Consider the following 55,938-nt stretch of genomic DNA (forward strand, 5'->3'; position numbering starts at 1 on the left):
GTCGTACGGCAGGTGCGCCCAGTGCGCGGTCATGAAGTCGATGGTCTCCACGGCGCGCAGCGCGATCACCCACTCGTAGGCGCGCGCGTCGCCGACCACGCCGACGGACCTGACCGGCAGGAACACCGCGAACGCCTGGCTGGTCCTGTCGTACAGGTCGGCCTTGCGCAGCTCGTCGATGAAGATCGCGTCGGCCTTCGCCAGCAGCTCGGCGTACTCGCGCTTGACCTCGCCGAGGATACGCACGCCCAGGCCCGGCCCCGGGAACGGGTGGCGGTAGACCATCTCGCGCGGCAGTCCGAGGGCGACACCGAGGCGCCGCACCTCGTCCTTGAACAGCTCGCGCAGCGGCTCGACCAGCTTGAGCTTCATGTCCTCGGGCAGGCCACCGACGTTGTGGTGGCTCTTGATCACGTGCGCCTTGCCGGTCTTGCTGCCAGCCGACTCGATCACGTCCGGGTAGATCGTGCCCTGCGCCAGCCACTTGGCGTTGGCGAGCTTGTGCGACTCCTCGTCGAAGATCTCGACGAACAGGTTGCCGATGATCTTGCGCTTGGCTTCCGGGTCGCTGACGCCCTCGAGTGCCTTGAAGTAGCGGTCGGCCGCATCGACCCGCACGACCTTGACGCCCATGTGCTCGGCGAACATCGCCATCACCTGGTCGCCCTCGTTCCACCGCAGCAGGCCGGTGTCGACGAACACGCAGGTCAGCTGGGTGCCGATCGCCTTGTGCAGCAGCGCCGCGACGACCGACGAGTCGACGCCGCCGGAGAGGCCGAGGATCACGTCGTCGCTGCCGACCTGGGCGCGCACGCGCGCGATCTGGTCGTCGATGATGTTGTCGGCGGTCCACAGCGTCTGGCAGCCGCAGATGTCGACGACGAAGCGCCGCAGCAGCGCCTGGCCCTGCTTGGTGTGGGTGACCTCGGGGTGGAACTGCACGCCGTACCAGCGCTTGTCCTCGTTCGCCATCGCCGCGACCGGGATGCGGTCGGTGACGGCGGTGATCGTCCAGCCCGGCGGCGCAGTCGCCACGTGGTCGCCGTGGCTCATCCACACGTCGATGCGCGGCTCGCCGCCGTAGTCGCTGAGCCCGCCGAGCAGGGCGTCGTGCGCCACCAGCTGGACCTCCGCGTGCCCGAACTCGCGCGCATCGGCCGCTTCGGTCGATCCGCCCAGCTGCGCGGCGAGCGTCTGCATGCCGTAGCAGATGCCGAGGATCGGCAGGCCGCTGTCGAACACCTGCTGGGGCGCCGTGGGCGCGCCGGCCTCGGTGGTCGACTCGGGGCCGCCCGACAGGATGATGCCCTTCGCCCCGTACTTCGCGATTTCGGCCGGGTCGTGGTCCCAGGCCCAGATCTCGCAGTAGACGCCGATCTCGCGGATGCGCCGTGCGATCAGCTGCGTGTACTGCGCGCCGAAGTCGAGGATCAGGATCTTGTCGGTGTGGATGTCGGTCATCGGGGCAGTCGCGTCCGGATCGAGAGCAGGTGGGTGAGGCAGTGCGGCCAAAACGAAGAAGGGAAACGCTGCCGTCTCCCTTCTTCGATCGCGTCAGCTGGCGCGGTAGTTCGGCGGTTCCTTGGTGATCTGCACGTCGTGGACGTGGCTCTCGCGCGTGCCGGCGCTGGTCACGCGGACGAACTGCGGCTTCTTGCGCATGTCCTCGATCGTCGCGCAGCCGACGTAGCCCATCGTCGCGCGCAGGCCGCCGGCAAGCTGGTGGACGACGTTGCGCAGCGGGCCGCGGTACGGCACGCGGCCTTCGATGCCTTCCGGCACCAGCTTGTCGGCGTCGCTCGCGTCCTGGAAGTAGCGGTCCTTCGAGCCCTGCTCCATCGCGCCGAGCGAGCCCATGCCGCGGTAGCTCTTGTAGCTGCGGCCCTGGAACAGCTCGGTCTCGCCGGGGCTTTCCTCGGTGCCGGCGAACAGCCCGCCGATCATCACCGTCGACGCGCCGGCGGCGATCGCCTTGCCGATGTCGCCGGAGAAGCGGATGCCGCCGTCGGCGATCAGCGGGATGCGGTCCTGCAGCGCCTCGGCGACCATGTCGACCGCGGTGATCTGCGGCACGCCGACGCCGGCGACGATGCGCGTCGTGCAGATCGAACCGGGGCCGACGCCGACCTTCACCGCATCGGCGCCGTGGTCCATCAGCGCAAGTGCCGCGTCGCCGGTGACGATGTTGCCGCCGATCACCTGCAGCTGCGGGAAGCGCTGCTTGACCCACTTGACCCGGTCGAGCACGCCCTGCGAATGGCCGTGCGCGGTGTCGACCACGATCACGTCGACGCCGGCCGCGGCCAGCGCCTCGACGCGCGCCTCGGTGTCGCCGCCGACGCCGACCGCGGCGCCGACCAGCAGCCGCTCGCTGCTGTCGTACGCGGCATTGGGGTTGTCGGACTTCTTCTGGATGTCCTTGACGGTGATCAGTCCGCGCAGCTCGAAGCCGTCGTTGACCACCAGCACCTTCTCGATGCGGTGCTTGTGCAGCAGCTGGATGACTTCCTCGTCCGATGCGCCTTCGCGGACCGTGATCAACCGGTCCTGCTTGGTCATGATGTGGCGGACCGGATCGTCGAGCTTGCTCTCGAATCGCATGTCGCGGCTGGTGACGATACCGACCAGTTGGCCGTTGTCGACCACCGGCACGCCGGAGATGTTGCGCGCGCGGGTCAGCTTGAGGACCTCGGCGATGGTCGTCTCGGGGCCGACGGTGAACGGCTCCTTGATCACCCCGGCCTCGAACTTCTTGACCGAGGCGACCTGCGCGGCCTGCGCCTGCAGGCTCATGTTCTTGTGCAGGATGCTGATGCCGCCGAGCTGGGCCATGGCGATCGCCAGGCGCGCCTCGCTGACGGTGTCCATCGCCGCGGAGACGATCGGCAGGCGGATGCGCAGGTCGCGGGTCAGTCGGGAGTCGAGGGAGACGTCCTTGGGCAGGACGGTCGAATGCGCCGGGACGAGCGAGACGTCGTCGTAGGTGAGCGCTTCAGCCTGGATACGCAGCATGGGCGAGGGCCGGGAGGATGAAGCGCGTCATTGTAACCCGTCGGCCGCCCCGGCCGCTCCGACCGGCGGGACGCCGCGTCCTGCCCGCGCGGATGTCCAGCCGATGTCGCCCGGGCCGATTCAATCCGCCGCGTCGGCCGCTTCCAGGGTGTTCTGCATCAGCGTCGCGACGGTCATCGGCCCGACCCCGCCCGGCACCGGGGTGATCCAGCTCGCCCGCTCGGCCGCAGCCGCGAAGCCGACGTCGCCGACCAGCCGGCCGTCGTCGAGCCGGTTGATGCCCACGTCGATCACGACCGCACCCGGTTTGACCCACTCTCCCGGGATCAGCTGCGGGCGCCCGACCGCGACGACGAGGATGTCGGCGCCGCGGACGGCGGCCTCGAGCACCGCCGGCGGCGTGAACTTGTGGCAGCTGGTCACGGTGCACCCGGCGATCAGCAGCTCGAGCGCCATCGGCCGGCCGACATGGTTGGACACCCCGACGATCGTCGCGCTCTGCCCGCGCACGGGGCGGTCGGTGTAGCCCAGCAGCGTGGTGATGCCGCGCGGCGTGCACGGACGCAGGCCGAACTGGCGCAGCGCGAGGTGGCCGACGTTCTCGGGATGGAAGCCGTCGACGTCCTTGCGCGGGTCGATGCGGTGGATCAGCTGCGTCGCGTCGCGCCGGTCCGGGAGCGGCAGCTGGACCAGGATGCCGTGGACCTCCGGGTCGGCGTTGAGCTGGTCGATCAGGTCGAGCAGCTGGGCGTCGCTGGTGTCGGCCGGCAGGTCGTAGTCGATCGCCCGGATCCCGACCTTCTCGGCGGCGCGTCGCTTGTTCTTGACGTACACGCTCGATGCCGGGTCATTGCCGACCAGCACCACCGCCAGCCCCGGACGCGGCTTCCCCGCCGCGACGCGCGCGTCGACCTGGGCCTTGAGGTTGTCGAGCAGGTCCTCGGCAATGCGCTTGCCGTCGAGGATGCGGGCGGGAATCGGTGCGGTCATGCCGGGGCGGTTGCGCGAAGTCGGCGCGCATTATCGCATCCGCGTCTGCCCGGCCGGCGGCTGCCGACGGACGCGAACGGCGCGGGACGCTTCCACATCGCCGCCCGGCAGGCCTACCCTGCTCGCCCGCCCCCACGGAGCCCGCCGCAATGGCCGACACCGATTTCGAAACCCTGCAGATCGAGGCGGCCGTGTTCCGCCGCCTGCGCGACCACCTGATGCACGAGCGCCCGGACGTGCAGAACATCGACCTGATGATCCTCGCCGGCTTCTGCCGCAACTGCCTCGGCGACTGGTACCGCGAGGCCGCCGAGCACCGTGGCATAACCATGACCAAGGACGAGGCGCGCGAGGCGGTCTACGGCGAGCCCTTCGCCCAGTGGAAAGGCAAGCACCAGCGCGAGGCGACGGCCGAGCAGCTCGCGGCGTTCGAGGCCGCCCAGCGCAGCCACGACCAACCCCGCTAGGAGCCCCCGGCCGGCGAGCCCTGCGCCGGGGTGACCGCCGGCGCGTTGGGATTCGGGCAGCGCGGCACCTTGGGCACGGCGCCGACGACGCAGTTCACGCAGCACGCCTGCGCCGGCGGTGCCATGGTGGCCGGCTGGAACGGCGGCGGCGGCGGTAGCGCCGCGAGTACCGTCTGCGGCTTCAGCTTCAACAGCGCCGCCCAGTCCTGCCGGTTGAAATTGCAGGCACTCGCCGTGTCCGGCGCGCACTCGGGGTCGACCTGGCCGCGACGCGGCAGCGTCCACAGCAGGCCGCTGCGGTTCATCGGCAGCAGCCGCATCGTGACGCTGTGCTGGACGTTGCCGCCGATCAGGTAAGCCATGCCGTCGCCGCCCGGGTTCGCGGCGACGACCACCTCGCAATGCATCGGCAGGCCGTCGCTCCCGGCGCTGAGCACCTGACGCAGGCCTTCGACCCCGTACACCCGGTTGGGCGAGCGCACGTAGCACAGCATGTCGCCGGTCGCCGGGGGGGTCGTGGCCGGGTCGCGGAACTCGTACGCGCTCTCGCCCGGCGTGGTCAACGCATCGCGGACGTAGTCCACGTGGCTGGGCGAAACGTTGAAGCCGGGCACGCCGGCGCGCCGCAGAACGTAGCTGATGAAGGCGGCCGACCACGGCTGGTCGATCACGAAGCTGCGGCACTGCACGGTCGAGTAGCGGTTGGCGCCCGCGTAGGTGCAGTCGTTCGCGCCGTCGAAGCTCGACATCCGCGGCAGCACGCCGCTGTCGCGCCAGTACGAGGCCACGCGCAGCCACGCCGGCGTGCCGCCGTCGTCCAGCCCCGTGTTCTCCGCCTCGGCCACGGACACGCTGGCCAGGCGGCCCTGCGCGTCGATGAACGGGCGGTACCACAGCATGTGCTCGCTGCAGGCAACGGCCGCGATGCGCGTGGCGACATCGGGAGCGGACTGGCGGTTGCGCACCAGCGGGCACACGTCGGCGGCGGCCGCGGCGTCGGCGGCGAGCAGGCCGGCCAGCACCAGGACCGTACGGAACATCAGGCATTTCAGCATCGGCAGCTCCCTGCACCGGCCCCGATGGCGGCGCGTCTACGAGGCGGCGCAGAACGCCGCGTAGTCGATATATCCCGGAAACGGTGTGAACGGCGCGCACAGGGCGCACTCCGGGTCCGCGCCCAGCCGGGTCTCGCGGAACCGCATCGCCAGCGCGTCGAAGTGCAACACGCGCCCGGCCAGCGGCTCGCCGATACCGAGAATCAGCTTGATGGCCTCCGTCGCCTGCAGCAGGCCAATGACCCCGGGCAGCACGCCGAGCACGCCAGCCTCGGCGCAGTTCGGGGCCGCCTCCGGCGGCGGCGGCTCGGGGAACAGGCAGCGGTAGCACGGCGCCTGCCCGCGCCGGCGGCCGGCATCGAACACGCTGACCTGTCCCTCGAAACGGTGCACGGCGCCATACACCAGCGGCTTGGCCAGCTTGATGCAGGCGTCGTTGAGCAGGTACCGCACCGGGAAGTTGTCGGCGCCGTCGACGACCACGTCGGCCCCGGCAATCAGGCCTTCGACATTGCCGGCACGGATGCGCTCGCCGAACGCCTCGATGCGCACCGACGGATTCAGCGCGGTCAGCGCCTCGCGCGCGGAGTCGACCTTGGCCATGCCGATGCGCGCGTCGGTGTGCAGGATCTGCCGCTGCAGGTTGCTGCGGTCGACGACGTCGTCGTCGGCGATCACCAGCGTGCCGACGCCCGCTGCGGCGAGGTAGTACGCCGCCGGCGAGCCCAGTCCGCCCGCCCCGACCATCGCCACGCGCGCGGCCTGCAGCCGGCGCTGTCCGGCCTCGCCGACTTCGGGCAGGCGCAGGTGGCGGGCGTAGCGCTCGTAGAAGTCGAGGTCGTGCGCGTCGCGTTCGACCGGCAGGCCCGCGGCGATCCATGCCTCGGTACCGCCTTCTACCGACGCGAGCGCGGTGTAGCCCGCCGCCGCCAGCGCCTGTGCGCACAGCAGCGAGCGCCTCCCGCCCTGGCAGATCAGCACCACCGGTGCGGCGCGGTCCGGCAGCGCGGAGGCCGGGGCGGCTTCGAGCTCACCGCGCGACACGCCCAGCGCCCCGGCGGCGCGGCCGACGGCGCGCTCGTGCGACTCGCGCACGTCGACCAGCGTGGCGCCCGCGCGCTGGCGTTCATGCGCCTGCGCGGGGGTGAGGGATTCGATCTGGATCGCGGGTCCGGCCATCGCGCGATTATCGCGCGGCACTGCCCTGCCCGCGCGGCGCGCCGACTAGGCGATCACCAGCACGTCGACCGCATCGCCGACTGCGAGACGCTGCGGACCGTCCGGCACGACGATGAGCGCGTTCGCGTCCGCCGCCGCGCGCAGCCGATGCGAGCCGGTCGCCGCGCTCGGATCCGCGCGCAGCATGCCGTCGTCGTCGCTGAAGAGCCGCGCCCGGACGAACTCGCGGCGCGCGTGCGGCTTGTCGATCGGCGCGGCCAGCCGCGCGCGCCACGCCGGGCGCGCCTCGGTCCGTCCCTGCAGGCCGTCGAGCAGCGCCCGGCCGAGGGTAAGGTACGTCGCGAGCACCGACACGGGATTGCCGGGGAGCCCGAGCACCCGCGCCTGGTCCAGGCTGCCGAACAGCACCGGCATCCCCGGCTTCATCCGCACCTTCCACAGGTGCACCTCGCCGAAGCGCGCCAGCACGCCCGGCAGGTGGTCCTTCTCGCCGGCGGACACGCCACCGCAGGTCAGCACCATGTCGAACGCGCAGGCCGCATCGCGCAGCGCGATCTCGACCTGCTTCGGGTCGTCCGGCAGGCGCGGCCAGGCGGTGGGCTCGAGCCCGTCCGCGCGCAGCAGCCCCATCAGCAGCTCGCGGTTGCTGTCGTAGATCTGGCCCGGCGCCAGTGCGATCCCCGGCTCGACGAGCTCGTCGCCGGTGGTGTAGACCGCGACCGTCGGGCGTCGCGACACGCTCAGCGAGGGCAGTCCCAGCGATGCGGCCAGCGACACCCGTGCCGGCGACAGCCACTGGCCCACGCGCAGCACCCGATCGCCGGGTTCGACATCCTCGCCGCGACGCCGGACGTTGGCGCCCAACGGCAGGCCAGCAGGGACGCTGATCGCGTCGCCGTCGATCGCGACGTCCTCCTTGATCACGACCGTGTCCGCGCCTGCCGGCAGCGCCGCGCCGGTCGTGATCCGCACGCAGGCGCCGGGCGCCAGGGCGAGATCCAGGGCACGCCCGGCGAACTGCTCGCCCGCAAGCGGCAGCCGCGCACCGTCAGCACCGAGGTCGGCGTGGCGCAGTGCGTAGCCGTCCATCGCGCTGTTGTCGAACGCCGGCAGCGCCATCGGCGCGACGAGGTCCTCGCGCAGCACCCGTCCGTGTGCGCGCGACAGCGCCACCGACTGCGCGTCGACGACGTGCCGCGTCGCCACGCCGCGCACGATCTTCAGCGCGTCGTCGAACGAAACGCCGGTCGGCACGCCGGGGGGCAAGGGGCTGGTCATCGCTCAGTCCGGTGGAGGAAGGTGGATGCCGGCGGCGGCGAGATCGGCCGGCGTGTTGAGGTTGCCAAAAAGCAGGTCGGACCACGCCACGCCGACCATGCCCAGCCGCGACTGCACGGCATGTACGGCCCGGTCGCCACTGTGCACGGCCGATTCGACCGCGGCGCGCGCGGGGTCCACCGGCCACAGTGCGCACAGCGGCTGGGGGCCGTCCGCGTCGATCGCAAAGGCGCCGTGACCCGAGCCCGCCCGCAGGCGGGGCAGCAGGTCGTCGGGCAGTCGGAGGACGTCCACCGGCACGGTCAGCAGCCACGGGCTGGCGCACGCGGCGAGCAGCGCGTCGACGCCCGCAAGCGGGCCGGCATTGGCGATGCGGTCGACGACGGCGGTCAACCCGTGCGCCGCATGGCGCGGCAGCTCGCGGTTGGCGCTGACCAGCACGGGATGCGCGGCGAAGCGGCGCGCGAGGCGCAGCACCTGCGGCTGTGCGTCCCGGCCCAACCACGCCTTGTCGGCCCCGCCGAGCCGCGTCGCGCGCCCTCCCGCCAAGATGCCGACGGTGATGCCGGGCGCGCTCACGCGATGCTCCGCGGCACGCCGCACATCGCCGACGATTCGCGGCGCGCGCGGCGGGCGTTCACTTGCCGCGCTTGACGTGCCGGATCAGGCGGCGCTTTTTCGCAACCTGCTTTTCGGTCAGCACGTTCTTCTTGCCTTCGTACGGGTTGCTGCCTTCCTTGAACACGAACCGCACCGGCGTGCCGACCAGCTTGAAGCGCTTGCGGAAGAAGTTCTCGAGGTAGCGGCGGTACGAATCGCTCAGCGTGCGCAGGCGGGTGCCGTGGACAATGAAGGTCGGCGGATTGCTGCCACCGGGATGGGCGAAGCGCAGCTTGGCCACGTGGCCGCGCACCACCGGCGGCGGGTTGGTCTCGTACGCGATCTCGAGCGCCTTGGTCGTTTCGGCGGTGCCGAACTCGCGCGTCGCCGAGGCATGCGCGCGGTGGATCGCCTTGAACAGCTCGCGCAGCCCCGAGCCGTGCTTGGCGCTGATGCGGACCGCTTCGGCCCACTCGACGAAGCCAAGCTTGCGTACGACGAGGTTCTCGGCCTGCTGGCGCTGGTAGTCGGTCAGCCCGTCCCACTTGTTGACGGCCACGACCAACGCGCGCCCGGCGTCGAGCGCGTAGCCCAGCACGCTGGCGTCCTGGTCGGTCACGCCCTCGCTGGCGTCGATCAGCACGACCGCCACCTGGCACTGCTCGATCGCCTGCAGCGTCTTGATGATCGAGAACTTCTCGACCGCCTCCTCGACCTTGGCCTTGCGGCGCACGCCGGCGGTGTCGACCAGCCGGTACAGCCGGCCGTCGCGCTCCATGTCGATCGCGACCGAATCGCGGGTCGTGCCCGGGACTTCGGACGCGATCATCCGCTCTTCGCCGAGCAGGCGGTTGACCAGCGTCGACTTGCCGACGTTCGGCCGCCCGATGAAGGCCACACGGATGCGGTTCGGGTCGTTGTCGAGCTCCTCGGCGCTGCCTTCTTCCGGCAGCTTGGCCAGCACGCTGTCGATCAGCGTGTCGATGCCCTGCCGGTGCGCCGACGACACCGGCACGACGTCGGAAAATCCGTAGCGGGCGAAATCGTTCAGCGCCGCCTGGACGTCGAGGCCGTCGGTCTTGTTGACGACCAGCATCGTCGGACGCGCAGCTTTGCGCAGCCACTTCAGGATGTCGTCGTCGAGCGCAGACGCGCCCTCGCGCCCGTCGACGATGAACAGCACCAGATCCGCTTCTTCGGCCGCCGCGCGGGCCTGCCGCGTGGTCGCCCCGACCAGCCCTTCGTCCTCGCCCGCGATGCCGCCGGTGTCGACCACGGCGAACGCGCGCTGACCCTCGGGCCGGCAGACGCCGTAGTGGCGATCACGGGTCACGCCGGGCTGGTCGTGCACCAGCGCGTCGCGGGTGCGCGTCAGCGCGTTGAACAGGGTGGATTTGCCGACGTTGGGACGGCCGACGAGGGCGACGAGCGGAAGCATGGGCGGAAGCCGGAATGGACGAAGGGGGCGGCGGCCGGACGGCCGGCGACGGGCTGGACGGTGGCGTCCAAGGTAACCCCACGGCCCGGCATGATGACCGGCGGGGCCGCAAAAGGGAAACGGCCCGGCGCAGGACGCCGGGCCGTTCGAGGTCCATCGGGCGCACGTGCCGCCCGACGATGGCGCGTTACGGCAGCCGGAACGCGCTCAGTTCGCCGTCGATGTTCTGCGCGATCAGGATCCCGTCGACCACCACCGGGGCGGCGCGCAGCGGCGTGCCGCCCATGCGCTCGCGCGCGGCGAAATCGCCGTTGTCCAGCCGCAGCCAGTGCAGGTAGCCGTCGAGGTCGCCGACCACCGCGTAGTCGCCGTGCACCGCCGCGCCGGTCAGCTTGCGGCGCGCCAGACCCGGCTGGCTCCACAGCGCGCTGCCGCTGGCCTTGTCCAGGCCGTAGACGGTGCCGCGCGTGTCGGCCACGACGAGGCGGTCGCTGGCGACGCCGACGCGACCGGCACCGCCGTACTCCGCGGCCCACGCCGGGCGGCCGCTCGGCGCGTCGATCGCGACCGTCTGGCCCTTGAAGCTCGAGGCGAACAGCGCGGCGCCGTCGAGCACCGGCGTGCCGTCGACGTCGGCCATGCGATCGAGTTCGGTACGCCCCTCGGCCTGGCCGATCGGCTGCTCCCACAGCGGGCGGCCGTCGGTCGCCGACAGCGCGACCACGGTGCCGTCGTCGTTGCCGACGAACACGAAACCGGGACCGAGCACCGGCGCGTCGTTGCCACGGACCGAAAGCATCGGCACGTCGCGGTTCCAGAACCAGCGGCGCTCGCCCGAGGCCGCGTCGAACGCGGTGACGCGTCCGTCGTTCGAGCGCACGAACACCAGCCCGCCGCCGATGGCGGGCGCGGCAATCACTTCGTTGACCACCTTCGCCTGCCAGCGCTCGGCGCCGGTCGACGCGTCGAGCGCGACCACCTCACCGTCGAGCCCGCCGATCACGACGATGCCGTCGCCGACGCCCGGCCCGCCGGACAGGCGCAGGTCGCTGTCGTACGTCCACACCGGCTTTCCGGTCTGCAGGTCGAATGCGCGCACCCCACCTTCGAGCGCCGCGGCGAAGACGCGGCCGTCGGCGACCACCGGGCCCTGGCGGAGGCCGAGCACGCCCTCGCCCTTGCCAGCGTTCGCCGACCACAGTCGCGTTACCGCGACCGACGGGGCGAAGTCGACCAGCGCGACCGGCTCGTTCGGCTTGTCGTCGTCCTTATCGCCGCCGAACCAGTCTTTGACGGTGGCGCAGCCGGCGAGTACGGCGGTGCAGGCCACGACGGTGGCGGCGCGGAACAGGGTCGAGCGGGACTGCATCTTCATCAAGACTTGGCCTCGGGCTGGGGCGGCGTCCCACCGACTTCGGTGAGTTTGAGTTCAAGCAGGCCACGGCGCGGCGAACCGACGTCGAGCTTCGGCAGCGCCTTGGCGTAGGCATCGCGGGCGCGTTCGCGCTGGCCCAGGGCCAACTCCGCATCGCCGCGCAGTTCGAGCGCGGCCGGCGAGTCGCCCTGGCCGGCCAGCTTCAGCGCCTCGTCGGCCTTGCCGGCATCCAGCAGCAGGCGCGCGATGCGCAGGTTGACGATTTCGGCGATGGCCGGATCCGAGGAGCTGATGCCGCGCAGCGTCGCCAGCGCGGCGTCACGTTGCCCAGCGAGCACCTGCGACTTGGCCAGCGCGAGCGTCGCGAGGTCGGCGTAGCTGCCCGGCGGCAGCGCCTTGATCTTGTCGGCGGCCTTCGCGTCGGAGGCGTCGACGGCATCGATGGCGGCCTGGTAGGCGTTCGCGGCATCCATGCGCTGGTTCGCGCGCTGGCCGTCCCACCACTTCCAGCCGAAGATCGCCGCCAGTCCCAGCGCGACGCCGCCGATCAATCCAGCGCCATTGCGGCGCAGCCATTCGCGAACGCGCTCGCTTTGTTCGTGTTCGTCCAACAGATCGTCAATTGCCATTTCGCATGCTCTGACGCCCCCGCCATCGGCAGGGGTCGGTGTGCGGAAGCCGGCCCGAGCGGGCCGGTGCGTGCCTAGCGACCCGCGACGCGGGTCATTGCACGACCGGCGTCAGGGAACCGTCAGAGGATAGCGTAAAGCGCGCGACGTTCGCGCGGCTGAACGGTGCCAGGTCGACAGCGCGACCCGCGTTGAGCACCTGCACGGAGGCGCTGTTGCCGATGACGACACGGCCGACTTCGCCGGCGGCATAGCTGCGACTCTGCCCTGCCGTCAGCAGACCCTGCTCGAGTTCGCGCCCGTCGGCGGAGAACACCTGCACCCAGCTGTCGCCGGTGAGCGACAACGTCAACGCCGCAGCAGGCTTGGCCGGGAGCGACGCAATGGACGCCACCACCGGCGTGCGCTCGCGCACGGGCGGCGCCGCGACCACGGCCGGCGTCGCCACCTCGCCCGCGGAGGGCTCGAGCTCGAGGGATTCGACCGCCGAGGGCTCACGCAGCTTGTACGTCGCGCCGAACCACACCGGCACTGCGATTGCCGCGGTCATCACCACGTACACCGCGCGACGGGTGAACTGCTCGGCAACGCGGCGGTAGGTCGGGGTGTGGTTGTGACTGACGAGGTTGGAGGCCCGCACGGTGGCGATCGACGCCTGCTCGAGCAGCGGATCGACGTCGACACCGAGCAGTCGCGCGTAGCTGCGCACCTGGCCGCGAACGAACACGGGCGCGCCGAGCGTGCTCCAGTCGTCCGACTCCAGGCTCCGGACCACGCGGGCCGGCATCTTCAGCTGCGCGGCCACGGACTCGATCGACAGGCCGGCAGCCTCGCGTGCCTCGCGCAGGCGCGCGCCGCAGCGTCCCCCGAACTCGGTCGCGGATTGGTTCGACTCGATCATGGCTTGCCGTTATCCCCTGTCCCGGAGTCCCTGGTGTCGGGAAACTCCGCCCTCATTCGCTGAACGTATCGCCCGGCGGCACGCGTGTCGCCGAGTTTCTCTTCGATCTGTGACGCAATCAGCAGCGAGCGCCGATCGGCCGGCGCCGCCGCGAGGCGGCGCTCTGAAAAGGCCCGGGCCTCGAATGCGCGGCCGGCGCGCAGCTCGTGCTCGGCCAGCGCGCCGAGCGCGACGGCATTGGTCGGGTCCAGCTCGATCGCCCGGCGCAGGTCGCGCCGCGCACGCTCGCCCTGCCCGGCTTGGTCGGCGCAGGCGCCGGAATTGGCCAGAGCCGTCGCCGGGTTCGCGTAGCCCGGGGCGGCCAGCGCCCGGTCGAACCACGCCAGCGACTCGGCCTGGCGGCCCTGCGCGCACATCCACGCGCCGTAGTTGTTCAACGCGGCGCCACTGGTGGGCGCCAGGTCGGCGGCGCGCCGATAGTGGTTGCCCGCGCCCACCCCGTCGCCGCCGGCCTCGAGCGCGGCGGCCAGGAGGGTGTGCGCATCGGCAGACGCCGGGTCCTGCTTCAGAGCCAGTTCCGCCTCGCGCCGCGCACCAGCGAGGTCGCCGCGACCCAGCCGATCGGCCGCGAGGATCACGTGGCGTCGAACGCTCGCGTCACCGCGGTCGACCGCGCGATCGGACACCTCGACGTCGCGCGCCGTCTGGTCGAAGCCCTTGCGCTCGAAGTTCTGGCGGACGAACGTCAGCCGACTGCAGCCGGATACCAACAACAGGCCGGCGATCAACGCCAGCACGGTAACGAGCAGGCCCCGGCGGTCAGGCCGCGGCATCGCCCGCCTCCAGGTCCGAGAGCCGCTTGTTGAAGGCGGCCTGACGACGGGTCCGGTCGAGCACTTGCCCCTTCAGCTGACCGCAGGCCGCGTCGATGTCGTCGCCGCGCGTGCGACGCACCGGGGCGATCAGGCCGCTGTCGTTGAGCAGTTTCTGGAACGTGCGGATCGCCCCGTCGTCGGGGCGCTCGAAACGCGTCCCGGGGAACGGATTGAACGGAATCAGGTTGACCTTCGCGGCGTCCTTCATCTGCACCGCGTTGTCGAACGCGCGCATCATGCGGGCCAGCGCGCGCGCATGCTGCGGCTGGTCGTTGACGCCCTTCATCAGGGTGTATTCGAACGTCACCGACGCCTTCTTGCGGCGCGCGTAGCGCTCACAGGCGTCCATCAGCACGTCGATGGGGTACTTCTTGTTCAGCGGTACGAGTTCGCTGCGCAAGTCGTCGAACGGCGCGTGCAGCGACACCGCGAGCGACACGTCGCTCTCTTCGGCGAGCCGGTCGATCATCGGCACCATGCCGGCCGTCGACAGCGTGACGCGTTTGTTCGCGAGCCCGTAGCCGAGGTCGTCGCGCATGATGCTCATCGCGCGGACCACGTTGTCGAAATTGGCCAGCGGCTCGCCCATCCCCATCATCACCACGTTGGTCAGCTTGCGCTGCTGGTGCGGCACGTTGCCGAGGTGGCGCGCGGCGATCCAGACCTGACCGATGATCTCGGCGGTCGAGAGGTTGCGGTTGAAGCCCTGGGTGGCGGTGGAGCAGAACTGGCAGTTCAGCGCGCAGCCGACCTGCGACGACACGCACAGCGTGCCGCGCCCCTTGTCGGGGATGTAGACCGTCTCGATCGCATTCTTCGGGTCCATGCCGAGCAGCCACTTGTGGGTGCCGTCGGTGGAGGCCTTGTCCAGGATCAGCTGCGGCACGCGCACTTCGGCGTGCTGCTCGAGCTTGGCGCGCAGCGCCTTGCCCAGGTCGGTCATCCCGGCGAAGTCGGTGACGTAGCGGTGGTGGATCCACTTCATCACTTGGTGGGCGCGGTAGCGCTTCTCGCCCAGCACCTGCTCGAAGAAATCCTCGAGCGAGGTGCGGTCCAGGTCGAACAGGTTGCGACGCGCAACAGAAGCCGAAGACGAACCCGCGCCGTCGGCCGGGGCGGCGACAAGCGACGCACCCGCGACCGCCCGCGCCGGCGCGGCAGGCGCGTCGGCGAGCATCAGGTCAATCGGCGGGCGCGTCGTGGTCATGGCCGTCTGCGGCGTGCGTTCGCGCTCAGCGCGCGTAGACGTCCGTGGCCGGAAAGAAGTACGCGGTCTCGATCGCCGCGTTCTCGAGGCTGTCCGAACCGTGCACTGCGTTGGCGTCGATGCTTTCGGCGAAGTCGGCGCGGATCGTGCCCGGCGCTGCGTCCTTCGGATTGGTCGCACCCATCAGCTCGCGGTTCTTCAGCACGGCGTTCTCGCCCTCGAGCACCTGGATCATCACCGGACCGGAGGTCATGAACTCGACCAGCGCGTTGAAGAAGGGACGCTCGCGGTGGACGGCATAGAAGCCTTCGGCTTCGGCGCGCGACAGGTGCTTCATCTTGGCGGCGACGACCTTGAGGCCGGCCTTCTCGAAGCGGGTGTAGATCTCGCCGATGACGTTCTTGGCGACCGCGTCGGGCTTGATGATGGAAATGGTGCGCTCCAGCGCCATGGAAACTCTCCGGGGTTGGCGGGCCGCGGAACCGTTGGTTCGTGCCCGAGGATAACAGAAAAACCCGCGTCGGGACGCGGGTTTAGCCGACTTGGCTACGGAGGATTCTACTGGATTCGCCCTCGGAATTGGAGTTGCACACGCCGTCACGGCGTAGGGTGATTGACCGGCGGGTCCCGCCCGGACTACGATCAAACAAGCGTTTGATTCAGGACCGACCCGATGGCCAGTTCCGCGCACTTCTCGACCAAGGACCGCATCCTCGGCGCCGCCGAGGAACTGTTCGCCCAGTTCGGCTTCACCGGCACGTCGCTGCGCCAGGTCACCAGCCGCGCCGACGTGAACATCGCGGCCGTGAACTACCACTTCGGCAGCAAGGAGAACCTCGTCAACGAGGTCTTCCGCCGCCGCATGGACGAAATGACCGTGCAGCGCCTCGCCGCCCTGAAAGCCGCGACGCAGGAGCATCCGGGCGAGCTGGAACCGATCCTGGCCGCCTTTGTCCAGCCCGCCCTGGCGATGGCGCAGGACCGGCACGGGGGCGGCGCCTTCATCCGGGTGATCGCCCGCGCCTACGCCGAAAAGAACGACGGACTGCGCAAGTTCCTGTCAGATCAGTACGGACACGTGCTGCGCGAATTCGCCAAGGCAATCGCCGGCGCCGTCCCGGGCCTGTCGAAGGAGGAGCTGTATTGGCGACTCGACTTCCTGGCCGGCTCACTGACCTACGCGATGGCCGACTTCGGCCTGATCAAGCGGCCCTCGGGCGTCACCGAGGCCGCGCACCGCGAGCGCGCCGCCCGCGAGCTGATCCGCTTTGCCGCCGCCGGCTTCAAGAGCTGACGGCGCCTTAGCACCAAAATCAATCCCCACAAGGACTTGAACGACATGTCTAACAAACTGCTTGTACGGCGCGCCGCCGTGCTCGGCGCCGGCGTCATGGGTGCGCAGATCGCCGCGCACTTGACCAACGCCGGCGTCGACACCGTGCTGTTCGACCTCCCCGCGAAGGACGGCGACCCGAACGGCGTGGTGACCAAGGCCATCGCCAACCTCGCAAAGCTCAGCCCCGCGCCGCTGGCGGACAAGGCGCTGGCCGAGCGGATCGTGCCGGCGAACTACGAGACCGGGCTCGAACTGCTGAAGGGCTGCGACCTGATCATCGAGGCGATCGCCGAGCGCATGGACTGGAAGCAGGACCTGTACCGCAAGATCGCCCCGTTCGTCCCGGCGCACACGGTGCTGGCGTCGAACACCTCGGGCCTGGGCATCAACAAGCTGGCCGAGGTGCTGCCCGAGGAACTCCGCCACCGCTTCTGCGGCGTGCACTTCTTCAATCCGCCCCGGTACATGCACCTGGCGGAGCTGATCCCGGCCCGGACCACCGACGCCTCGGTGCTCGAAGGGCTGGAAACGTTCCTGACGACCACGCTCGGCAAGGGCGTGGTGATCGCCAAGGACACCCCGAACTTCATCGGCAATCGCATCGGCGTGTTCTCGATGCTGGCCGCAATGCACCACACGGCGCAGTTCGGGCTCGGCTTCGACGCCGTCGACGCCCTGACCGGACCGGCCATCGGCCGGCCGAAGTCGGCGACCTACCGCACCGCGGACGTGGTCGGCCTCGACACCATGGCCCACGTCATCAAGACCATGGCCGACACCCTGCCCGACGACCCCTGGCACGGCTACTTCAAGGCGCCGGCATGGCTGAGTGGCCTGATCGAAAAGGGCGCGCTCGGGCAGAAGACCGGCGCGGGCTTCTACACCAAGCGGGGCAAGGACATCCTAGTGCTCGACGTCGGGGCTCGCGACTACCGCGCCACGGCGGGTGAACTCGATCCGGACGTCGCCGCGCTGCTGAAGGAACGCGACCCGTCGAAGAAGTTCGCCGCGCTGCGCGCGAGCGCCCACCCTCAGGCCCAGTTCCTGTGGTCGGTGTTCCGCGACACCTTCCACTACAGCGCCTACCACCTGGCCGACATCGCCGACACCGCGCGCGACGTCGACTTCGCGATGCGCTGGGGTTACGGCTGGTCGCTGGGACCGTTCGAGAGCTGGCAGGCGGCCGGCTGGAAACAGGTCGCCGACTGGATCGCCGAAGACATCGTCGCGGGCAAGGCAATGAGCGCCGCGCCGCTGCCGAACTGGGTCTTCGACGGCCGCGACGGCGTGCATACGGCCTCCGGCAGCTTCAGCCCGGTCCGCAACGACGCGGTCGCGCGCTCCACCAATCCGGTCTACGGGCGCCAGCGCTTCCCCGATCCGCTGGTCGGCGAAAAGTTCTCGCAGGGCCGCACCCTGTTCGAGAACGACGGCGTCCGCCTGTGGGCGGACGACGGCGACGACATCGCCGTGGTCGGCTTCAAGACCAAGCTGCACACCGTCAGCGACCACGTGCTGAGCGGACTGCAGGAAGCGATCGCGATCGCCGAGCGCGACTTCCGCGGCCTGGTGATCTGGCAGCCGAAGGAGCCGTTCTCCGCCGGCGCCGACCTCGCCGGGGCGCTGGGCCTGCTGCAGGCCGGCGACGTGGCGGGGTTCGAGGCGATGGTCGCGAACTTCCAGGCCACCAGCCAGCGCATCAAGTACGCGCAGGTGCCGATCGTGGCGGCCGTGCGCGGCATGGCCCTGGGCGGCGGCTGCGAGTTCCAGATGCACGCCGCGCGCACGGTGTTCGGGCTGGAAAGCTACATCGGGCTGGTAGAAGCCGGAGTCGGCCTGCTGCCGGCCGGTGGCGGCCTGAAGGAGTTCGCGGTCCGCGCGTCCGAGGCCGCCGGCCCGGGCGGCGACGTGTTCGCCCAGCTCAAGACCGCATTCGAGAGCGTGGCGATGGGCAAGGTGTCGACGTCGGCCTTCGAGGCGCGCCAGCTGAAGCTCGCACGCGACAGCGACGTGGTCGTGTTCAACGCGCACGAACTGCTGCACGTTGCCCGCCAGCAGGCGCGCGCGATGGCCGACGCCGGCTACCGCCCGCCGCTGCCCGCCCGCCGCATCCAGGTTGCAGGTGACGTCGGGATCGCGACCTTCAAGATGATGCTGGTCAACATGCTCGAGGGGCGCTTCATCTCGCCGCACGACTACGAGATCGCCACCCGCATCGCCACCGTCATGTGCGGCGGGGAAGTCGACCGCGGCGCGCTGGTCGACGAGGAGTGGCTGCTGCGGCTCGAGCGCGAGCACTTCGTGGCCCTGGCGGAGATGCCCAAGACCCAGGAGCGCATCGCCCACATGCTCAAGACCGGCAAGCCGCTGCGCAACTGAGCGACGACGAGGACATCGAGATGACCAAGCAAGCTTCGAACAAGCAAGTCCAGGACGCGTACATCGTCGCCGCCACCCGCTCGGCGGTGGCCAAGGCCCCGCGCGGGGCGTTCCGCAACACCCGCCCGGACGACCTGCTCGCGCACGTGCTGCGCAGCGTGGTCGCGCAGGCGCCGGGCATCGACGTCAACCGCATCGACGACGCGATCATCGGCTGCGCGATGCCCGAGGGCGAGCAGGGCATGAACGTGGCGCGCATCGGCGTGCTGCTGGCCGGCCTGCCGAACACCATCGCCGCGCAGACCATCAACCGCTTCTGTTCGTCCGGCCTGCAGGCGGTCGCGATGGCGGCCGACCAGATCCGGCTCGGCAACGCCGACCTGATGCTCGCCGGCGGCACCGAGTCGATGTCGATGGTGCCGATGATGGGCAACAAGGTCGCGCTGAGCCCCAGCGTGTTCGCGCGCGACGAGAACGTCGCGATCGCCTACGGCATGGGCATCACCGCCGAGAAGGTCGCCGAGGAGTGGAAGATCTCGCGCGAGGCGCAGGACGCGTTCGCCCTCGCCTCCCACCAGAAGGCGATGGCGGCCATCCAGGCCGGCGAGTTCAGCGGCGAGATCTCGCCGTTCGAGGTCGTGTCGCGCGTGCCCGACCTGGCCGGCAACGCGGTGCGGTTGAAGCAGGCGATGGTGGCGGTCGACGAAGGCCCGCGCCCCGACACCTCGCTCGAAGGCCTGGCCAAGCTGCGTCCGGTGTTCCGCAACGGCCAGTTCGGCGGCAGCGTGACGGCCGGCAACAGCTCGCAGATGTCCGACGGCGCCGGCGCGGTCCTGCTGGCTTCGGAACAGGCGATCAAGGACTACGGGCTCACCCCGCTCGCCCGCTTCGTCAGCTTCTCAGTCGCCGGCGTGCGCCCGGAGGTGATGGGCATCGGCCCGATCGCCGCGATTCCGAAGGCGCTCAAGCAGGCCGGACTGACCCAGGACCAGCTCGACTGGATCGAGCTCAACGAGGCGTTCGCAGCGCAGGCGCTGGCCGTGATCCAGGACTGCGGTCTCGACCCGTCCAAGGTCAACCCGCTCGGCGGCGCGATCGCGCTGGGCCACCCGCTCGGCGCCACCGGCGCGATCCGGACCGCCACGATCGTGCACGGCCTACGCCGTCGCCAGCAGAAGTACGGCATGGTGACCATGTGCATCGGCACCGGCATGGGCGCGGCGGGCGTGTTCGAGTCGCTGTGACCTGCCCCCGTTGCCCGACGCCGGCCAGCTGAGAGGGCCGGCGTCGGGGTTTCGGCCTTCCGAGAAACGCAGAGCGGCGCTGAAGGGGTCTTTGCCCTACCCGGCGCCGCGCCGTTCGCTCCAGTCCTTCCAGGCGTCACGGCCCTCGGCCCACCAGTAGCTGAGCTGCGCGGCGAAGAATCCGGCCGGCTTCATGGCCGATGCCAACCCGTAATCGCGCAGGTCGTGCCAGGCGGTGTCGCCATCGGCGATGCCCGCCGCCACCGCCTCGCCGGCGAACGTCGTGGGCGCGACGCCGTGGCCGCCAAACGCCTGCGCCACCCACAGTCCCGGCTCGATTTCCCCGATCTGCGGCATCTGGTGCCGCGCATAGCTCATCAGGCCCGACCATGCGTGGTCGATCCGCACGCCTTCCAACTGCGGGAATACCTTGAGCATGTCGCCGACGAGCAGGCGCTCCACTGACGCCGGTGATCGGTCCAGCACCGAGATCCGGCCGCCCCACAGTAGCCGGGTATCCGGCAGCGGGCGGTAGTAGTCAAAGGCGAAACGGGTGTCGTACACGGCGGACGACGTGGTCAGCACGGAAGCCATCCGGTCGCCGAGCGGCTCGGTGACCATGACGTAGGTGGCGATCGGCAGCACCGAGGCGTCGACCCGCCGTCGCAGTCCCGCGAGGTAGCCGCCGCAGGCGAGGACGACCTGGCGCGCGCGGACCTCGCCCGCCGGCGTGCGCACGCGCCAGCCGCTGCCGTCCGGTGAGAGCGACACCGCCGGCGTGCCTTCGTGCACGCGCACGCCGCTCCCCACCAGCGTGGATGCCAGGCCGTGCGCGTACTTGAGCGGGTGGAAGTGGAACGCGTCCGCCTCGAACAGCCCGTCGTGGTAGCGGGCGCTGCGGACGCGCGTGCGCAGCTCGGCCTCGTCGATCCAGGTCCACTCGACGCCGTAGTGCTCGGCCAGAAGCCGTTGGCGATCGCGCAGCACCTCGCGATCGCGGAACCAGTTCGCCCACAGCACCCCGCCGTCCACCCGGTCGCAGTCGATGGCGTAGCGGTCGATGCGACCGCGGATGCGTTCGACGGCAGCACGCGTGCCCGCGTAGAGCCGCCGGGCGCGTGCATCGCCGAGCTGGCGGCGCAGCGCGTCTTCGCCGAGCGAGAAGCCGCCGAACACGAAACCGCCATTGCGACCCGAGGCGCCGTGGCCGATGGAGTCGGACTCGATGAGCACGACATCGCGCTCGCCGCGCTCGACCAGGCCCAGGGCGGTGTTCAGCCCGGCGAATCCGCCGCCGATGACGCAGACGCTCGCGTCCTCGACGCCCGCCAGCGGCGGGCCGAACGCGCGATCCGCGACGGTTGCACGGTAATAGCTGATCGGCGGTCTGGACATGCGAGGGGACCAACGGGTCTGATGACGGCGCATTCGGGGGAGCGCCATGGAAATCCATCACGCCGACAAAGCCTACCGCAGCCGCAGCCTCGCCCTGCTGGGCGTCGCGGTCGTCCTGTGCGGCGTGCTGCTGTGGCAGCTCAACGTGTGGTTGCAGTCGCTGGCCGACAACCTGGCCACCAGCGACCCGGCCACGACCCGAGACTGGCTGCGCATGTTGTTCGTCGCGCTGGGCATCGGGCTGGCCGCGCCGGCGGCTGGACTGGGCCTGCACCTGCGCCGCTTTGCACTGGCCTCGCGCATCGAAGGACGCTTTCCGCCGCGCGAAGCCAAGACGCTCCGCGACGTCCGCGTGCTGCGCGACGCGCCGGCGCTGGCGTGGGCACGCCGCGTCGAACTGGGCGGCACCGCCGCGCTCGCTCTGGCTGGGCTGCTGATCGGCTGGACCGCCTGGGCGTGGTTCCGGTTCGGCTGACCCGTCGCTCGTACGACTCCGAACGCGCGGATCAGCCCAGTTCTTCGACGCCCAATTCGTCCAGCGCGTTCTGCATCAACTGGCGCGCCGAGTCGCTCAGCGACTCGTGGTCGAGGGCGTAGCGGATGGTCGCCTCGATCAGGCCCAGGTGGGTGCCGCAATCGAATCGCGTGCCCTGGAAACGGTACGCATTGACCTTCTCCTCGCGCAGCAGCGCCGCGATCGCATCGGTAAGCTGGATCTCACCGCCGGCGCCGGGCGTCGTCGACTCGAGCAGCTCGAAGATGCGCGGGTTCAGCACGTAGCGGCCGACCACGGCGAGGTTGCTGGGCGCGTCCTCGGGCCGCGGCTTTTCGACGATCGCGTTGATGCGCCCCTGCCGGCCGTCGAAGGCGTCCGTCGCGACGATGCCGTAACTGCCCGTCTGCGAGCGCGGCACGTCCTGCACGGCGATGATGCTGCTGCCCGAGGCCTGTGCGGCATCGGCCATCTGCTTGAGCGCGCCCGGGCCGCGGTTCCAGATCAGGTCGTCGGGCAGCACGACCGCGAACGGCTCGTTGCCGACGACCGCGCGCGCGCACAGCACGGCGTGGCCCAGACCCAGCGCCTCGGCCTGAGTCACGAACACGGCTCGCACGCCGGACGGCAGCACGTTGCGCACCAGCTCGAGCTGCTCGGTCTTGCCGGCCTTCTCGAGCTTCTGTTCTAGCTCGTACGCCTTGTCGAAATAGTCCGCCACCGCATGCTTATAGCGGTTGGTGACGAAAATCAGGGTGTCGCAGCCAGCCTCGATCGCCTCGTCCACCGCGTACTGGATCAGCGGCTTGTCGACGATCGGCAGCATTTCCTTCGGCACGGTTTTTGTGGCCGGGAGGAAGCGCGTGCCGAGGCCGGCGACGGGAAAGACCGCCTTGCGGATGCGCGTCGACGACGGGGCCACGGCCATCAAATCTTCCTGGCGCTGCGCGCCGGAAACGCAACCACCGTGTTGCGTGCGTCGGGCGTCTTCATGTCCACCGCGAGCGGCTGGAACTCCGGCACCGCCAGGCGCAGCAGCGACGCGAGCGACTCGACCTCGTACCGCACGCTCGCCTCGCGCAGCTGGTCGAGCGACGCGTGGATGCTCGCCGCGGCGATGTCGCGCGGCTCGGCTTGAAGGATCTTCGGGTGCCCGGTGGGGCGGTATCGCTCATCGGCGTGGAACAGCGTCTCGTGGAGCTTTTCGCCGGGACGCAGCCCCGTGTAGACGATCGCCACGTCGCGACCGGGCTGCTTGCCGGCCAACCGGATCATCTGCTCGGCGAGCAGCCGGATCGGCACTGGCTCGCCCATGTCGAGCGTGTAGATCGCCTCGTGCGTGCCGATGGCCGACGCCTGGAGGATCAGCTGGCAGGCCTCTGGAATCGTCATGAAGAACCGCGTGACCTCAGGATCGGTCACCGTCACCGGACCGCCGCTGCGGATCTGCTCGCGGAACAGCGGCACGACGCTGCCGGCCGAGTCGAGGACATTGCCGAAGCGCACGGTCACGAACCGCGTCGCGTGCTGCAGCGCCAGTGCCTGGCACGCCATCTCCGCCAGCCGCTTGGTCGCGCCGAGCACGTTGACCGGATCGACGGCCTTGTCGGTCGAGATCAGCACGAACGTGCCGACGCCGGATTCGCGGCACGCGCGGGCGACGGTTTCCGTGGCCAGCACGTTGTTGCGTACCGCCTCGCGCAGCTGCGTCTGCAGCAGCGGCACCTGCTTGTACGCGGCGGCGTGGAAGACGGCCTCGGGTTCGGCCCGGCGCAGCGCGTGCGCGATGACGGCCGGATCGCCGCAGTCGCCGAGCACGCACACCAGCTCGATGTCGGGGAAGTCGCGGTGCAGCGCGGCTTCGGTCGTGGTCAATGCCAGTTCGTCGACCTCGACCAGCGCAATCCGCTTGGCGCCGTGGCGCGCGCACTGGCGGCAAAGCTCAGAACCGATCGAGCCGCCGGCGCCGGTGATCATCACCGACCGGCCGCCAAGCCAGCCGCGGATCGCCTTCCAGTCGGGCATCACCGGCTTGCGTCCGAGCAGGTCCTCGATCGCCACTTCCTTCAGCTCGCCGGGCAGCGATTTGCCCTCGAGCACGTCCTGCAGGCGCGGCACCATCCGGAACGGCAGGCCGGTCTTCTCGCAGGCGACGACAACGCGCTGCAGCGCATCGGCATCGGCCGATGGCATCGCGATGACGAGCAGCTTGGCCGCGGTCTCGCGGGCGATCTCGGCGACTTCGTCGATGCGTCCGAGCACCGGGACGCCCTGCACCTTGCTGCCGCGCAGGCGCCCCGCGTCGTCCAGCAGGCCGACCGGGTTGTACGAGCCGACCCGGCGAAGGTCGCGGATCAGCGCTTCGCCCGCGCCGCCCGCGCCGAGGATCAGGATGCGCACCGAGTTGGCGTCGCGCCCCTGGTGATTGGCGTCCTTCCAGGCGCGATAGAGAAGACGCGGCGCCCCGAGCAGTGCGGCGAGAACGCACGGATAAAGGGCCACGGCCGCCCGGGAGATGCCCTCCATCCGGCTGTAGAGCACGAGGAGCACGATGATCGCCGTCACGCCGATCACGCACGCCTTCACGATGTTCCACAGGTCGGGCACGCTGGCAAAGCGCCACAGGCCGCGGTACAGCCCGACCTGCCAGAACACCAGCGCCTGCGCGGAAAGCACCAGCGCGGTCTCGGTGGACCAGGCCGGGAACGGCGGCGGGTTGTCCATCAGGCCGAAGCGCAGCTGGTGCAGGCCATACCAGGCCACCCAGACCATGATCAGATCGTGGGCGACCACCGCCAGCCGCGGCAGTCCGACCTTTACGTTCTCGCGCCAACCACTCATTGCCACCCTTGCTCCCGGTCCTTCGATGCGACGGAACGCGTCCAGTACTGCGCGCAGACCCACAGCGCCGCGGCGACGATATACCACGCCATCACTACACTGAATACGAAACCCGGACTGGTTTGCCGGATCAGCAGCATGAGCACGACCGACACCGCGGTCCAAGCCGCGTAACCCGTCGTGACCCGCGCGTGCCCCCCTGTCCGGGCCGCGAGCCGCTGGTAGGCGTGCTGCACGTGCGCCGTCCACCACCGCTCCCGCCGGACGATACGCCGCAGCAATGTGAGGCCCGTGTCGACGAGGAACGCCGACAGCGGCAGCAAGAGCAGCAACCAGCTCGTTGGATCGGCGCGGCCGGCGACCACGACCAGCGCGGCCACCGTCAGCCCCAGCGCGCCGCTGCCGACGTCGCCGAGGAAGATCCGCGCACGCGGGAGGTTGAACGGCAGGAATCCGGCCGCCGCGGCCAATAGGGCAAGGGCCAGCCAGGTCCAGGCGCCGCCGGTGGCCGCGGCCAGACCGGCCGCCACCACCGCGGCCTGCGTCGCCGCGATGCCGTCGATGCCGTCCATGAAGTTCCACGCATTCGTCAGCACCAGCACCGCCACGAACGCGGTGGCCGCCATCGCCCCGCCTCCGCCGGTGGTCCAGACCGCACCGGCCAGCACGACGCCGGCCAGCGCATGCACCCCGAGCCGTGCCCGCGCCGACAGCGGGCGGTGGTCATCGACCCAGCCAACGCCCGCGACAAGAAGAAGCGACGCCAGGAACGCCGCGAGCAGCAAGGCGTCCTCCGGGAAGCGCGCGAGCAGAGCCGCGGCCGCCACGGCCAGCGCAATCACCGCCCCCACCCCGCCGCCGCGAGGGGTCGGCACGCGATGGCTGCGACGCTCCCCGGGGTGGTCGAGCAGCTGCCGCTGGCGCGCGTAGCCCAGCGCCAGCCACGTGCCGAGCACGCTGATCGCGAACAGGACCCCGCACCAGACCAGCATGCTCAGACGACGGCGTAGTTCAACAGCGGCTTCACGGTGCCCCACTCCTTGCAGCTGGGGCATTGCCAATGGTGGCTGCGCGCACCGAAGCCGCACCGGTTGCAGCGGTAGCTGGGATTGCGCACCAGCAGCTGATCGGTGATGTGCTTGAGGTCCTGCAGCGTGGCCATGGGGTCGGCGCCTTCGGCCAGCGTCAGGTCGATGAGCGCCGCTTCACCGCGCACCGACGGCCGGTCCTTGAGCTGACGCGCAAGGTAGGCGCGTGCCGCGGCAACGCCATCCTCGGCCTCGACCATGCGCGTCAGCGCGAGTACGGGCGCGATGCCGCGGTAGTGCTCGCACATTTCGGACAGGAACGCGCGCGCACCCGGCAGGTCGCCGGAGCGCTCATAGCAGGTCAGCAGCGACGGCAGTACTTCCGGCAGGTAGTCGGGATCGGCGCGGGCGACGCGCTCGAACGAGCGCACGGCGCCGGCATCGTTGCCGGCCTCGATCTCGATGCGACCTTCGATCATGCCCGCGCGCACCGAGTTGGCGTCGGCCTGGTAGGCGCGGGCGACGGCAGCACGCGCGGCGTCGACCTCCCCCGCCGCGCGATGGCGGTCCGCCAGTTCGCATTCGAACTGGGCGATCAGCTTGCCCATCGGTTCGCCGGTGACTTCCTCGAACCGTCGCGCATTCTCGATCGCCTTGTCCCAGTCGCGTTCCGACTGGTAGATGCCGATCAGGTGCCGCAGCGCCAGCGGCGCACGCACGTCGAGTTGGGCGAGGTCGCCGAACACCGTCTCGGCCCGGTCGAGCAGGCCAGAGCGCATGTAGTCCTCGCCCAGCGCCAGCAGCGCCTGGACCTTCTGCTGGTCGCTCAGTCCCGGCCGCTGGACCAGCGCCTGGTGCAGGCGGATCGCGCGGTCGACTTCGCCCCGGCGGCGGAACAGATGGCCGAGCGCAACCTGCGTCTCGAAGGTGTCCTTGTCGAGTTCGGCGATGTGCAGGAACAGCTCGATCGCCTTGTCGGGCTGCTCGTTGAGCAGATAGTTGAGTCCGCGGAAATAGGTCGTCGACAAGCGGCTGACCTGGGTATTGCTGTGGCGCTCGCCTCCGCGGCGGCCAATCACCCATCCGCTGACCGCGGCGAGCGGCAGCAGCAGGAAGAACCAGAACCACTCGTTGATGAAGGCCATAGGATCAGGCGCCAGGCGACGGGGGGGCGATGCGTTCGCGCTGCAGTCGCGCGATGCGACGGCGCAGCGGCAGCACCAGGCTTGCAGTAACGGCCAGACCGCCCAGCGCGACGCCGAGCAGCAGCGTCGTCAGCAGGGCCACGCCGAGCGTGGTGGGAATCAGGGCGAATCCGGCGTCGACGATCGTGGGCTGCCGGTTCAGTGCGCCGACGATGGCGCCCATCGCGACGAAGGCCACGGCGACGAGGAGTCGAAGCAAACGCATGGCATCTCCAGGAGGCCCCTCGGACCTGCCTAGCTTAACGGACATCAGGAAGGGTGAATCGGGTGGCACGCCAGCGTCGCTGGCGGCGCTCACTCGGCGTCGTCGCGCGGGATCACGTCGCTGACGCGCTCGCGCAGCTCCTTGCCCGGCTTGAAGTGTGGAACGTGCTTGCCCGGCAGCGCGACCGATTCGCCGGTCTTCGGATTGCGCCCGAGGCGCGGCGGACGGTAATGCAGGGAAAAACTGCCGAAGCCGCGGATCTCGATCCGCTCCCCGGTCGCGAGTGCGCCGCCCATCATTTCGAGCAGGGCCTTCACCGCGAGATCCACGTCCTCGCCCTTCAGGTGGGCCTGACGCTGCGACAGGATCTCGATCAGTTCGGACTTGGTCATGGGCGAAACGCGGGATGCTCGCTACGGACGGTGGGTGTTGCAGACGCGGAATCGGTGGCGCAAATGGAAGGCGACCCGGCCGAAGCCGGGCCGCCTTCGAAGGCGCTGCGAGCCGGGGCGATTACTCGCCCTTGCTGCCCAGCTGCTCGCGCAGGAGCGCGCCCAGCTTGGTCGTGCCGCTGGCGGCGTCCGAGGTCTGGCGGTTGTAGTCGGCCAGGGCCTCCTGCTGCTCCGCTTCGTCCTTCGCCTTGATCGACAGCTGCATGCTGCGGCCCTTGCGATCGTTGCCGATGATCTTGGCTTCGATTTCCTGGCCGATCTTCAGGTGGTGCGAGGCGTCGTCGACGCGCTCCTTGGCGATGTCGCGGGCGGCCACGTAGCCCTCCACGCCGCCCTCGAGCTCGACCACGGCGCCCTTGGCGTCGACTTCCTTGACGATGCCCTTGACGATCGAGCCCTTCGCGTTGGACGCGACGTACTGGCCCATCGGGTCCTGCTCGAGCTGCTTGACGCCCAGGCTGATGCGCTCGCGCTCCGGATCGACCGCCAGCACGACGGCCTCGAGCGTGTCGCCCTTCTTGAAGTTGCGGACCATGTCCTCGCCGGTGGTGCTCCAGCTGAGGTCGGACAGGTGCACCAGACCGTCGATGCCGCCGTCCAGGCCGATGAAGATGCCGAAGTCGGTGATCGACTTGATCTGGCCTTCGACCTTGTCGCCCTTCTTGTGGATGGCCGCGAAGGTCTCCCACGGGTTGGACGACACCTGCTTCATGCCCAGCGAGATGCGGCGACGCTCCTCGTCGACATCCAGGACCATGACCTGCACTTCGTCGCCGACCTGCACGATCTTCGACGGGTTGACGTTCTTGTTCGTCCAGTCCATCTCGGAGACGTGCACCAGGCCTTCGACGCCCGGCTCGATCTCGACGAACGCGCCGTAGTCGGTGACGTTGGAAACCTTGCCGAACACGCGGGTGTTGGCCGGGTAGCGGCGGGCGATGTTGTCCCACGGATCCTCGCCCAGCTGCTTGAGGCCGAGGCTGACGCGGTTGCGCTCGCGGTCGTACTTGAGCACGCGGACGTCGAGCTCCTGGCCGACTTCGACCACTTCGCTCGGATGGCGCACGCGCTTCCACGCCATGTCGGTGATGTGCAGCAGACCATCGATGCCGCCGAGGTCGACGAACGCACCGTAATCGGTGAGGTTCTTGACGACGCCCTTCAGGATCGCGCCTTCCTGCAGCTTCTCCATCAGCTGCTCGCGCTCGACGCTGTACTCGCTCTCAACCACCGCACGGCGGGAGACGACGATGTTGTTGCGCTTGCGGTCGAGCTTGATGAGCTTGAACTCGAGTTCCTTGCCCTCGAGGTAGGCCGAGTCGCGGACCGGGCGCACGTCGACCAGGGAGCCCGGCAGGAAGCCGCGCACGTCCTTGATGTCGACGGTGAAGCCGCCCTTGACCTTGCCGCTGATGCGGCCGGTGATGGTCTCGTTCTTCTCGAGCGCCTGCTCGAGCTCGTCCCACACCATCGCGCGCTTGGCCTTCTCGCGCGAGAGCACGGTCTCGCCGAAGCCGTTCTCGATCGAGTCGAGGGCGACCTTGACTTCGTCGCCCACGCCCACGTCGATCTCGCCGGCGTCGTTCCGGAACTGTTCGATCGGCACGATGCCTTCGGACTTCAGGCCGGCGTTGATCACCACCACGTCGCCGCGGACTTCCACGACGATGCCGGTGACGATGGCGCCCGGCTTCAGCTTGGCCAGATTGGTCTGGCTTTGTTCGAACAGCTCGGCAAATGATTCGGTCATTGGAGTATTACTCGGTTGAACACACGGGCCGCACCGGCTGTCATGTCCGTCCACCGGGACGGCTCAAGCAGCACGTGGTCGACCCACCCGTCGATGTGGCGCCGTGACGCGCGCCATGTGTTGTTGGTGGATACCGTCCGCGGGATTGCGGATCGGGCCTTGCCTGCCGCGGTGGACGCTCGATCAGCGGGCCGGCAACAGCGCCAGCACGCGATCGACGACCTCGTCGATACCCAGGCCGGTGGTGTCGATGCGCACGGCGTCTTCGGCCGGTCGCAGCGGTGCCACCGCGCGCTGGGCGTCGCGGGCGTCGCGGGCGAGAATCTCCCGCAGCAGACCCGCCAATGTAACGGAAACCCCTTTTTCCATCAACTGCTTATAGCGTCTTTCGGCCCGTTCCTCGGCGCTGGCGGTCAAGAACACCTTATGGGCGGCGTCAGGGAAGATGACGGTCCCCATGTCGCGGCCGTCGGCCACGAGCCCCGGCGGCTGGCGGAAAGCGCGCTGGCGCTCCTTAAGCGCCGAGCGGACCTCCGGGATGGCGGCAATCGCCGACGCGGCGGCCCCTGCCGTTTCGGTCCGCAGTTCGTCGGTGGCGTCGATGCCGTCCACCAGGACCCGCAGCTCGCCATTGGGGGCGTCCCGGAAGCCGATCTCGGTGTCGAAGGTGCAGCGCACGACCGCGGACGAATCGGCCAGGTCGACGTCGGCCCAGCCGGCCGCGACGCCGATCGCCCGGTACAGCGCGCCGGAGTCGAGGTAATGCCAGCCGAGGCGGTCGGCGACGCGGCGGCTGATGGTGCCCTTGCCGGAGCCGGAGGGTCCGTCGATGGTCAGGACGGGGACGGAACTGGAGGTGTGGGTGCTGTTCATTCCCACATTATGCGGGGTGGCATGCCGCTCCCCGCGGCGGTCCGACCGCCCGGCCGCCCACCTTCTCCACGCAACCACTTGATCGAACGGGAAAATGACGGCTACAATCGCGGGCTAACTTTTCCTCTTCCCGTTTTCGAGGTCTGTCATGAAGGTCCTGTCCTCCCTGAAGTCGGCGAAGGCCCGCCACCGCGACTGCAAGGTCGTCCGCCGTCGTGGCAAGGTCTTCGTGATCTGCAAGTCGAACCCGCGTTTCAAGGCGCGCCAGCGCTGAGTAGCGGCGGCGCCCGGTTTTCCGGGCTGCATCGACCGAAGGCCGCCGCAAGGCGGCCTTCTGCATTGCCGGTCCCGCAAAACGTGACGGCCGCGTGGTGCCCTGCGTTGCAGGGTTGTGCCTACAATCGCCCGTCCACTGGGGAGTGACACGCCATGAAAGCCCGTTCGATCAAAACCGCCATCGCTGCCGCTCCGCTGTTCGCCCTGCTGGCCGTCGCGGGCCTCGCGTCCGCCGACACGCTGCTGATCGAGCGCGTGCAGGAGGAGAACCGCGCCGCCATGCCGACCCGCGGCCTGTCGATGGCCCAGGTCGAGTCGCGCTACGGCGCGCCGACCGAGCGCCTCGACCCGCGTGGCGGCCAGAAGCGCCAGTGGCCGCAGATCAACCGCTGGGTCTATCCGGCCTTCACCGTGTACTTCGAGAAGAACAAGGTGATCGACGTGGTCGCCAACAAGGCCGGCGCCGAAGAGATCGGACCGAAGCCGCCCGTTCGCTAGGAATTCGATGAATCACGATGTCCTGCGCTTCCCCGCGGAGTGGGAGCCCCAGTCCGCGGTCCTGATTGCGTGGCCGCATGCCGACACCGACTGGGCCGAGCGCCTCGGTGAGGTCGAAGACACCTACATCGCCCTGGTCGGGGCGATCACCCGGCTCGAACCGGTCCTGATCTGCGTTGCGGACGACGACGTCGAGGCCTACGCCCGCGCGCGCCTGTCGTCCGCGCGTGTCGACATGGGCCGGGTCACCTTCGTCCCGCTCGCCTACGACGACACCTGGCTGCGCGACTCCGGCCCGATCACCCTGCGCCAGGGTGCGTCCTTCCGCCTGCTCGATTTCCGCTTCACCGGCTGGGGCGGCAAGTTCGACGCGAGCCTCGACGACCGCCTCGTCGAGGGGCTCGACGGATTGAACCTGTTTGCAAATAGTGTGCGGCAAAGCATTGATTTTGCTTTGGAAGGCGGCGCCATCGAAACCGACGGCGCCGGCACGCTGCTGACCACGTGGCAGTGCCTGCATGAGCGCCATCCCCAGCTGTCCCGCGACGAGCTGACCGCCAAACTGTCGGGCTGGCTCAAGCAGGACCGCGTGCTGTGGCTGGATCACGGCTACCTCGAGGGCGACGACACCGACGCCCACGTCGACACGCTCGCCCGGTTCGCGGGCCCGGACGCCATCACCTTCCAGTCGTGCGACGACCCGGACGATTCGCACCATGCCGAGCTGCAGGCAATGGCCGACGAGATCGCGGCGCTGCGCACCGCGGACGGGCAGCCCTACCGGCTGTTCCCGCTGCCGTGGCCCCAGCCCATCGTCGACGAGGGGCGCCGGCTCGCGGCCAGCTACGCCAACTTCCTGATCGTCAACGGCGCGGTCTTGATGCCGGCCTATGGCGACCCCGCCGATGCGCGCGCTCAGGCGGTCCTTGCCGAGGCCTTCCCCGACCGCGAAGTCGTCGCGGTGCCGTGCCGGTCACTGATCTGGCAGAACGGCAGCCTCCACTGCATCACGATGCAGCTGCCCGCGGGCCTCGTCGCCTGAGCGCAGCTCCAGGCCTCGCCGGGACGCCCACGTCGGCAGGACGTCAACTGTGGAATCCGCCCGCGCGGTGACCGGATGTTCGCGCGCCACACCTAGAATATGGGCGGTCGATCTTCGCCCGTCGCGGCCATGTGCCGCCTCGCTTCCCCGTGCCCGGATGCCCCATGCCCAACCAGACCACCCTGCCCGTCGCGCTGATCCAGGAATGCAACCACGGTGACGCCGACGCCAACCTCGCGGTGATCGAGCAGCGCGTCGCCGAGGCCGCCAAGCGCGGCGCGCGGCTGGTGCTGCTGCAGGAGCTGCACAACGGCGCGTACTTCTGCCAGCACGAGTCAGTGGACGAGTTCGATCGCGCCGAAACGATCCCGGGGCCGAGCACCGAGCGCCTCGGCCAGCTCGCGCGCCAGCACGGCGTCGTGCTGGTGAGCTCCCTGTTCGAGAAGCGCGCCACCGGCCTGTACCACAACACTGCGGTGGTGTTCGACAAGGACGGTTCGACCGCGGGCAAGTACCGCAAGATGCACATCCCGGACGATCCGGGCTTCTACGAGAAGTTCTACTTCACTCCCGGCGACCTGGGCTTCGAACCGATCCAGACCTCGGTCGGACGGCTCGGCCTGATGGTGTGCTGGGACCAGTGGTACCCCGAGGGCGCGCGGCTGATGGCGCTGGCCGGCGCGGACCTGCTGCTGTACCCGACCGCGATCGGCTGGGACCCGGACGACGCGCAGGACGAGAAAGTCCGCCAGCGCGGAGCGTGGATCCTCAGCCACCGCGGCCATGCCGTCGCAAACGGCCTACCGGTGCTGAGCTGCAACCGCGTCGGGCACGAGGCCTCGCCGCTGGGCACGTCGGGCATCCGCTTCTGGGGCTCGAGCCACGTGCTCGGCCCGCAGGGCGAGTTCCTCGCCGAAGCCGGCACCGACGAGCCGGAGATCCTGATGGCCGAGGTCGACATGCAGCGCAGCGAACACGTGCGCCGCATCTGGCCGTTCCTGCGCGACCGCCGCATCGACGCCTACGCCGACCTGCTCAAGCGCTACCGTGACTGACGCGCCGCGGTCGCCGGTGATCGTCCGTGCCGCCGGCGTGGACGACCTGCCGGCGATCACCGCGCTGTACGCACGCGAGGTCGCCGAAGGCGTCGCCACGTACGAAACCCAGGCGCCCGATGCGACCACCATGGCGGAGCGCTGGCGCGCGATCACGGCGCAGGGCTACCCCTACCTGGTGGCCGAGCTCGATGGACGGCTCGCCGGGTACGCCTATGCGAGCAGCTACCGCACGCGCGCCGGCTATCGTTGGACCGTCGAGGACACGGTTTATGTCGATGCCGGGTGCACCGGACGTGGCGTCGGCCGGGCGCTGCTGGAGGCGTTGATCCGGGCCTGCGAAGCGCTCGGCTACCGGCAGATGATCGCGGTCGTCGGCGACCGGCATAACGCCGCGTCGATCGCATTGCATAAGCGCCACGGGTTCCACATCGTCGGCACCTTCGAGGGGATCGGCTGGAAGCACGGTCGATGGCTCGATGGCGTGCAGATGCAGCGCGCCCTGGGTGATGGCGCCGCGTCAGAGCCGACGGCCTAAGAAATTAAGCGCCCGACGAACGGTCGCTCTATTTTCGAACGACCGTGCTAATTTTCGCCGCATGAGCCCCGCCACCTTCCCCGCCCCGCTCGGCAAAGGCGCCGCCACGCGCGACGTCATCATCGAGCGTGCCTACGGAATCGCGTGCTCGGCGGGCCTCGAGGGCCTGTCAATCGGCCCGCTGGCGCAGGCCGTCGGGATGTCCAAGAGCGGCGTCTTCGCGCATTTCGGCTCGCGCGAGGACCTGCAGCTGGCGGTCCTGGATGCCGCCGGCGCGCGCTTCCTCGAGGCGGTGCTGGTGCCTTCGCTGAAGGCGCGCCGCGGATTGCCGCGCCTGCGCGCAATCGTCGACGCGTGGTTCGACTGGGTGCGCGACAACGACGGCGGCTGCCTGCTGATCGCCGCGGCCGCCGAGTACGACGACCGCCCCGGGCCGCTGCGCGATCGCGTCGTCCAGCATGAAACGCGCTGGCGGTCGGACGTGGCGCGCGCGATCGGGCTGGCCATCGACAGCGGCGAGCTGCGCGCCGACACGGACGCGGCCCAGTTCGCGTTCGAGATCTACGCCGTGGCCATCGCGGTCAACCACGACGCCGGGCTGTACGGGCTCGAGACTGCCGTGGCGCGCGGCCGGCGACTGTTCGAACGCCTGCTCGCCTCGTACTCCCCCACCGCCTGATCCGCCGACGAGGTGTCGCCATGCATAGCTTGCTGAGCAGAATTAGCACGATCGTTCGCACCAAAGTGACGTTGTCGCTGCTGCGTGCCGGATTTGCCGTCGGCAGCCGCCTCGCGCCGGAATCGACGATCCGCCGCGCGGGCCGCCTCTTCTGCACACCGTTCGCGTCGACGCGCACCCGTGCCCGGACCGCACCGTCGCTCGGAGCACGCGAGGCGCAGCTCGACGTCGACGGCCTGCGCCTGACCACGTACGCGTGGGGCGACCCGCACGCGCAGCCGTACGTGCTGTTCGCACACGGCTGGTCGAGCCACGGCACCCGCATCGCGCCGTGGGTCGGGCCGCTGCAGGCGGCGGGGTACGCGGTGGTCGCGTTCGACCAGGCCGCGCACGGCAAGAGCGACGGCCGCCAGACCACGCTGCCCGACTTCGCGTGCCACCTGCTGGCCGTCGGGCGCCATTTCGGGCCGGCCGCGGCCGTGGTCGGCCACTCGCTGGGCGGCGCGGCCAGCGCGATCGCGCTCGCGAACGGGCTGCAGGCCGAGCGCGCGGTGCTGATCGCGCCGCCCGCCGATCCGCTGGTGATGGCGGAGCAGTTCGCCGGGATGATCGGGATGGCCCGCCACCTGAGCCGACGCATGTTCGCGCGCTTCGAACGCAGCATGCGATTTGCGGCCGAGGACCTGCAGGCGCAGCACCTGGTGCCGACGATCGCGCGCCCGGCGCTGATCGTCCACGACCTCGAGGACCGCGAGGTTCCATGGGCCGAGGGTGAGCGCTACGCGCGCTTCTGGGGCGAATCGCGCCTGCTCAGCACGCGCGGGCTCGGGCACAACCGGGTCGTCGACAGCGAGCGCGTGATCGATGCGGCGCTGCGTTTCCTGCGAGGTGAAGCCGTCGGCGACCGCGTGGTGTCGTCGCCGAACCTGCCGTACGGATTCGCCTGAGGGGATTGGGCCGGCGCGCGCGGTTTGCCGCTTCACGGGGCAGGCCCTAAGCTCTGGGGCCCTCGCTCAGAGCCACTGCAACGGCGCCCTCCGGCGCCGTTGCCATGACGGTGGCAGCTATCCGATGACCAACGCCCCGACCCCTCGCCCGCCATCGATCCACCGCGGGTGCCTGCCGTGAGCGACGCGCGACCGATCGACGCCGTCCTGGCCGACCAGCCGCACGCCATCGTCGAGCGGGACGGCGTGCGCTACACGCTGCTGGGCACCGCGCACGTGTCGCTGGCCAGCGTCGAGGCGGTGCGCGACGCGATCGCCTCCGGCGCGTTCGACACCGTCGCGGTCGAACTCGACCCGCAGCGCCTGCAGGCGCTCAGCGATCCCGACGCGCTAGCGCGGCTGGACCTCGTCCAGGTGATCCGTACGGGCCGGACGGCGTTGTTCGCCGCCAACCTCGCCTTGGCCGCGTACCAACGTCGGCTCGCCGAGCAGCTCGGCATCGAGCCGGGTGCCGAACTCAAGCGCGCGGTGCTGGAGGCGCGCGAGCGCGACCTGCCGGTGCACCTGATCGACCGCGACGTGGGCCTGACCTTCAAGCGCGCCTCGGCGCGGCTGGGCTGGTGGCAGCGGGCCAAGCTCGGCGGCGGGATGATGGTCGGGTTGTTCGTAGACGACGAGGTCGGCGCCGAGGACATCGAGAAGCTCAAGCAGGGCGACATGCTCGAGTCGAGCTTCAGCGAGTTCGCCAGCGACAGCCCGGCGCTGTACGAAACGGTCATCGCCGAGCGCGACCGCTACATGGCTGCGCGCCTGCGCGAGGCGGCGGTGGTCGCGCCGACGGATGGACCGCGCCCGCGCGAAGTGCTCGCGGTGATCGGGGCCGGCCACCTGCTCGGCATGGCCCGCCACCTGCGCGAGGACACTGAAGCCCCCGAAGCCCTCCGCGCGGAGCTCGAGGCGTTGCCGAAGAAGAGCGACATCCCGTGGTTCACGATCGTGCTGGCCACGTTCGTGCTCGGCGGTTTCGCGTGGGGTTTCTGGCGTGGCGGCGTCGACGTGGGCTCGGACCTGCTGCTGGCGTGGGTGCTGGCGACCGGCATACCGGGCGCGATCGGCTGCGCGATCGCGCGCGGCCACCCGCTGAGCATCCTGACCGCGTTCGTCGCCTCGCCGATCACCCCGCTGCACCCGGCGCTGGCGTCGGGCACGCTGAGCGCGCTGGTCGAAGCCTGGGTGCGCGATCCAAACTACGCCGACTTCATGGCGCTGCGCGACGACGTGCAGCACTGGCGCGGCTGGTGGCGCAATCGCGTGGCGCGGATCCTGCTGAACTTCTTCCTGACCAGCCTCGGCACGGCGATCGGCGTGTGGCTCGGCGGCGCGCAGCTGATCGGCAAGCTGTTCGGCTGAGCCGGCAGGCGTCGGAAAAGAAACAGGCGCCGCGATGATCGCGGCGCCTGCGTGTGGAACAACAGATGCCGACGGCGTCAGCCGTCCGCACCGCCCGCAGTGATCGCGGTCACCGCCGCGGCCGGCACCCGCCCGCGGCCGCTGCGCGCACGGGCCAGCAGGCGCGTGGTGCCGCTGCGCAGGTCGTCGAGGATCGCGTAGATCGTCGGCAGGAACAGCAGGCTGACGATCGTCGAGAACGCCAGGCCACCGGCGATCGCACGCGCCATCGGGTAGTACGCCGGGCCGTCGCCGCCCATCTGCGTGCTGCCCATCGCGATCGGCACCATCGCCAGGATCGCCGTGCCCATCGTCATCAGGATCGGCCGCAGACGCTCGCGGCTGCCCTCGACCAGCGCATCGGTGCGCGACAGACCGCGCCGGCGCAGATTGTTGATGTGCTCGATCATCACGATGCCGTTGTTCACGACCACGCCCATCAGCACCAGGATGCCGATGAAGGCCATGATGTTGAACTCGGTGCCGGTCAGCCAGAACAGCCAGAACACGCCGAACACCGAGAACACGACGCCCGACATGATCGCCGACGGGAACAGCAGCGACTCGAACACCGCCGCCATCACCACGTAGATCATGACCAGCGCGATGACGAGGTTGAACATCATCTGCTTCATCGCCTCGTCGTCGTCGCCGAAGCCGCCGCCCTGCTCGAACGTGAAGCCGTAGCCGGCCGGGAACGAGATCGTCTTGAGCGTCTCCTCGATCGCCTTGCGCGCCTCCGGCGGCGTGGTCTTGTCGACCAGGTTCGCCTGGATCGTCAGCGCGGTCTGGCGGTTGGCGCGCTGGATCTCGGTCGCCGCCGGCTTGACCGACACGTCGACCATCGCCAGCAGCGGCACCGAACGCCCGTCGGGCGCGCGCACCGTGAACGAGGCGATGTCGGCCACGCCGTACTGCTCGGCGCCGGCGAAGCGCACCCACACCGGGACCTCGTTCTCGCCACGCTTGAACTCGCGCAGCGGCGCGCCGCGAAGCGCAAGACCGACGAACCGCGAGACGTCCTCGGCGCTGAAGCCGAACGCGGCCGCGCGCTCGCGGTCGACCCGCACCGACAGCTCGCTGTTCTGGTCGCCGGCGTCGACGCGGACGTCGCGCAGGCCCTTGGTGCGCGCGAGGATCGGGATCACGTCGCGCGCCAGCTCGTTGAGGGTCTGGGTGGAGTCGCCGATCAGGCGAACCTGGATCGACTGGCCGCTCGGACCGCCACCGCCGCCACCGGGGCCGTCGTTGTTGCCGACGCCGATCGTGGCCCGCGCGGACTTCGGCAGCTCCTTGCTCATCTTGTCGATCAGCGGCTTGAGCTCGCCTGCGGTCTCGGTGTCGAACGTCACCCGCGTGGCCGCGCCGCCGTCCTCGCTGAACCACGAGTACAGCTGCTCGATGTGGAAGCGCTCGCGGTTGGCGTCGAGGAACTGCTCGACCTTGAGCACCTCGTCCGACATCTGCTCCTTCGTGTAGCTGCCCTTGAACTGGTAGAACACGTTCGTCTCGGCGCCTTCCTCACCGCCGAACATGTTGACCTTGGTCATCTTCATCGGCACCAGGCTGACGAGGATGATCAGGACGATGCCCATCACGCTCTTGCCGCGGTGCTCGAGCGTCCAGCGCAGCAGGCTGGCGTACCGCCGCTGCAGCCGCGGGATGATGCCGGTGTCGCTGCGCACGGCCGGCGGCGTCTTCATCCGCGCCGACGCCATCGGAATCAGGCTGACCGCGACCAGCCACGAGGCCAGCAGCGACACCGAGATGGTGATGGCGATCTGCGACATGTAGATGCTGATGAAGTTGCGGTCGCCGAACAGGTTCGGCACGAACACGATGCAGTGGCACAGCGTGCCCGCCGACAGCGCGATCGCCACGTGGCGGGTGCCGAGGATCGACGCGAGTCGCGGGTTGCCCGGGTTCTTTTCGCGCTCCTGGTAGATGCTCTCGACGACGACGACCGCGTTGTCGACCAGCATGCCGATGGCCAGCAGCAGGCCCATCATCGACAGGATGTTGAGGGTCACGCCGGCGAAGTACATGAAGCCCAGCGTCATCACGAAGCAGATCGGGATGGCCAGCGTGACCATCAGCGTCGATGCCCAGTGGCGCAGGAAGAAATACAGCACCGCGATCGACAGCAGCAGGCCGATCAGGCCGGCCTCGGCCAGTTCGAGCAGCGACGAGGTGACGTTCTCGCCCTGGTTCTCGATGATCTTGACCTGCACGTCCTGCAGGGCGGGCTCCTTGCGGATCTCCTCGACCTCGTTGAGGGCGTTGCGCGAAACCTCGACCAGGTTCGCGTTGCGCTCCTTGAACACGTCGATGCCGACAGCCGGCTTGCCGTCCAGCCGCCGCCCGTAGTTCATCCGCGCCGGCTTGAGCCGCACCTCGGCGATATCGCGCAGGCGCGTGCCCTTGCCGTCGATCACCAGGTCGCGCAGCTCCTGCAGGTCGTTGAGCTCGCCGATCGGCTGCACGCGCAGGCGCTGTCCGCCGTCGTCGATCTGCCCGGCGGACACCGAGAAGTTGACCGCCTGCAGGCGGGTGTTGAGCTCATTGATGCCGACGTCGTGGGCGGTCAGGCGGTCCGGATCGATCGCCACCTCCACTTCGTTCGGCGGCGCACCGGAGATTTCCACGCGGGCGACGCCGGGGATGCGCTCGAGCCGGCGCTTGAACTCGCGCTCGATCATGTCGTACGCGCCGGTCAGATCCGTCGAGCTGGCCAGCCGCACCCGCAGCACCGGCTGGTCGGTGGTGGAGAACTTGAGCACGAAGTAGCGCTGCAGGTCGTCGGGCAGCTCGTCGCGGATCGCGTCGATCCGCTCGCGCGCCTCCGACGCGGCGATCGCCACGTCGCGGTCCCAGTCGGAGAACTGCAGGAACACGTTGGCCCCGTCGGCACGGGCCGACGAGTCCATGCGCTTGACGCCCGACATCGTGGAGATCGCTTCCTCGACTGGGCGCAGCACGGTGCGCTCGACTTCCTCCGGCGTCGAGCCGGCGTACGGCACCTGCACGAAGATGAAGGGCGGCGAGACCTCGGGGAACGCCTCCAGCGGCAGTCGCAGCGCGGCGATCAGGCCGATCACGAACAGCGACACGAACAGCATCACCGCCGTGACCGGGCGCCGGATACTCAGTTCGGCGACGCTCATGCGCGACCGCCCTCCGGCGCCGTACCGGAGCCGATCGCACCGTCGTCCAGCGCATCCTGGTCATGCGACAGCGCGTCGGCCGCCTCGGCCCGCTCGCGGCGCGCACGGCGCCCGCGCTCGCGGTAGTACTCGTCGGCGCGGCGGTCGAGCAGGTCGTACACGATCGGGATCACCACCAGCGTCAGCAGCGTCGACACCAGCAGGCCACCAATCACGGTGATGGCCATCGGCGAGCGCACTTCCGCGCCCTCGCTGCCGAACAGCGGCGCGGCGGCCAGCGGCAGGAAGCCGAACAGCGTGCACAGCGTGGTCATGATGATCGGCCGCAGGCGCGAACGGGCGCCTTCCACCAACGCCTCGCGCTTGGCGACGCCCTCTTCGCGCAGCTGGTTGACCTTGTCGATCAGGATGATCGCGTTCTTGGTCACCAGGCCGACGAGCAGAATCACGCCGATGAACACCACGACCGAGATCGACGAGTTCGTCAGCAGCAGGGCGAGCACCGCGCCGACCAGGGCCAGCGGAATGGTGAACAGGATGACGAACGGGTGCAGCAGTGATTCGAACTGCGACGCCATGACCAGGTAGACCAGGAACACCGCCAACGCGAACGCAAACAGCAGCGAGTTGATCGATTCGGTCAGCTCCTCGCCCTGGCCGCCGATGTGCATGCGCACGTCGGCACCGAGCGGCTGCGATGCCACCATGTCCTCGACCTCCTGCACCGCGGTGCCCAGGTCGATGTCGCGCAGGTTGGCCGAGACGATCGCCACGCGCACCTGGTCGGCCCGGTGGATCTCGCTGGGGCCGGTGGTGGCGACGACGTCGGCAACCGCGTCGAGCGTCACCGGCCGGTCGCTGCCGGGGTTCACGATCAGGCGCTTGATGCCTTCGAGCGAGGCACGGTCGGACTCGCGGGCGCGAACGAGCACGTCGATCTTGCGGTCGCGGAAGCTGTAGCGGGTGGCCACTTCGCCGCGGACCTTCTGCACGACCACGTCCGCGATCTGCCGGGTGCTCAGGCCGAGCGCGCCGGCACGGTCCTGGTCGAAGCGGATTTGGATCTCCGGGAAGCCCTGCTCGACCGTCGAGGTCACGTCGGCGTAGTTCGGATTGGCCCGCAGCAGGGCCGCCATCTGCTGGCCGGCGCGCTCGATCGATGCGAGGTCCTGCCCGCGCAGTTCGATCTCCAGCGGTGGCGAGAAGCTGAAGAGCTCCGGACGCGAGAAGTCGACCTGGGCGCCCGGATGCTGCTGCATCGTCGCGCGCAGGCGCTCAGTCTGTGCGACCTCGATCTCCTTGCTGCCGCCATCGGCCATCACGATCGACAGCTTCCCGATGTTCTCGCCGCTTTCGGTCGGGTTGGCATCCAGCCGCGTGCCGCTGCCGCTGACGCCGAACATCGCGCGGATTCCGTCGTCCTTGGCGTGCTTGAGCTGGAGCTCGCGCACCAGCGCATCGGTCTCGCGCAGCGGCGTGCCCGGCGGCAGCTTGACCGTCATCTCGAAGCGGTCCTGCGCCAGCTGCGGGATCAGATCCGCGCCCAGCATCGGCACGGTCGCCAGCGTCAGCACGAACGCGGCCGCGGCGGCGCCGAGCACCAGCGTCGGGCGCTGCAGCGCGGCCGGCAGCAGGCGCAGGTAGCTGCGCTCGGCCCGGCCGTAGGGCGCCATCGCGATGTCGCTGAGCTTGCGCATCACCGGGCCGACCACGGCCACCACGCCGCGCCAGAGCCGGACGAACACCCAGGCGATGCCGAAGAAGAACCCGCGCACGGCCGTACCGACGCCTCGGCGCGCCACGGCGACCGGCTTGAGCACGCGCGAGGTCGGCTGCCACTGCGGATGCGGGGCCTCGTCGGCAAAGGCCATCGGCGGACGGCCCTTGAGCGCGCTGAGCATCGGGATCAGCGTCATCGACACGACCAGCGAGATCGCGATCGCGATCGCCACGGTCAGGGCCTGGTCGCGGAACAGCTGGCCGGCGATGCCCTGCACGAACACCAGCGGCAGGAACACCGCGATCGTCGTCAGCGTCGAGGCCACCACGGCCATGCTGACTTCGCGCGTGCCTTCGATCGCCGCCTCGAGCACCCCGAGGCCGCGCTCGCGCGCCTTGGCGATGCTTTCCAGCACCACGATCGAGTCGTCGACCACCAGGCCGGTGGCGAGCGCCAGGCCGCCGAGCGACATCACGTTGAGGCTGAGGCCGAACTGGCCCATGAAGAAGAACGTCGCGACGATCGAGACCGGCAGCGACAGCGAGATCACGAACGTGCTCCAGCCGTCGCGCAGGAACAGGAAGATGATCAGGATCGCGAGCATGCCGCCGATCACCGCGTCCTTCTTGACGTCGCTGATCGCGTGGCGGATGAACTGCGACTGGTCGTCGATCGTGGTCAGCTCGACGTCGTCGGGCACCTGCTCTTCGATCTCTTTCAGGCGCGCGGCAATGGCGTCAGCGGTCGCCACGGTGTTCGCGTCGCCTTCCTTGTAGATCGCCAGCTCGACGGCCTCCTTGCCGGCCAGGCGGATGATCGCCTCGCGCTCCTTGTAGCCCTGGCGAACGTCGGCGACGTCCTTGAGGCGCACCGGCATGCCGCCGGCGATCGCGCCGGACGACGAGCCGCTGGCGTTCTGCACCGATGCCGCAGCCGCCATCGACGCGGCATCGCCGCTAGCCGCGGCCACGCGCGCCATCTGCTGCGCGGCGGTCTCGGCCGCGCCGCCGCCACCGGACTGGGTGGTGACGAGCATCTCGCGCATCTCGGCGACGCTGGCGAACTGGTTCACCGTGCGCACGAGGTAGCGCTGCGAGCCTTCTTCCAGCCGCCCGCCGGAGATGTTGATGTTCTCCTGCTTCAGCCGATTGACCACGGTCTCGACGGGCAGGTTCAGCTGGGCGAGCTTCTGCTGATCGATGTCGACCTGGACTTCGTCCTCGAGGCCGCCGCCGACCTTGACCGCGGCCACGCCCTCGACCGGCTCGAGCTTTTTCTTGAGGTCGTCGTCGGCGTAGCGACGCAGCGCGGTGAGCTGGCGGATCGCCTCTGCCTCGTTGCCGGCGTTCTTCGGCGACAGCGCCAGGCGCAGGATCGGCTCGGTCGACGGGTTGAAGCGCAGCAGCACCGGCTTCTTCGCTTCGAGCGGCAGCTGCACGACCTCCATCTTGTCGCGCACCTCCAGGCTGGCCTGGTCCATGTCGGTGCCCCAAGCGAACTCGAGCACGACGTCGCTCTGGCCCGTGCGCGAGACGGACTTGAGCTTGCGCAGCCCCTTGACCACGCCGACGGCCTCCTCGACCGGCTCGGTGATCAGCGTTTCGATTTCCGACGGCGCCGCGCCGGTGTATTCGGTGCGAACGGTCAGCGTGGGGTAGCTCAGGTCGGGCAGCAGGTTGACCTTGAGGTCGCCGAGAGCGATCAGGCCGAACAGCACCAGCGTGATGGTCATCATCGCGATGGTGACGCGTCGGCGCGTCGAGAACTCGACGAGGTTGAACCGGCCGTTGGAGCCGTCGGTGTCGTGGGCGTTGCTCACGGGGCCCCCTGGCTCAGTTCTTCTTCGCGGCCGGCGCGGCAGCGACGGCCTTCTTCGGCGCCGGCTGGCCGATCACCTGCACCGCCGTGCCGTCGCGCAGCGCGGTCTTGCCGGCGACGACGACCTGCGCACCCTCGGCCAGGCCGGAGCGCACTTCGACCCACTCGCCATCCATGTAGCCGAGCTTGACCGGCACGCGCGCCGCCTTGCCGTCCTTGACGGTGTAGACGGCCGGGTCGCCCTCGTCGTCGAGCAGCGCAATGCGCGGCACGACCAGCGCGTCGGCGCGGCTGTCGTAGTCGATCTTGATGCGACCGAACATGCCGGGTTGCAGCAGGCCACCGCCGTCGAACGCGCAGATGACGCGGAACGTGCCGCTGCCCGAATCGACGACCGGGGACACGCGGTCGACCACGCCGGTGAAGGTCTTGCCCGGCAGTGCGTCGACGGACAGCCCGACCGGCAGGCCCGCCTTCAGCGTCGCCAGTTCGCGCTCGGGCACGTTCAGCACGGCCTCCAGGCGCGAGATGTCGACGATGCGGAAGATCGGCGTGTTGATCTGCACGAAGTTGCCGGTCTTGATCGAACGCGACGCAATCACGCCGGAGATCGGCGCGACGACGTTGGCGTACGACAGCTCGAGGTTGGCCATGCGGTTGGCCGCACGCGCGCTCTCCAGGTCGTAGCGCAGCGTGTCGTTGTCGTTGGCGCTGAGCAGCTTCTGCTCGGCGAGCTGACGCGAGCGCGCGTAGTTGTTCTCGAGCTTGCGCATCGTCGCGGCGGTGCGCGCGGCCTCGAGCGCGGCGCGGGCCGAGTCCAGGCGCACCAGCACCTGCCCGGCGCGGACCTGCTGGCCCTCTTCGACCATCACGCTGAGTGCGACGCCCGAGGTCTTGGCCACGACCTGGGAGTCGGCCAGCGCCTCGAGCGGCGCCGTGCCGGTGTAGCTGGCGGCGACCGCGCGGCGGCTGGCCTTGGCGACCTCCACCGGCACGGCCTCCGGCGCCTTCTGTTCGTTGGCCTTGGCCTGCGCCTCGCCGTTGCCGCCGCCTTTGCAGGCGGCCAGCGCGACGGCGCAGGACAGGGCGAGGACGGCCGCGCGCAGGACGGGCTGGCGGCGGAGAGCGTGCATTGCGGACATGATGGGGGCCCCTGGAACGGTTCGACTTTCGGCGTGTATGCCGGTGTTGTAGCTAGGTATATCACCCGCCTCCGGATCCACCATCTCCCGAAGGTCATGGTGACCTGCGCCATGCTCCCCATGAGGGATGCGTCGACTGGCGTGTTCGTTGCATCGGCGTCGCAGGCTATACTTCGCGCCTTGTGCGCAACGCCCCGCCCGACAACGGCTGCAGGGCTCCGCGCGATCCTTCTGCCAGCCATTCGAGAGTGCGCAATACATGACGCGACCGCTGACGATCGCCGCCTGCCTTGCCGTGACCACGGCCGCCCTGTGGGCGACCGCCACTGCCCAGGAAGCCGCCCCGAGCCCGGCCGCGCCGGCCGCCGCACCGACCGCCACGGCCGCTCCCGCGCCCGCCGCGACCGCAACCGGCGACGCCAAGCGCGGCCGCGAGCTGGCCTACACCTGCCAGGGCTGCCACGGCGTGACCGGCTACAAGAACGCGTACCCCAGCTACCACGTGCCCAAGATCGGCGGCCAGAGCGAGGCCTACCTCAATGCCGCGCTGCTCGAGTACCGCAAGGGCACGCGCAAGCACCCGACCATGCAGGCGCAGGCGCAGAGCTTCTCGGAGCAGGACATCGCCGACATCGCCGCCTTCCTTGCCAGCGTGAAGTGAGTAGAACCGACATGACGAAGTCCACCCTCGCCATCGCCCTGCTCGCCCTCGCGCTCGGCGCCTGCTCCAGCGAAGCGCCGAAGGAAGGCGCCGAAGCCCATGCGTCCACCTCGTCGTCGGCCGGACTGCCCGCCGGCAACATCGCCGCGGGCGAGAAGCTCGCCAGCACCAAGGGCGCCAGCGGCCAGGCCTGCGTCGACTGCCACGGCGCCGAAGGCAACGCGCCGATCGACGACACCTACCCGAAGCTCGGCGGCCAGTACCACAGCTACCTTGCGCATTCGCTGCAGGCCTACCGCAGCGGCAAGCGCGAGCACGCGCTGATGTCGAGCCAGGCCAAGGAGCTGACCGACCAGCAGATCGCCGACCTCGCCGCGTACTACGGCTCGCGCGACGGCCAGCTGGCCGACCTCAACGGCGTCACGCTCGAGAGCCAGCGCGCCGCGAACTGATCGCCGGGCACCTCCACGGCAAGGCAAGAAGGCCCGCGAAAGCGGGCCTTTTTTCTGGCGTCCTGCTATCGCGCGCGCCGCGATGCATGCGCTGACGAGCCGCTACGGCGTCGGCCTCACCGAACCGTTGTCCTCCTGGAGTTCCGGCTTGAAGGGAATGTCGGGCGGCGGCCGCGCCGACGCGGGCTGCTCGTTGAGGTTCGGGTCGCTGACCGTGCAGCCGCCCGCCGCCTGCAGCAGCGATACGACGCATTCGAGCTTCTTCGTGGTGCCCGGGATCGGCACCATCACCTTCTTGATGCCCTTGCTGACCCACTCCTCGAGCAGGTTCTGGTGCGGGCGCCAGTACTGCTCGAACCGGGTGGGCTCGAACTCGTTGGGGCGGCGCTTCAACCACGTGCCGGCGCGGTCGAGGTCGGCGATCTCGTCGGTGATCGTCCCCGGCGGTTGTCCGGGCGACGCCGATCCGGGCGGGCCCGGCACGCGCAGGCTGCCGTCCGGGTTGTAGAGGCCGGGCCGCCCGCCGGCCTGCGCGCCGGGGCGGTTGCGGTCGGCGTCGCCCCAGTCGTCGGATCGGCGCGTGGTCGGGAACGCGCCCGGCGTCGGCGTGCTGCGAGGCCCCACGCCGGTTTCGCCGGCGCGTCCGGCCGCGTTCGGTCGCGTCGCCGCGCTGCGCGCCGACGCGGCGGCGGGACCCGATGACGGCGTGGCGGCCGTCGCGCGAGGCGCACTCGCGGTCGACGCCGCGGTCGACGCCGCGGCCGGCGCAGCGGTCGCGCTCGGCGTCGCGCTGCCCGGACGCGGCTGCGGCGTCGGCACGTCGACGCGGCGGACCTGTGGCGTACGTGCGGCGAGCTCCGGGGCCGTGATCGGTCGCACCGGCACCTCGCGCGCGGGCAAGGTGGGCCGCTGCAGCGGCTCCGGAATCGCGCGCTCGGAGACCGTCGGCGAGCGCGCCGCCAGCGCCGGATTGGCCATCGGTCGCGGCGGGATCTCGCGCTGGATCGGCTGCACCGGTTCGGCCACCTCCCGCGCGCTGACGTTTGGCGTTGGCGCGCGCAATTCCGGCGCGGCCGGGTCCGTGCGCGGGCGCAGCGTCGGTGGCGGCAGCACGAACGTCACCGGCTCGTCATTGCGGGGCTCGGTCACCGCGACGGGCTGCTCCGCCACCGGTTCGCTCGGCGCGGGCAGCTGCGGTTCGGGCACGTCGCGCTGGGCGATGTCGGGCAGCGGCGCCTGCAGGTCCGGCGTCGCCTGCGGGGGTTGGCTGGGCATGGGCAGCGAGGGCAGCGCCGCACTGGCGGCGGATTCACTCGCCGCCTCCTGCGCCGGCTGCGCGGACGCGTCCGGTTCGCTGTCCTGCAACTGCGGGGGCGCGTCGCCGCCGCCGGGAGCTTCGGGCGTGCCGTCACCGATGTACTCGACCTGCACGACCGTCTCGCCTTCGCGCGTAATCGGCACGCCGAGGAACTGCAGCAGCGCCAGCCAGAACAGCATCGCGCCGAGGACCAGGTGGATCAGCCCGGTCATCGCGACTGCGAACCGGCGCAGCCCGCGCTCTTCGGGAATCGGCGCATGCCACTGCTGGCGCCACATCGCGCCGAATGCCTGCCAGCGCGTCAGGTCACCGACCCGGCGCGGCGCCGGGCGCGGCGCGCGCTGGGCCAGCACGTCCACGATGGCCGCCGGCGGCACGCCGGTGACGCGCCCGGGACGCATCGCCATGTCGGCGAGCCAGACTTTCCACCCGGGCGGGAACTCGCCGGCGGTGCGGTGTCGGTGCGGCGCCTGCAGCAGCAGGCGGCGCTGCAGGGCCTGGATGAGGTCGGCGGCAGTCAGCATCGGCGACGCCGCGCGCCGGTCAGGCCGCGCTGTCGCGGCTGATGTACGGCGCGCTGCCGCTGTCGTGGTCGGTCGCGTCGCGCACCGCGGTGACGCCCGGCACCTGTTCCATCAGCGTCTTCTCGATGCCCTGCTTCAAGGTGACGTCCGCCATGCCGCAGCCGTGGCAGCCGCCGCCGAAGCGCAGCACCACGACGCCGTCCGAGGTCACTTCCTGCATGGCGACGTGGCCGCGGTGCTGGGCAAGCTGCGGGTTGATCTCGTGCTCGACGACCCACTGCACGCGCTCGACCAGCGACGCGGCGGCCGCGGGCGCGACGCCCTTGATCTTCGGTGCGCGGATCTGCAGCTGGCCGCCGGTGCCGCTGGTTTCGTAGTCGATTTCCGCGCCGTCGAGGTAGGTCACGCTCGGCGCATCGAGCCACAGCGTGAAGCCCTCGCAGTCGATCGCCCATTCGTCGCCGCGCAGATCGCCCGGCTCGGCGAACTCGAGCCGCACGTCCGCCTTGCTGGTGCCAGGATGGATCGCGGCCAGCCGCACGCCCAGGCCGGGCAGCGCTTCGCGCTCGATCAGCCGACGGAAATGGGTTTGCGCGGATTCGGAAATCTGGATCATGCGGCTATTCTAGCGGGGTCCGCGCGACGGTTCGCCACGCCTGCACGGTCCGACAACCCACGATGTGGTTTCGTTCACTCGCCACGCCAGCTGCGGGAATCCCATGTCCGACCTCGTCCCCCTCGCCCACGCCCACTGCCTGCCGCGACGCGGCGTGGAACACCGACTGACGGAGGCGCGCGTGCGCGAGCTGTTGCCGGAAGTGGCCGGGTGGGAACTGGTCGAGGACGGCCACGCGCTGTCCCGGACGTTCCGCTTCGACGACTACCACCGCACGATGGCCTTCGTGAACGCGCTGGCGTTCATCGCACACCGCGAGGACCACCACCCGGACCTCGGCGTGCACTACGACCGCTGCGTGGTGCGCTTCTCGACGCACGACGTCGGCGGCCTCAGCGAGAACGACTTCATCTGCGCCGCGAAGGCCGCGGCGCTGGTCGAGTGAGGACGAATCGATGACCCGCCCGCTGGTGTCCTCCATGACCTCCATGACGTCCGCCGCGACGCTGGTCGCCCTGCTCGCGCTCGCCGGCTGCGGGAGCGACTCGGCCGCCCCTGCCGCGCCGGCCGTGCCCCCGACCGATCCGCAGGCGATCGAAACGCCGCCGCCGGACTATCCGCTCGAACTGGCCTGTGCCGGGGTCGATGGCCAGGCCACGCTGCAGCTGACGATCGGTCCCGACGGCCGCGTGGCCGGTTCGCGCCTGGAGCGCGGCAGCGGCAGTGCCGCGCTCGACGCGCTCGCCCAGCAGGCCGTCAAGCGCTGGCGCTTCGAAGCGGCGACCCGGGGCGGCCAGCCCGTCGAGGCGCGGATCCGCGTGCCGATCACGTTCAACGCCCCGGCCGAACGCCCGCAGGCCTGCTTCGCCCTCGACGCGGGGCGCGCGCCGGCGCAGTAACCGGCCGGCTGCGCCGCTAGGCGAGCCGATCCAGCACGTCGAGCAGTTCCGGCGCCAGCGGTGCGTTCAGCGCGTACGGCGCCTTGCCGCCGTCGAGCGCGAACTCGAGCGTCGACGCGTGGAGGAACAGCCGCTTCAGCCCCACCTGCTCACGCAGCCGCTTGTTGGCCGCTTCGTCGCCGTACTTGTCGTCGCCGGCCACCGGATGGCCGATGTGCTGCGCATGCACGCGGATCTGGTGCGTGCGCCCGGTCTCGATGCGGACCTCGCAGTACGACTGCCCACCGCGGCGCTCGAGCACCTTGAAGTGGCTCAGCGACGCCTTGCCGTCGCGGTGGACCTGCACGTGGCGCTCGCCGCCCTGGCGCAGGCCGATGTGCAGCGGCGCGTCGACCGTCATCACGCCATCGGGCATGCGGCCGGCCAGCAGCGCCAGGTAGCGCTTGGCGATGCCGCCGTCCTCGCGCATCAGCGCCTGCATCTCGGTCAGGGCCGAGCGCTTCTTGGCCACGATCAGCAGGCCGGAGGTGTCGCGGTCGAGGCGATGGACCAGTTCGAGCGTCGTGTTGGGGCGCAGCGCGCGCAGACTCTCGATCGCGCCGTGGCTGATGCCGCTGCCGCCGTGGCTGGCCAGCCCGGACGGCTTGTTCAGCGCCAGCAGGCGGGCGTCCTCGAACACGATCGCCGCGTCCAGCGCCGCGAGCAGCCCCTTCGGCGGCGGCTGGCGCTCGCCGGCCTCGGCCAGCCGCACCGGCGGAATGCGGACCTCGTCCCCGGCCTCGAGCTTGCGCTCGGCCTTGGCCCGTCCGCCGTTCACCCGGACCTGGCCGGACCGGACCAGCTTGTAGACCAGCGAGCGGGGGGCGCCCTTGAGCTGCCCCAGCAGGAAATTGTCCAGCCGCTGGCCCTCGCGGTCGTCGGACACGCGCACGGTGCGGGCGCCGGGTCCGGCGGCAGGGGGGGCGGGATCGGTCATTCCGTGGGGGTTATCTGATACACTCGCGACGCGAGATAAGGTTTTGATTTCGCAGGGAGTTGCACCCGTCCTCGGCGTCATCGCCTCGGCTGCGGTGCAGGGCCAAAAGCCCGACCTGCGATTCCGGTCCGCGACTAACCACTGCCCACGGGGCAGCCATGTTAGCAGCGGCGGATCGGCGGAACCGGACTCGCCCGGTGTGTCAGACACCGGCGATGAACACGCCCCCGAGCGCCGCGCCTGCCCAGGCGGGAGGCGGCCGCCGGGATCGAACCGCGCGACGTCCGCGTCGCCGGCCCCGCAATTTGGACAGCAACAACAAGCGCTCCCGCGGTCCGCCGTGGTGTTGAAGCGCTGGAGATTCGAGGTCCCGCCGGCGCTGGCGTGGTGGCTTGCCATCGAGCAGCGACGCACGATCCGCGACGGGGGGACGTCGTGACCAGAGGCGAAACGCCAAGGCGTTCCGCGCGCCTGCCCTCGGGCAGGAGGAAGCGCGCGAGGACGCAATCATGAAGCGAATGCTCATCAACGCGACGCAGGCGGAAGAACTGCGCGTCGCCATCGTCGACGGCCAGAACCTGTACGACATCGACATCGAACAGCCGTCGAAGGAACAGAAGAAGTCCAACATCTACAAAGGCAAGATCACCCGCCTGGAGCCGTCGCTCGAGGCCGCCTTCGTCGAATACGGCGCCGAGCGCCACGGCTTCCTGCCGCTGAAGGAAATTTCCCGCGACTACTTCGCCGCCGGGGTCGACCACAACAAGGCCGGCCTGAAGGAGCTCCTGCGCGAAGGCCAGGAAGTGGTCGTGCAGGTGGACAAGGAGGAGCGCGGCAACAAGGGCGCCGCCCTGACCACGTTCATCTCGCTGGCCGGCCGGTACATGGTCCTGATGCCGAACTCGCCGACCGCCGGCGGCGTCTCGCGCCGGATCGAGGGCGACGACCGCGCCGCCCTCAAGGAGGCGATGGACAAGCTGCAGATCCCCGACGACATGGGCGTGATCATCCGCACCGCGGGTGTCGGCCGTGACGCCGAAGAACTGCAGTGGGACCTGGATTACCTGCTGCAGGTCTGGAAGGCGATCGCCGAGGCCGCGCTGACCAAGCCGGCGCCGTTCCTGATCTACCAGGAATCCCGCCTGATCATCCGCGCGCTGCGCGACTACATGCGCCCGGACATCGGCGAGGTGCTGGTCGACACGCCGGAGATGTACGCCGAGGCGCGCGAGTTCGTCGAGCAGGTCATGCCGCACAACCTGCGCAAGCTCAAGCACTACACCGACGACACCCCGCTGTTCAACCGCTTCCAGATCGAATCGCAGATCGAGAACGCGTACGAGCGCACCGTGCGCCTGCCGTCCGGCGGCGCGCTGGTGATCGACCAGACCGAGGCGCTGACCGCGGTCGACGTCAACTCGGCGCGCGCCACCAAGGGCGGCGACATCGAGGAAACCGCGTTCAACACCAACCTGGAGGCGGCCGAGGAGGTCGCGCGCCAGATGCGCCTGCGCGACCTCGGCGGCTTGGTGGTGATCGACTTCATCGACATGTCGAGCAACAAGCACCAGCGCGAGGTCGAGAACCGCCTGCAGAACTCGCTGCGCTCCGACCGCGCGCGCGTGCAGATCGGCCGCATCTCGCGCTTCGGCCTGCTCGAGCTGAGCCGCCAGCGCCTGCGCCCGAGCCTGGGCGAGTCGAGCCAGATCGTCTGCCCGCGCTGCGAAGGCCACGGCCGCATGCGCAGCGTCGAGTCGCTGTCGCTGTCGATCCTGCGCCTGGCCGAAGAGCACGCGATGAAGGAGAACACCGGTCAGGTGCTGGTGCAGGCGCCGACCGAGATTGCGACCTACCTGCTCAACGAAAAGCGTCGCGCGCTCAGCGAGATCGAGAAGCGCCACGATGCGCCGATCGTCATCGTCGCCGACGAGCAGCTGCACACCCCACACTACGAGGTCACCCGCATCCGCGAGAACGAGCTCGGCGAGGAAACCAGCAAGCCCAGCTACCACCGCGGCACGCCGCGCAAGCTGCCGACGCACGCGCTGACCAAGGCCCACCTGAACATCCCGGACCTGCCGGCGGTGACCAACGTGAAGCCGAGCCAGCCGGCGCCGATGCGCGAGCCTCGCGAGGTCGCCGCCGCCCCGGCGGCACCGGCCCCGGTCCCCGCGCCGGTGGCGACCCCGACCCATTCGGTCGGCGTGGTCGAACGCATCCTGCGCTTCTTCCGCGGCAGCCAGCCCGCGCCGGCGGCGCCGGCGCCGGCGCGTGAGCGCGACGGTCGCGTCAACCGCAACGAGCGCGGCGACCGCAACGGACCGCGACGCGACGGTCGCCCCGGCAACAAGCCGCAGGGCGGACGCGACGGCGGTCGCCGCGACGAGGGCCGTCGCGACGACAACCGTCGTGACGAAAGCCGCCGCGACGAGTCGCGCCGCAACGCGCCCGCGCAACCGAAGGGCGGCAGCGCGCCGCAGCAGCCTGCTCGTGCACAGGAGCCGAAGGCCGACAAGCAGGCGCAGAAGCCGCAGGCGCAGCCCAATGCGCCGCGTCCGCCGCGCGAACCGCGTCCGCCGCAGGCTCCGAGGGGCGAACCCCGCGAAGCAAAGGTCGAGCTGAAGGTCGAGCAGCCGGGCGTCGCCACGGCGCCGGTCGAAGCGCCGAAGAAGATCGAAGCCGCCTCGCCGGCCGTCGAGGCCGCTGCCGCGGCGTCGGTTGCCGCGCTCGCCTCCGTGGAGGCACCGGCCGGCGCCCCGGTCGATGGCGACGAGGCGCATGCAGCGGCCGGCACCGCCGCTGACGGCACCGAGAGCGGCGCACGCCGCCGTCGCGGCCGCCGTGGTGGCCGTCGCCGCCGTCGCGGTGGCGCCGAGGGTGCCGCCGCCGGCGGTGCCGAGGGCGTCGACGACGGCAGCTTCGACGACGCCAACGGCGACGACGAACTGGGCGCGATCGACGAAGTGCCGGGCGCCCCGGCGCACCGCTCGCAGCCGGAGTTCGACTTCGACGACGAGTTCGACGCCCCCGCCGCCCCGCAGCCGCGCGCCGAGCGCAAGCCGGCACCGGTGGCCGAGGCGGTTCCGGTCGCTGCGGCTGTCGCCCCGGTCGTCGCCCAGGCCACGACACCGGCTGACGCCGCGGTTGCCGCGTCGTCGCCGGAGCGCGAAGAAATGCCCGCCGTCGCGGACGACGTCGTGATCGCGACGCCAACGCCGGTCGAGCCGATCGCCGTCGAAATCGAGCCGGTCGCGCCGGTGACCGTGCCGGCCCCGGTCGTCGTCGACGCTCCGGTCGTGGAGTCGCCCGCCATCGACGCGATCGCAGCGGAGACGGCCGCGGTGGAGTCGCCGGCGTCGCCGGCCGAAGCCGCCGCAGCCGCCGCCGCGCAGCCTGACATCGTCGCGACGGCTCCGGTCACCCCGGCGCACGCTGACGCTGCATTCGCAGCGGAAGCCGCGCCGAGCGCGGCCCCCGTTGCCGAGCCCGAGGCCGTGGTCGAGGCCAGCGTGCCGCGCACCGCAGGCCTGTTCGACGCCCATCCGGCGCCGGACGCGGACCGCAGCGGTCATGACGAGGACGACGTGCGCCGGATCTGATCCGTCACGCACGCCCGGAAACGCAGAAAGGCCGCGAGCGATCGCGGCCTTTCTGTTTCGCGGGGCGTGCGCGTCGGGCCCGACCTAGGCAGTGACCCCGAACTCGGCCACCCCGTACTGGTGCAGCAGCCGCGCCAGGGCGACCGTGTCGTCGATGCCGAGCTTGGCGAACAGCCGGCTCTTGTGGGTATTGACCGTCTTGACGCTGAGGCTCAGGCGCGCCGCGATGTCGACCTGACGCATCCCCTGCGCGAGCAGCAGTGCCGTTTCCATTTCGCGCGGCGAAAGTCCGTCGAACGGCGTCCCCGCGTCGAAGCGCGCGAGCGCCAGGTTCTGCGCGACACGGTTGCCGAGGAAGCGCTTGCCGAGCGCGGCCGACCGCACCGCACCGACCAGTTCGTCGGCGTCGCCGCCTTTGCCGACGTAGCCCGATGCGCCGGCGGCCAGCAGCCGCTTCGGCAGCGGGCCGTCCTCGAGCACGGACACGATCACCACGCGGGTGCCGCCCTGCCCCTTGAGGATGCGCTCGGTGATTTCGAGCCCGCTGACACCGGGCAGGTTCAGGTCGCACAGCACGACGTCGGGCTTGAGCCTACGGATCAGCGGCAGCGCGACCTCCCCCGAATCGGCCTCGCCGACGACGTCGATGTCGACCTCGTTCGACAGGATCATGCGCATGCCCGCGCGCACCAGCGCGTGGTCGTCCACGAGAAAAACGCGGATGGTCATCCCTGACTCCTGGTGTGGTGAAACTCCTGGCGCCGAGGCTAAGCGGCCCGGCGACCCACATGCAAGTCAACCGCCCCCAGGGGCCGATGTCCCCTCTCCGCGCCATGCTACCTTCGGCCCCGACAAGGGAGGGCGGCGACATGGACGACACGCACGGCGCGAAACGGGGATACCGGCTGTTCGTCGGGCTCGCAGTTGCGCCTATCGCGACGGCGTTGGCGGCGGTTTTCATCACCCCCCTCTTCGATGAGAGCCTCTCGCTAGGGGCGGCGCCGATCGTGTTTCTCGCCACCCTGCTGCTGGCGTACCCGATCGCGGTCGTGGTCGCCCTGCCCGCCTACATGGCGATGCAGGCGCTCGGTTGGCTGACGCTCGGCAGCGCGATGGCAGCTTCCACGATGGGCGGCCTCGTACTGGGGCTTGCGTTGGGAACGGGCGGCACGTTCTCCACCGACGACAGCTGGGCCCTGAGCCTCTACGGCGGCGCACTGGGGTGCGTCATGGGAGCAGCGTGGGCCGTCGCGGCGGGCATGCCACTGACGCTGGCGGCCGCGCGGCACGCTCGTTGAATGGGTATGTAGACGCCACCGCGAGGGAACAGCAGTGGCGGAGAGAGTGGGATTCGAACCCACGGAAGGTTTGACCCTTCGGCGGTTTTCAAGACCGCTGCCTTAAACCACTCGGCCATCTCTCCGTAGCGCGCGTGCGCATTCTGCCAGAGGCGCCGGCTCAGCGGCGCTTGGGCTTCTCCGACCCCGGCGGACACGGCGCGCCCTTGATCTCGCTGCAATGCAGCCGGGCGGACTCGACGAGCGACGGCGCCTTCTCTGCGAGGTAGTCGATGAACACGCGCACCGCCGGCAGCAGGCCGCGGCGCGAGGCGAACACCGCGTGGAAGATGCCCTGCGGCAGCCGCCACTCGGGCAGCACGACCTGGAGTTCGCCGCTGCGCACGGCCTCGGCGCAGACCGTCTCCGGCAGCAGGGTGATGCCGAGGCCTTGCTTGGCCAGCGCCATCAGCATCGGGAAGTCGAACGCCATTACGCGCGGCTTGAGCTCGACGCGGCTGACTTCGCCGTTCGGCCCGTGCAGTTCCCAGCGCTGGCGCGCCTCGTCCTCGCTGATGCTCAGCGTCACGTGGTCGGCGAGGTCGTCCGGCGAGCGCGGCGCGCCGCGCTTGCGCAGGTAGTCCGGGCTGGCGACCAGCAGCTCCTGCACCTGTCCGAAGCTGCGCATCACCAGGCTGCCGTCGTCGTCGAGCTTGGCGCGCACGCGCAGCGCGACGTCGATGCCTTCATTGATGATGTCGACGCGCCGGTTGCTGACGTGCATCTGCACGCGCACCTGCGGGTACTTGGCGAGAAACTCCGGCAGCAGCTTGGGCATCTGCTCCTGCGCGAGCGCGACCGGCACGCTGACGCGGATCACGCCGCGCGGCTCGGCACTCAGCCGGTCGACGACCTCGCGCGCGGCCTGCGCCTCGGCCAGCATCGACTGCGCGTGGCGGTACACGCTCTGGCCGACGTCGGTGACCGCGAATCGGCGCGTCGAGCGCTGCAGCAGGCGCACGCCGAGATCCGTCTCGAGCTGGCTGATGCGCCGGCTCAGGCGTGACTTCGGAATGCCCAG

General features: G+C 70.2%; 50 protein-coding genes and 1 tRNA gene (2 of these 51 cut by a window edge). 19 read left to right on the plus strand and 32 right to left on the minus strand.

Features of this window, described 5'->3' with window-relative positions:
- From guaA to folD, 3 genes are all read right to left on the minus strand, one after another.
- Positions 1-1,461: the 5' portion of a glutamine-hydrolyzing GMP synthase gene (gene guaA, locus D3A60_RS08385; protein ID WP_119718233.1), read on the minus strand. It extends 105 nt beyond the left edge of the window; 1,461 of the gene's 1,566 nt are visible here — the first part of the coding sequence; the start codon lies at positions 1,459-1,461; its stop codon lies beyond the left edge, outside the window.
- Positions 1,462-1,554: 93 nt separating this feature from the next.
- Positions 1,555-3,012 (minus strand): IMP dehydrogenase, encoded by a 1,458-nt coding sequence (gene guaB / locus D3A60_RS08390; RefSeq protein WP_119718234.1) that lies wholly within the window; start codon positions 3,010-3,012, stop codon positions 1,555-1,557.
- A 120-nt stretch (positions 3,013-3,132) separates the two neighbouring features.
- On the minus strand, positions 3,133-4,002 hold the full coding sequence (gene folD, locus D3A60_RS08395; RefSeq protein WP_119718235.1) for a bifunctional methylenetetrahydrofolate dehydrogenase/methenyltetrahydrofolate cyclohydrolase FolD: 870 nt from the start codon (positions 4,000-4,002) through the stop codon (positions 3,133-3,135).
- A gap of 149 nt (positions 4,003-4,151) precedes the next feature.
- On the opposite strand from folD, the gene D3A60_RS08400 reads away from it, so the two are divergent.
- Positions 4,152-4,469: a DUF1244 domain-containing protein gene (locus D3A60_RS08400; RefSeq protein ID WP_119718236.1), complete on the plus strand. Its 318-nt coding sequence runs from the start codon at positions 4,152-4,154 to the stop codon at positions 4,467-4,469.
- On the opposite strand, the gene D3A60_RS08405 is transcribed toward D3A60_RS08400, so the two are convergent.
- From D3A60_RS08405 to ndk, 11 genes are all read right to left on the minus strand, one after another.
- Entirely contained in the window at positions 4,466-5,509 is a 1,044-nt protein-coding gene (locus D3A60_RS08405; protein WP_157981435.1) for a DUF2272 domain-containing protein, read from the minus strand. The genes D3A60_RS08400 and D3A60_RS08405 overlap by 4 nt on opposite strands.
- Positions 5,510-5,560: 51 nt before the next feature.
- Positions 5,561-6,688 (minus strand): molybdopterin-synthase adenylyltransferase MoeB, encoded by a 1,128-nt coding sequence (moeB, locus tag D3A60_RS08410; protein WP_119719046.1) that lies wholly within the window; start codon positions 6,686-6,688, stop codon positions 5,561-5,563.
- Positions 6,689-6,748: 60 nt separating this feature from the next.
- Entirely contained in the window at positions 6,749-7,981 is a 1,233-nt protein-coding gene (locus tag D3A60_RS08415) for a molybdopterin molybdotransferase MoeA (protein WP_119718238.1), read from the minus strand.
- A gap of 3 nt (positions 7,982-7,984) precedes the next feature.
- Entirely contained in the window at positions 7,985-8,560 is a 576-nt protein-coding gene (gene mobA / locus D3A60_RS08420) for a molybdenum cofactor guanylyltransferase (protein ID WP_119718239.1), read from the minus strand.
- A 58-nt stretch (positions 8,561-8,618) separates the two neighbouring features.
- Positions 8,619-10,019, minus strand: a complete 1,401-nt coding sequence (der, locus tag D3A60_RS08425) for a ribosome biogenesis GTPase Der (RefSeq protein ID WP_119718240.1) — start codon at positions 10,017-10,019, stop codon at positions 8,619-8,621.
- 187 nt (positions 10,020-10,206) lie between these two features.
- Positions 10,207-11,388, minus strand: a complete 1,182-nt coding sequence (bamB, locus tag D3A60_RS08430) for an outer membrane protein assembly factor BamB (RefSeq protein ID WP_119719047.1) — start codon at positions 11,386-11,388, stop codon at positions 10,207-10,209.
- 5 nt (positions 11,389-11,393) lie between these two features.
- On the minus strand, positions 11,394-12,023 hold the full coding sequence (locus tag D3A60_RS08435) for a YfgM family protein (protein WP_119718241.1): 630 nt from the start codon (positions 12,021-12,023) through the stop codon (positions 11,394-11,396).
- A gap of 94 nt (positions 12,024-12,117) precedes the next feature.
- Complete coding sequence (locus tag D3A60_RS08440; RefSeq protein ID WP_119718242.1) at positions 12,118-12,924, minus strand: RodZ domain-containing protein; 807 nt, start codon at positions 12,922-12,924, stop codon at positions 12,118-12,120.
- On the minus strand, positions 12,921-13,757 hold the full coding sequence (gene pilW / locus D3A60_RS08445) for a type IV pilus biogenesis/stability protein PilW (protein WP_119718243.1): 837 nt from the start codon (positions 13,755-13,757) through the stop codon (positions 12,921-12,923). The genes D3A60_RS08440 and pilW overlap by 4 nt, the downstream gene beginning before the upstream one ends.
- The gene (gene rlmN, locus D3A60_RS08450; RefSeq protein ID WP_231120446.1) at positions 13,744-15,006 is read right to left on the minus strand and encodes a dual-specificity RNA methyltransferase RlmN; all 1,263 of its coding nucleotides are present in this window, start codon (positions 15,004-15,006) and stop codon (positions 13,744-13,746) included. Before rlmN ends, pilW begins: the two co-directional genes overlap by 14 nt.
- A gap of 25 nt (positions 15,007-15,031) precedes the next feature.
- Positions 15,032-15,457, minus strand: a complete 426-nt coding sequence (ndk, locus tag D3A60_RS08455) for a nucleoside-diphosphate kinase (protein WP_119718244.1) — start codon at positions 15,455-15,457, stop codon at positions 15,032-15,034.
- Positions 15,458-15,679: 222 nt separating this feature from the next.
- Between ndk and D3A60_RS08460 the strand changes: the two genes are divergently transcribed.
- Genes D3A60_RS08460 through D3A60_RS08470 form a run of 3 tightly spaced genes read left to right on the plus strand, consistent with a single transcriptional unit; the run spans position 15,680 to position 19,965 of the window.
- Positions 15,680-16,300, plus strand: a complete 621-nt coding sequence (locus D3A60_RS08460; protein WP_119718245.1) for a TetR/AcrR family transcriptional regulator — start codon at positions 15,680-15,682, stop codon at positions 16,298-16,300.
- A gap of 45 nt (positions 16,301-16,345) precedes the next feature.
- Positions 16,346-18,721, plus strand: a complete 2,376-nt coding sequence (locus tag D3A60_RS08465; protein WP_119719049.1) for a 3-hydroxyacyl-CoA dehydrogenase/enoyl-CoA hydratase family protein — start codon at positions 16,346-16,348, stop codon at positions 18,719-18,721.
- Between the two features lie 20 nt (positions 18,722-18,741).
- Positions 18,742-19,965, plus strand: coding sequence for an acetyl-CoA C-acyltransferase (locus D3A60_RS08470; RefSeq protein WP_119718246.1), 1,224 nt, complete (start codon positions 18,742-18,744; stop codon positions 19,963-19,965).
- A gap of 96 nt (positions 19,966-20,061) precedes the next feature.
- Here the strand turns inward: D3A60_RS08470 and D3A60_RS08475 are convergent, their stop codons facing one another.
- A complete protein-coding gene (locus D3A60_RS08475) occupies positions 20,062-21,360 on the minus strand; it encodes an NAD(P)/FAD-dependent oxidoreductase (RefSeq protein WP_119718247.1) in 1,299 nt (432 codons plus the stop codon).
- 46 nt (positions 21,361-21,406) lie between these two features.
- On the opposite strand from D3A60_RS08475, the gene D3A60_RS08480 reads away from it, so the two are divergent.
- Positions 21,407-21,835 carry a hypothetical protein gene (locus D3A60_RS08480; RefSeq protein WP_119718248.1) on the plus strand — a complete coding sequence of 143 codons (429 nt, stop codon included), beginning with the start codon at positions 21,407-21,409 and terminating at the stop codon, positions 21,833-21,835.
- Between the two features lie 31 nt (positions 21,836-21,866).
- On the opposite strand, the gene galU is transcribed toward D3A60_RS08480, so the two are convergent.
- From galU to cmk, 8 genes are all read right to left on the minus strand, one after another.
- A complete protein-coding gene (gene galU, locus D3A60_RS08485) occupies positions 21,867-22,781 on the minus strand; it encodes a UTP--glucose-1-phosphate uridylyltransferase GalU (RefSeq protein WP_119718249.1) in 915 nt (304 codons plus the stop codon).
- Positions 22,781-24,694 carry a polysaccharide biosynthesis protein gene (locus tag D3A60_RS08490; protein ID WP_119718250.1) on the minus strand — a complete coding sequence of 638 codons (1,914 nt, stop codon included), beginning with the start codon at positions 24,692-24,694 and terminating at the stop codon, positions 22,781-22,783. The genes galU and D3A60_RS08490 overlap by 1 nt, the downstream gene beginning before the upstream one ends.
- Positions 24,691-25,749 carry an MraY family glycosyltransferase gene (locus tag D3A60_RS08495; protein ID WP_119718251.1) on the minus strand — a complete coding sequence of 353 codons (1,059 nt, stop codon included), beginning with the start codon at positions 25,747-25,749 and terminating at the stop codon, positions 24,691-24,693. Before D3A60_RS08495 ends, D3A60_RS08490 begins: the two co-directional genes overlap by 4 nt.
- Positions 25,689-26,867 (minus strand): lipopolysaccharide assembly protein LapB, encoded by a 1,179-nt coding sequence (lapB, locus tag D3A60_RS08500; RefSeq protein ID WP_119718252.1) that lies wholly within the window; start codon positions 26,865-26,867, stop codon positions 25,689-25,691. Before lapB ends, D3A60_RS08495 begins: the two co-directional genes overlap by 61 nt.
- 4 nt (positions 26,868-26,871) lie before the next feature.
- Positions 26,872-27,132, minus strand: a complete 261-nt coding sequence (locus tag D3A60_RS08505) for a lipopolysaccharide assembly protein LapA domain-containing protein (RefSeq protein WP_119718253.1) — start codon at positions 27,130-27,132, stop codon at positions 26,872-26,874.
- An 89-nt stretch (positions 27,133-27,221) separates the two neighbouring features.
- Positions 27,222-27,524, minus strand: a complete 303-nt coding sequence (locus D3A60_RS08510) for an integration host factor subunit beta (RefSeq protein WP_119718254.1) — start codon at positions 27,522-27,524, stop codon at positions 27,222-27,224.
- Positions 27,525-27,645: 121 nt separating this feature from the next.
- Positions 27,646-29,334: a 30S ribosomal protein S1 gene (rpsA, locus tag D3A60_RS08515; RefSeq protein WP_119718255.1), complete on the minus strand. Its 1,689-nt coding sequence runs from the start codon at positions 29,332-29,334 to the stop codon at positions 27,646-27,648.
- Between the two features lie 183 nt (positions 29,335-29,517).
- Complete coding sequence (gene cmk / locus D3A60_RS08520) at positions 29,518-30,207, minus strand: (d)CMP kinase (RefSeq protein ID WP_119718256.1); 690 nt, start codon at positions 30,205-30,207, stop codon at positions 29,518-29,520.
- 148 nt (positions 30,208-30,355) lie between these two features.
- On the opposite strand from cmk, the gene ykgO reads away from it, so the two are divergent.
- The 8 genes from ykgO (at position 30,356) to D3A60_RS08560 (ending at position 36,652) form a co-directional block, all read left to right on the plus strand.
- Positions 30,356-30,481: a type B 50S ribosomal protein L36 gene (gene ykgO / locus D3A60_RS08525; protein WP_010342887.1), complete on the plus strand. Its 126-nt coding sequence runs from the start codon at positions 30,356-30,358 to the stop codon at positions 30,479-30,481.
- A gap of 155 nt (positions 30,482-30,636) precedes the next feature.
- Positions 30,637-30,981: a hypothetical protein gene (locus tag D3A60_RS08530; protein WP_119718257.1), complete on the plus strand. Its 345-nt coding sequence runs from the start codon at positions 30,637-30,639 to the stop codon at positions 30,979-30,981.
- Between the two features lie 7 nt (positions 30,982-30,988).
- Entirely contained in the window at positions 30,989-32,023 is a 1,035-nt protein-coding gene (locus D3A60_RS08535) for an agmatine deiminase family protein (RefSeq protein ID WP_119718258.1), read from the plus strand.
- 164 nt (positions 32,024-32,187) lie between these two features.
- Complete coding sequence (locus D3A60_RS08540) at positions 32,188-33,078, plus strand: carbon-nitrogen hydrolase (RefSeq protein WP_119718259.1); 891 nt, start codon at positions 32,188-32,190, stop codon at positions 33,076-33,078.
- Positions 33,071-33,616 carry a GNAT family N-acetyltransferase gene (locus D3A60_RS08545; protein WP_119718260.1) on the plus strand — a complete coding sequence of 182 codons (546 nt, stop codon included), beginning with the start codon at positions 33,071-33,073 and terminating at the stop codon, positions 33,614-33,616. The genes D3A60_RS08540 and D3A60_RS08545 overlap by 8 nt, the downstream gene beginning before the upstream one ends.
- 61 nt (positions 33,617-33,677) lie before the next feature.
- On the plus strand, positions 33,678-34,295 hold the full coding sequence (locus tag D3A60_RS08550; RefSeq protein WP_119718261.1) for a TetR/AcrR family transcriptional regulator: 618 nt from the start codon (positions 33,678-33,680) through the stop codon (positions 34,293-34,295).
- A 65-nt stretch (positions 34,296-34,360) separates the two neighbouring features.
- Positions 34,361-35,242, plus strand: a complete 882-nt coding sequence (locus D3A60_RS08555) for an alpha/beta hydrolase (RefSeq protein ID WP_231120448.1) — start codon at positions 34,361-34,363, stop codon at positions 35,240-35,242.
- A 177-nt stretch (positions 35,243-35,419) separates the two neighbouring features.
- Positions 35,420-36,652 (plus strand): TraB/GumN family protein, encoded by a 1,233-nt coding sequence (locus tag D3A60_RS08560; protein WP_119718263.1) that lies wholly within the window; start codon positions 35,420-35,422, stop codon positions 36,650-36,652.
- A 77-nt stretch (positions 36,653-36,729) separates the two neighbouring features.
- Here D3A60_RS08560 and D3A60_RS08565 read toward each other — a convergent pair whose 3' ends face one another.
- The 3 genes from D3A60_RS08565 to D3A60_RS08575 are packed head-to-tail and all read right to left on the minus strand — an operon-like array spanning position 36,730 to position 44,535.
- Positions 36,730-39,855, minus strand: a complete 3,126-nt coding sequence (locus D3A60_RS08565) for an efflux RND transporter permease subunit (protein ID WP_119718264.1) — start codon at positions 39,853-39,855, stop codon at positions 36,730-36,732.
- Positions 39,852-43,394: an efflux RND transporter permease subunit gene (locus D3A60_RS08570; RefSeq protein ID WP_231120449.1), complete on the minus strand. Its 3,543-nt coding sequence runs from the start codon at positions 43,392-43,394 to the stop codon at positions 39,852-39,854. The genes D3A60_RS08565 and D3A60_RS08570 overlap by 4 nt, the downstream gene beginning before the upstream one ends.
- 13 nt (positions 43,395-43,407) lie before the next feature.
- On the minus strand, positions 43,408-44,535 hold the full coding sequence (locus tag D3A60_RS08575) for an efflux RND transporter periplasmic adaptor subunit (RefSeq protein WP_119718265.1): 1,128 nt from the start codon (positions 44,533-44,535) through the stop codon (positions 43,408-43,410).
- A 259-nt stretch (positions 44,536-44,794) separates the two neighbouring features.
- On the opposite strand from D3A60_RS08575, the gene D3A60_RS08580 reads away from it, so the two are divergent.
- Together D3A60_RS08580 and D3A60_RS08585 are read left to right on the plus strand one after the other, a co-directional pair.
- Positions 44,795-45,196, plus strand: a complete 402-nt coding sequence (locus tag D3A60_RS08580; protein WP_119718266.1) for a c-type cytochrome — start codon at positions 44,795-44,797, stop codon at positions 45,194-45,196.
- A gap of 11 nt (positions 45,197-45,207) precedes the next feature.
- Positions 45,208-45,648 (plus strand): c-type cytochrome, encoded by a 441-nt coding sequence (locus D3A60_RS08585; protein WP_119718267.1) that lies wholly within the window; start codon positions 45,208-45,210, stop codon positions 45,646-45,648.
- A gap of 102 nt (positions 45,649-45,750) precedes the next feature.
- On the opposite strand, the gene D3A60_RS08590 is transcribed toward D3A60_RS08585, so the two are convergent.
- Entirely contained in the window at positions 45,751-47,490 is a 1,740-nt protein-coding gene (locus D3A60_RS08590) for a hypothetical protein (RefSeq protein ID WP_119718268.1), read from the minus strand.
- Positions 47,491-47,509: 19 nt separating this feature from the next.
- Positions 47,510-48,106 carry an NfuA family Fe-S biogenesis protein gene (locus tag D3A60_RS08595; RefSeq protein WP_119718269.1) on the minus strand — a complete coding sequence of 199 codons (597 nt, stop codon included), beginning with the start codon at positions 48,104-48,106 and terminating at the stop codon, positions 47,510-47,512.
- A gap of 103 nt (positions 48,107-48,209) precedes the next feature.
- Here D3A60_RS08595 and D3A60_RS08600 point away from each other — a divergent pair, with 103 nt between their 5' ends.
- Positions 48,210-48,551, plus strand: coding sequence for a 4a-hydroxytetrahydrobiopterin dehydratase (locus tag D3A60_RS08600; protein ID WP_119718270.1), 342 nt, complete (start codon positions 48,210-48,212; stop codon positions 48,549-48,551).
- A 34-nt stretch (positions 48,552-48,585) separates the two neighbouring features.
- On the plus strand, positions 48,586-49,005 hold the full coding sequence (locus D3A60_RS08605; RefSeq protein WP_119718271.1) for an energy transducer TonB: 420 nt from the start codon (positions 48,586-48,588) through the stop codon (positions 49,003-49,005).
- A 16-nt stretch (positions 49,006-49,021) separates the two neighbouring features.
- On the opposite strand, the gene D3A60_RS08610 is transcribed toward D3A60_RS08605, so the two are convergent.
- Entirely contained in the window at positions 49,022-49,981 is a 960-nt protein-coding gene (locus D3A60_RS08610; RefSeq protein ID WP_119718272.1) for an RluA family pseudouridine synthase, read from the minus strand.
- Positions 49,982-50,490: 509 nt separating this feature from the next.
- On the opposite strand from D3A60_RS08610, the gene rne reads away from it, so the two are divergent.
- Entirely contained in the window at positions 50,491-53,580 is a 3,090-nt protein-coding gene (gene rne, locus D3A60_RS08615; protein ID WP_119718273.1) for a ribonuclease E, read from the plus strand.
- An 84-nt stretch (positions 53,581-53,664) separates the two neighbouring features.
- On the opposite strand, the gene D3A60_RS08620 is transcribed toward rne, so the two are convergent.
- Entirely contained in the window at positions 53,665-54,309 is a 645-nt protein-coding gene (locus D3A60_RS08620) for a response regulator (protein WP_119718274.1), read from the minus strand.
- Between the two features lie 140 nt (positions 54,310-54,449).
- Between D3A60_RS08620 and D3A60_RS08625 the strand changes: the two genes are divergently transcribed.
- Positions 54,450-54,878 (plus strand): hypothetical protein, encoded by a 429-nt coding sequence (locus D3A60_RS08625; RefSeq protein ID WP_157981436.1) that lies wholly within the window; start codon positions 54,450-54,452, stop codon positions 54,876-54,878.
- A 35-nt stretch (positions 54,879-54,913) separates the two neighbouring features.
- Here the strand turns inward: D3A60_RS08625 and D3A60_RS08630 are convergent.
- A tRNA-Ser gene (locus D3A60_RS08630) sits at positions 54,914-55,003 on the minus strand.
- 35 nt (positions 55,004-55,038) lie between these two features.
- On the minus strand, positions 55,039-55,938 hold the 3' portion of the coding sequence (locus D3A60_RS08635) for a LysR family transcriptional regulator (protein ID WP_119718276.1). The gene runs 75 nt beyond the window's last position; 900 of the gene's 975 nt are visible here — the last part of the coding sequence; the start codon falls outside the window, past its right edge; the stop codon is at positions 55,039-55,041.

This window comes from Cognatilysobacter tabacisoli (genome assembly GCF_003586305.1).
In the GTDB taxonomy this organism is placed as follows: Bacteria; Pseudomonadota; Gammaproteobacteria; order Xanthomonadales; family Xanthomonadaceae; genus Cognatilysobacter_A; species Cognatilysobacter_A tabacisoli.

What these genes read in the sequence shown, in the direction of transcription:
- D3A60_RS08460 (WP_119718245.1), top strand. Translation starts at nt 15,680, where the DNA reads ATGGCCAGTTCCGCGCACTTCTCGACCAAGGACCGCATCCTCGGCGCC.
- D3A60_RS08480 (WP_119718248.1), top strand. Translation starts at nt 21,407, where the DNA reads ATGGAAATCCATCACGCCGACAAAGCCTACCGCAGCCGCAGCCTCGCC.
- lapB (WP_119718252.1), bottom strand. Translation starts at nt 26,867, where the DNA reads ATGGCCTTCATCAACGAGTGGTTCTGGTTCTTCCTGCTGCTGCCGCTC.
- D3A60_RS08490 (WP_119718250.1), bottom strand. Translation starts at nt 24,694, where the DNA reads ATGAGTGGTTGGCGCGAGAACGTAAAGGTCGGACTGCCGCGGCTGGCG.
- D3A60_RS08565 (WP_119718264.1), bottom strand. Translation starts at nt 39,855, where the DNA reads ATGAGCGTCGCCGAACTGAGTATCCGGCGCCCGGTCACGGCGGTGATG.
- D3A60_RS08435 (WP_119718241.1), bottom strand. Translation starts at nt 12,023, where the DNA reads ATGGCAATTGACGATCTGTTGGACGAACACGAACAAAGCGAGCGCGTT.
- D3A60_RS08575 (WP_119718265.1), bottom strand. Translation starts at nt 44,535, where the DNA reads ATGTCCGCAATGCACGCTCTCCGCCGCCAGCCCGTCCTGCGCGCGGCC.
- rpsA (WP_119718255.1), bottom strand. Translation starts at nt 29,334, where the DNA reads ATGACCGAATCATTTGCCGAGCTGTTCGAACAAAGCCAGACCAATCTG.
- D3A60_RS08590 (WP_119718268.1), bottom strand. Translation starts at nt 47,490, where the DNA reads ATGCTGACTGCCGCCGACCTCATCCAGGCCCTGCAGCGCCGCCTGCTG.
- D3A60_RS08495 (WP_119718251.1), bottom strand. Translation starts at nt 25,749, where the DNA reads ATGCCCCAGCTGCAAGGAGTGGGGCACCGTGAAGCCGCTGTTGAACTA.
- D3A60_RS08440 (WP_119718242.1), bottom strand. Translation starts at nt 12,924, where the DNA reads ATGATCGAGTCGAACCAATCCGCGACCGAGTTCGGGGGACGCTGCGGC.
- D3A60_RS08550 (WP_119718261.1), top strand. Translation starts at nt 33,678, where the DNA reads ATGAGCCCCGCCACCTTCCCCGCCCCGCTCGGCAAAGGCGCCGCCACG.
- cmk (WP_119718256.1), bottom strand. Translation starts at nt 30,207, where the DNA reads ATGAACAGCACCCACACCTCCAGTTCCGTCCCCGTCCTGACCATCGAC.
- D3A60_RS08625 (WP_157981436.1), top strand. Translation starts at nt 54,450, where the DNA reads ATGGACGACACGCACGGCGCGAAACGGGGATACCGGCTGTTCGTCGGG.
- folD (WP_119718235.1), bottom strand. Translation starts at nt 4,002, where the DNA reads ATGACCGCACCGATTCCCGCCCGCATCCTCGACGGCAAGCGCATTGCC.
- D3A60_RS08595 (WP_119718269.1), bottom strand. Translation starts at nt 48,106, where the DNA reads ATGATCCAGATTTCCGAATCCGCGCAAACCCATTTCCGTCGGCTGATC.
- D3A60_RS08470 (WP_119718246.1), top strand. Translation starts at nt 18,742, where the DNA reads ATGACCAAGCAAGCTTCGAACAAGCAAGTCCAGGACGCGTACATCGTC.
- D3A60_RS08540 (WP_119718259.1), top strand. Translation starts at nt 32,188, where the DNA reads ATGCCCAACCAGACCACCCTGCCCGTCGCGCTGATCCAGGAATGCAAC.
- D3A60_RS08505 (WP_119718253.1), bottom strand. Translation starts at nt 27,132, where the DNA reads ATGCGTTTGCTTCGACTCCTCGTCGCCGTGGCCTTCGTCGCGATGGGC.
- D3A60_RS08535 (WP_119718258.1), top strand. Translation starts at nt 30,989, where the DNA reads ATGAATCACGATGTCCTGCGCTTCCCCGCGGAGTGGGAGCCCCAGTCC.
- D3A60_RS08600 (WP_119718270.1), top strand. Translation starts at nt 48,210, where the DNA reads ATGTCCGACCTCGTCCCCCTCGCCCACGCCCACTGCCTGCCGCGACGC.
- pilW (WP_119718243.1), bottom strand. Translation starts at nt 13,757, where the DNA reads ATGCCGCGGCCTGACCGCCGGGGCCTGCTCGTTACCGTGCTGGCGTTG.
- D3A60_RS08610 (WP_119718272.1), bottom strand. Translation starts at nt 49,981, where the DNA reads ATGACCGATCCCGCCCCCCCTGCCGCCGGACCCGGCGCCCGCACCGTG.
- D3A60_RS08510 (WP_119718254.1), bottom strand. Translation starts at nt 27,524, where the DNA reads ATGACCAAGTCCGAACTGATCGAGATCCTGTCGCAGCGTCAGGCCCAC.
- rlmN (WP_231120446.1), bottom strand. Translation starts at nt 15,006, where the DNA reads ATGACCACGACGCGCCCGCCGATTGACCTGATGCTCGCCGACGCGCCT.
- D3A60_RS08620 (WP_119718274.1), bottom strand. Translation starts at nt 54,309, where the DNA reads ATGACCATCCGCGTTTTTCTCGTGGACGACCACGCGCTGGTGCGCGCG.
- D3A60_RS08585 (WP_119718267.1), top strand. Translation starts at nt 45,208, where the DNA reads ATGACGAAGTCCACCCTCGCCATCGCCCTGCTCGCCCTCGCGCTCGGC.
- D3A60_RS08475 (WP_119718247.1), bottom strand. Translation starts at nt 21,360, where the DNA reads ATGTCCAGACCGCCGATCAGCTATTACCGTGCAACCGTCGCGGATCGC.
- bamB (WP_119719047.1), bottom strand. Translation starts at nt 11,388, where the DNA reads ATGCAGTCCCGCTCGACCCTGTTCCGCGCCGCCACCGTCGTGGCCTGC.
- D3A60_RS08465 (WP_119719049.1), top strand. Translation starts at nt 16,346, where the DNA reads ATGTCTAACAAACTGCTTGTACGGCGCGCCGCCGTGCTCGGCGCCGGC.
- D3A60_RS08415 (WP_119718238.1), bottom strand. Translation starts at nt 7,981, where the DNA reads ATGACCAGCCCCTTGCCCCCCGGCGTGCCGACCGGCGTTTCGTTCGAC.
- der (WP_119718240.1), bottom strand. Translation starts at nt 10,019, where the DNA reads ATGCTTCCGCTCGTCGCCCTCGTCGGCCGTCCCAACGTCGGCAAATCC.
- D3A60_RS08530 (WP_119718257.1), top strand. Translation starts at nt 30,637, where the DNA reads ATGAAAGCCCGTTCGATCAAAACCGCCATCGCTGCCGCTCCGCTGTTC.
- ykgO (WP_010342887.1), top strand. Translation starts at nt 30,356, where the DNA reads ATGAAGGTCCTGTCCTCCCTGAAGTCGGCGAAGGCCCGCCACCGCGAC.
- D3A60_RS08580 (WP_119718266.1), top strand. Translation starts at nt 44,795, where the DNA reads ATGACGCGACCGCTGACGATCGCCGCCTGCCTTGCCGTGACCACGGCC.
- D3A60_RS08405 (WP_157981435.1), bottom strand. Translation starts at nt 5,509, where the DNA reads ATGTTCCGTACGGTCCTGGTGCTGGCCGGCCTGCTCGCCGCCGACGCC.
- guaB (WP_119718234.1), bottom strand. Translation starts at nt 3,012, where the DNA reads ATGCTGCGTATCCAGGCTGAAGCGCTCACCTACGACGACGTCTCGCTC.
- D3A60_RS08605 (WP_119718271.1), top strand. Translation starts at nt 48,586, where the DNA reads ATGACCTCCATGACGTCCGCCGCGACGCTGGTCGCCCTGCTCGCGCTC.
- galU (WP_119718249.1), bottom strand. Translation starts at nt 22,781, where the DNA reads ATGGCCGTGGCCCCGTCGTCGACGCGCATCCGCAAGGCGGTCTTTCCC.
- D3A60_RS08400 (WP_119718236.1), top strand. Translation starts at nt 4,152, where the DNA reads ATGGCCGACACCGATTTCGAAACCCTGCAGATCGAGGCGGCCGTGTTC.
- rne (WP_119718273.1), top strand. Translation starts at nt 50,491, where the DNA reads ATGAAGCGAATGCTCATCAACGCGACGCAGGCGGAAGAACTGCGCGTC.
- ndk (WP_119718244.1), bottom strand. Translation starts at nt 15,457, where the DNA reads ATGGCGCTGGAGCGCACCATTTCCATCATCAAGCCCGACGCGGTCGCC.